The following is a 57,671-nucleotide window of genomic DNA, read 5'->3' on the forward strand; positions in this document are numbered from 1 at the left end:
GCAGGTCCTGGACGGCGCAGGCCACCCGGCTGACCTTGTCGGCGAGGCTGGCCCAGTTCAGCCGCGTCTCGCCGTCGACGACGGCGACGCGCTGCGGCCAGCGGACGGCGTGCTTGCGGATGTCCGCGATCTTGATCATGGAGAACTCTCCTGAAGGTCGGGCGGTACGAGGACGACGGACGGGGCCCGTAGGGGACGACCCGGACCCGGCGGGAGGCCGCAGGGGCCGTTGGGAGGCCCTACCTAGGGGCCGGGCGCGGGGCCGTACGGGTCGAGCCACGGGGGGGGCAGGGTCGAGCGCGGGCTCTTCGGGTGGTCGGCGTGGGCGTGGGTGCGAAGCCGTGGTCGTACGGGCCGTGGTCGTACGGGCCGGGCCTGGGCTCGGGGCCGTACGGGAAAGGCCGTAGGGGTCCGGGAGCGATCCGAAGGGAGCGGATTCGGGGAGAACGGATCCGAAGGGAGCGGGTTCGGGGTCGGGTCGGGGTGGATCCCGGGTCAGCCGGAGGCCACGGCGCCCGCACCCGCGGTGGCGGTCGTGGCGGTGGCCGCCGCCGTGACCGTGGCGGCGGTGGTGGCCGCCGCGGAGACGGCGGCGGCGGCCCCGGCGAGCCGCTCGGACGTCAGGGCGGTGAGGCCCGCCGCCAGCCGGTCGGCCGTGACCGGCGGGGGCCCGGTCGCGATCCGCGCGGCCGGGTCGCCCGCCGGGACGGCCGGGTTCCGCAGCGTGTAGATCTCGCAGCCGCTGGACCGCAGGGAGTCGATCTGGCTGAGGGTCCGCTCGCAGAGCTTCTCGCCGGGCACGGTGATCGGGATGCCGGGCGGGTAGGCGATGATGAAGTGCTCGGAGGTGCCCGCGGCCAGGGCGGCGGAGGCGCTGCGGTAGGTGCGTTGGATGGTGCGCAGGGCGTCGAGCAGTCGCAGCAGGGTCGCCTCGTCCACCCCGATGTGGATGTGGAAGAGGACGGCGTCGCCGCTCTCCCGGGCGACGTACAGGGCGTACTCGTCGAAGAGCATCCGGCGGAAGTCGGCCGCCGTGATCCCGAGGGCGCTGATGTCCACGAGGACCCGGGTGGGGTCGTCGCTGACGAGCTGCCCGGGGTCGGTCAGGTGCCCGTCGGGCCCGAGCGGCCGGTAGGCGGAGAGGCGCGGGTCCGTGGCGAGTTCGACGCGCAGGGTGCGGGCGAGGTTCAGGGAGCGGCCGAGGAGCATCTCGCCCTCGGTCTCCGCCTGGAGCCTGGCCAGGTCCAGACTGGCGAGCACGGGCCAGCTGGGGGAGGTGGTGTGGTGCTGGAAGAGGGCCTGCGCGGTGCGTTCGCGGGCCTCGCCGTCGCCGATGAGGTGCAGGTAGGAGCCCTGGCGGAGCGCGGACATCGACTTGTGCGCGGAGTGGGTGACGGCGACGTTCAGGTCGAGCCGGGGGTCGCCGGAGCGCAGCGTCTCCACGGCGTGCAGGGCGGTGAGCGGGCGCAGCCGGGGGTGGAAGCGGTGGGCCGCGCCCCAGGCCTCGTCGACGAGGACGGAGACGCCGGGGTGGACGGCGGCGAGTTCGGCCAGGACCGTCGGCAGGTCGTAGCGGACGCCGTCGTAGGAGACGGCGGAGAGCACGACGGTGTCGTAGGGGCGCCCCTCGACGGCGGCGGCACGGAACATCTCCAGGAGCCGGGGGAGGTCGGCGTAGGTGCGGGGGCAGACGTCGCAGCAGTACTGCATCGGCGCGTACGAGACGGTGACGCCGAGCGAGTTGAGGGCGAAGTGCACCGACTGGTGGCAGGAGCGGTCCGCGAGGACCCGGGAGCCGGGCTGGGTCAGCGCGGTGAGGGCGACCCGGTTGGCGGTGCTGGTGCCGGCGGAGAGGAAGAAGGTGGCGTCGGCGCCGAAGCTGCGGGCGGCGAGGCGCTGGGCCTCCCGGAGCGGGCCCCGGGGCCGGAAGAAGGAGTCGAGCATCGTGCCGCTGTACGACACGTCGGCCGCGAGCTGCGCGGCGCCGAAGAGCGCCTCGTAGGTCTCCCTCATGTGGGAGTCGCGGATAGACCGGCCGTGCGAGAGGGGCAGCGCGTGGAACGTGGCGATGTCACGTCGGGCGACTGCGAGCACGGCGTCGGCGAGGGGGGTGGTCCTGCCGTCCGGGTAGGCCCCGGAACGAGCCGGCGGTGAAGCCGGCTCCGGAGTGGAGCTGGTGGATGCGGTCATGGACCCATGAAATAAAAACCTTCGTGAAGGTATCAACTGTCATCAGCGACCGTGATGGACCCCCACGGGGGCCGTCCGGCCGACCTGCGCGGATGACGGAGGGCTACGGGGCGCGGGGACGGGGGCGGTTTGACGGACACCGAGGCCCGGCCGCCCCCGGCTCGCGGCCGGGCCTCAGCGTCCGAGCAGACAGAACGGGTGGCCCGCCGGGTCGGCGTAAACGCGCCAGCCCCGGTCGGCGGGGCCCTCGTCCAGGAGGGTCGCGCCGAGGGCGAGGACCTGTTCACGGGCGGCTTCCGCGTCGGGGACGTCGAGGTCCAGATGGAACTGCTGGGGCCGCTCCGGGTCCGGCCACCCGGGCGGGCGGTGGTCCGCGACGCGCTGGAAGCAGAGGACGAGTCCGCCGGGCGTGTGCAGGGTGGACCAGTCCGCTCCGACGCCCCAGCGCGGGTCGGGCCGGTCCACCTCACCCCCGAGGACGGCCTGGTAGAACGCGGCCAGCCGGGCGGGCTCGGGACAGTCGACGACGAGGCACTGCAGGGTGGCGATCATGCGGGGATCGTAGGTGCCGGGCGGAGCCTGACGCCGGGAGGCCGACACCTGAGGTGCCTGACGCCGGGAGCGGGGTGCCAGGCCGGGGCCGGGCCGGGGCCAGGCGCCGGGCGGCCGGGCCGTCCGGGCGGGACCGGGCATCCGACCGTCCGGACGGGACAGGATGCCGGACAGCCCGGACAGCCCGGGCGGGACCGGGCGCCGCGCGGCCCGGCGGGACCAGGCTCCGGGACCGGGCGCCGGGTCCGGTCCCGGAGCGCGCAGAACCGCCCGGGACTCCGCCCGGCCGCCCCGACCGCCCCCGACCGCCGTCATCCACCCCCGGTCACCGTCATCCGCCCTCGTCCGCCACCGACCGCGCCCGTTCCCCGGTGTTCAGCCGGGCAGGTGGAACAGGACGCCGAAGACCGCTCCGGACAGCGCCAGACCGCCCGCCGACGCGAGGACCAGGGTCCGCAGGACGAATCCGAAGGTCAGGGGGCGGCTGGCGCGGGACGGGTGCTCGGGGTCGTAGACGAGGTCGACCGCACGACCCCGCAGCGAGGCGTTGCTGAGGCCCCAGACCGTCACCACCGAGGGCACCTCGGTCAGCTCCTGCCCGCCGACGGTACGGAACGCCATCCGGGAGAAGACCCACAGGTGCGGGCCCTTGGACCAGATCCGCACGTAACCAGTCACCCTGCCCGTCACCCCGATGCCACGCCCGCGCAGCAGCCACAGCGACCGGGCCCGGCGGCCCACCCGCCACAGGACGTTGCCGCCGACGAGCCCCGCGACGGCACTGAACGACAGGGACACCGCGATCAGCGCGGCGTTCGTCTCCGGACTGGCCAGCCCCAGCAGGACGAAGACCATCGCGTACGGGACGAGCCCGGCCACCACGAGCGCCGCGCGCTGGAACGTCCCGCCGTCCGGACGGGGCCGGGGCGCGCGGCGCTCCATCCGGACCAGCGCGGCCCCGTCCGGCGCCCGCCGGGCCGTCGAGATCCCGGCGCGCAGCAGATCGTGGAAGGCCCCCGCCGCCGTGGCGTTGGGCGCCCGGAGCTCCACGGCCGGTCCGAGACCGTGCGCCGCGCCGGTGTCCTCGCGGAGCACCCCGCTGATCTCCACCCGTACGGTCGACCGCCCCGTGAGGGACGTCTCGGCCAGCGCCTGGACCGGAAGGGTCCAGACGGCGTCCCCCCGCTCGATCGTCAGCGACACCCCGTCGAAACGAGCCGTCGTGCCGCCCCCGGTGATGACGCTGTTCGGCGTCCTCTCCCTCACAAGTCCCCCTGACCCGGCGCCCGCTGGGCACCCTCGACCAAATGATCGATTGTCGCGGCCGGGGCGGGCCGGAAGCAATGATTCCCCCTTGCTCCTGATGTCCCGGCCTCCCCGCTTGCCCGACCTCCCCGACTCCCGGGCTTCCCCGCGCTCCGGCCTCCCCGCTTCCCCGACTTCCCCGCATCCCCGACTTCCCCGCGCTCCCGCTTCCCCGCTCCCGGATTCCCCGCTCCCCGGTGCTCCGGCCGGGGCCCGGGGTCAGCCCGCCTCCTCCCGGACCGCTCCGGCGCGCCCCCGGAGGGTGAGACAGGCCGCCCAGGCCGTTCCCGCCAGGGTGAGCAGCGGGAGCAGGACCCTGATGTCCGTCAGGGTGACGAGGGCCGCGCCGAGGCCCATCGACAGGGCGTTCGGGGCGAAGAGCAGGGTGTTCGTGGTGGCCGCCGTCCGGCCGACCGCGTCCGGCGGGGCCTCCCGCTGCACCGCCGTGATCACCGCGACCAGCACCCACGGCAGGCCCACGCCGATCATCCCGCTCGCCGCGAGGGCCGTCGCCTCGTGCGGCAGCGCCCGTACGCCCACCGCCACCGCGAACAGGAACAGCCCGAGGGCCGCGAGCGACCGTTCCGGCAGGCGGCGCAGGAGCGGTCCGGTGAGCAGCCCCGCGAGGACGGAGCCCGCGCCCTGGACGGCGTAGAGCACACCGGCGTACGCGGGCGGGCGCCCGAGCCCCTGGTCCACGACCGCGTACACCGAAGCCCCGTTCACCCCGGCGAGCAGCATCGTGAAGGCGCCGGTCGCCACCAGGGGCCGCAGCACCGGCGAGGCGCGCAGGAGCCGGGCCCCCTCGGTGGTCTCCCGCCACCAGTTCCGGGACGGGGGCCGGGCTGGGGGCTGGGCTGGGGGCCGGGACGGGCGGGCCTCCCGTACCGGCATCCGCGCGAACACGGCAGCCGCCAGGACGAAGCTCGCCGCGTCGAGGAGGACGACGGGCCCGGCGCCGTACCGGGCGAAGAGTCCGGCGGCCACCAGCGGGGCGACCAGTTTCACCGACTCGTTCGCTGACATCCGCAGGCCGTTGAAGGCCCCGCGCCGCTCCTCGTCCAGAGCGGTGGCGACGAGGGCCTGCTCCGCCGCGTCGTGGACGGCGCCCTGCGCCCCGTAGAGCACGAGCACCGCGAGGAGCAGCCACACCCGCCCGGCCGAGTCCACCCACAGGAGCAGCGGCAGCACGGCCGCCGCGCCGAGGTCGAGCGCGACCAGGAGCGGGCGCCGCCGCGCCCGGTCGGCGAGCGTGCCGAGCAGCGGCCCGAGGAGGACGGGGGCCCAGAGGGCGACGGCGGCGAGGGCCGCGAGACCGTCGGACCCCGTCAGGGACTTCACCCAGATCCCGGAGACCAGCCACATCGCCGTCGTACCGAACCCGGACACGACGACACCCGTCAGATACCAGCGCATGGCCGCCAGGCTGGCCTCTGAGGAGGCCCCGGCGGATCGGTCATCCTCCCCGGGCCGCCCCAGCGGACGGTCCCCCGTCGCGGTCGGCGCGGACCCTCAGTCCCGCCGCCCGTCATGGTCGGCGGACTCGTCCCCGTAAGGGTCCTCAGGGCGGGAGAAGGGCGGCAGCACGAGGTCCGGCGGGAGCGGTTCCTGCTCCTGCTGGCGGCCGTAGCGGTGCATACGGACCCGCAGGTGCATCTTGCGCTCCTCCAGTTTCAGTCTGCGCCGTTCACGGCGTCCCGCCTCGTCGTCCTCAAGGTCCTGGATGAGCCGCCGGTTGTCCCAGTAGGAACGCTCCTGGTCGGCCACCCCCTCTCCGGGGGAGGACACGCCCTCGCTGTCGTCGTACTCGTCCATGTCGCCTGTCATACCTCGCAGATTACGGGCCGGCCGGGTGCCGGTGAACTGGGTTCCGGCATCGTTCCCCTCTTCCCCGGCGCGCGCGGGCGCCACCTCAGACGGCGGTGCCGGGACCGCCCCGGCCGACCTGTTCCAGGCGTCCGAAGAGGTCCGTGAGGAGGGCGTCGCGGTGCTCCCGCAGATAGAAGTGGTCGCCGTCGAAGGCGCGCAGGGAGAATCCGCCGCTCGTCACGGACGCCCAGTGCGCGACGACCTCCCGGCCCGCGTGCGGGTCCCCGGTCCCGAAGTACGCGACGACGGGCAGGCTCAGCGCGCCCTTCTCGACCGCGCCCCGGTACCGGCCCACCAGGTGGTAGTCACCGCGCAGGGAGGGGAGCACCAGGTCCAGCACGTCCGGGTCGCGCAGCGCGTCACGGCCGGTCCCTCCCAACGACTCGACGTGTTCGAGTAGTTCGGAGACCTCGTTGTACGTGAAGGGGCGGGGGAACTCCTGGCCGGGCGCCGTACGGGCCGAGACGAACAGCGCGGTCGGCGCCGGGGCTCCGGCCCGCCGCAGCCGCAGCGCCGTCTCGTAGGCGACGGACGCCCCCATGCTGTGGCCGAACAGTGCCAGCGGGGCGTCCAGGAACGGGCCGCACGCGTCCGCCACGAGCCCGCCCATCTCCTCCAGGGAGGAGGGCAGTTCGTCGAAGAGGCGGTCCTCCCGGCCGGGGTAGCGGACGGCCAGGACCTCCACGTCGTCCGGGACGCGGCCCGCCCAGTCGCGGAAGAAGCTCGCGGCGCCGCCCGCGTGGGGGAAGCAGAGCAGCCTGACGCGCGGGGCGGCACACCGCTTGACCGTCCGGAACCACACCGTGCCGTCCGGGCGCTCCCGGCCGCCGTCGTCCCGGGCGCCTCCCCGCAGGGGGCCGTCCTTCAGAATGCTGTCTTCCAGAACGCTCATGGCTGTCCTTCGTGGTGTGCCCCGGTCAGGGCGGGGGTGGCCCCGGTACGGGCGGGTGGGCGCGACGGCGGGCGGACGTGGGTTCCGGCACGGGCGAGGGTTCCGGTGCGGGCTAGGTGACCCCGGTACGGGCGGGCCGGGGGGCCGGGGGCGGTACGGCAGGTGCGGGCCGGGTGCGGCCGGTGCGGGCGGGGCGGGCCCGGCGGCGGGCTCCGCGGCCGTCCGGCATCGCGGTCAGACGACGAGGCGGCCCGCGGCGGAGTCCCGGGTGCCGCGCGACCTGCGGAGGTCCCGGGTGATGACCGCCTTCTGCAGCCACCGGTCGGTTCCGTCGTAGCGCGCGGTGAAGGACCGGCGGCCGTGGACGGCAAGGTAGTTGTCGACGACCAGCAGGGTGCCCGCGTCGACGACCACGTCCTGCTGGGCCCGCTCCAGTTCCGCGACGAGTTCCTTGAGCGCCAGCTCCGCCACGGCGTCGCCCTCCACGCAGCGCATGAAGTACGGGTCGATGCGGAGGTAGGGCGAGTCGGCGGCGCCGAACAGCACGGCGACCGGCTCGGGGTTGTCCCGCATGGCGCGCACCCGCAGCAGCCCGGGGTCGTCGGGGCGGTGCACCGCGAGCTGACGCAGGTGCTCGTCGTCGGGAAGGATGTAGAAGCGCGGCTCGGACAGCACCCGGCGGACCTCGGGCGACAGCTTCACCTCACGGACGGAGGCCAGGGTCGTGGGGACCCGGTCGTGGTTGCGGACGCCGAAGAGGGAGAGGTAGTCGCAGCGGTAGGGGTGGAAGGCGTCCTCGGTGTGCCACTCCAGCAGGACGTCGCTGCCGTGGCCGCTCTGCTGGGCCTCCTCGCCCTCGATGGGCAGCACGTTCTGGATCATGCGGCCGTTCTGCAGGGTGGGCCAGCTGAACACCTCGCCCAGGCACTTGCCGATGACCGCGAGGAACAGCTCCTCCCGGCGGGTACGGCCGGCGGACGCGGCCTCGGACCAGTTGCGCGGGGTCGGGCCCACCGCCTCGTCGTCGACGCCGAAGCCGCGCAGCAGGAAGGCGGCGGCGGAGTCGGTGCGCCGGAAGTCCTCAAGGAACCGGCGCAGTCCGACCGGGACCCGCGCCGCCAGCTCCCAGGCGTCGTCGTGGAAGCCCTGCTCGCCGGGGTCGCGGCGGGCGACCTCCGGGTGGGCGAGCAGCTGCTCGATGGCGGCCTTCTCCTCGGCCGAGATGTCGTAGCTCAGGATTCCGCGGTACTCGTTCACCGGCGTCTCTTCTCTGTCTGAGGGCTGCGATTTCTTCTGCGGGCTGCTTTTCCGCTGGGGCTGCTGGTTTTCCGCCGGGGCGCTGTTTCCGCCGGGGCGCTGTTTCCGCCGGGGGCCGCGGCATCCGCCGCTCGGCATCCGCCGCGCGGGGCGGTGCTCACACCGAGTCGGCGGCTTCCCCGGTCCACCACGGAATGTGCTGGTCGAGGGGGTCGATCGGCATCACGGCCTTGAACATGTCGTTCTCCACGTTCGCCAGGCGCGCCGAGTAGGGCTTGCCGACCGCGGTGAAGGCGCGGTGGATTCCGGCGCGCCGCCGGTCGATGACCTTGGCGTTCCGTTCGAACGTGCTGGCCGGCTGGAGCAGGAAGTAGGTGCGCAGGTCGCCGTAGGTGTGTCTCGGCGAGGTGTCCGGGTAGCAGGGCGCGAACGAGACGACGAAGAAGAGTTCCCTCTCGATCATCGCGTACCACCGCTGGTCCGGCTGGGGGTCGTCGGGCAGGTAGACGCTCGGGAAGAGCTCGGTGAGCGTCAGGTAGAAGCGCCGGGTCAGGTCCACCAGCGCGTCCAGGGTGGCGCCGAGGGAAGGGTCCTCGAAGGTGACGACCATTCCGTCCCGGGTGCGTTCGTCCGCCGTGCGGAAGAACTCCGCGACGACGTCCCGGTGTTCCGCCAGTTCCTTCTCGATCTCGGTGGTGGCGACGGTGATTCCGGGGCCCATCCGCGACGGTTTCGCGAAGGGGCAGTACGTCTTCCGGGTGATCTCGTCGAAGCTCATGCCGGGCTTCCCGTCCTCTCGGCCTCGCGGGCGGCTGCCGTGGCCCGGCAGCCGATGACGTAGAACCACCAGCTGGCGACCACGACGGCGATCAGGACGTAGAACATGACGGCGGGCGGGAAGTGCTGGAGGAGGAATCCGCAGAGGATCGGGCCCAGCGCGATGCCGACGTGGATCAGGTTCTGCGCGCCGAAGTAGCTGCCGCGCAGGTGGTCGGGGGCGATGGCGTCGATGAAGGTGAACTCGGCCGGTACCACGATGACCTCACCGATACTGAAGATCACCACGGCGATGACGATGACGGCCACGTGGGTGGAGAACGACATCACGGCGAGTCCCGCGACGAACGCGCCGATCCCGGCGGTCAGCCAGCGGAGCAGGGTGTCCTGTCTCAGCCTGCTGCCGAGGAGGTACTGGAAGGTGATGACCACGGCGGCGTTGGCCGCGGAGATGTAGGCGACCAGCTGGTAGGCGGTGTCGCGGTCCTCGACCAGGACCAGGTACTGGGACATGAAGGTCAGCAGCGGCCCGTACACCACGATGCTGAGGATGCCGCCGACGGTGAAGTAGGCCAGCCGCCGGTCCCCCCGCATGGTCCTCAGCACCTCGCGGAAGCTGGGCGCCCCCTCCTCGGCCTCCTCGGTCTCCCCCGCCGTCTCCGGCGCCCCCTTCCCGGGGCTCGCGGCCGGTACGAAACGGCTGCGGAAGAACACCAGGGGCAGCAGGGACGCGCCGATGACGGCGGCGCTGAGGACGATCGGGCCGTTCGCGCCGGCCGTGACGGCGGCGACACCGAGGAAGGGGCCCACCGCCGCCCCGATGTTCTGCAGCGAATAACGCAGGGAGAACACCTTGGTGCGGTTCTCGGGCGGCACCAGCTCGGAGAGCAGGGCGCTGCCCGCGACGCCCATGGTCGAGGAGGCGACGTTGGTGAGCAGCAGGATGGCCGTGACCGTGAACGGGTCGTGCAGGACGGTGAGGCCGAGGTAGAGCAGGATGATCACGGCGTCCAGGGCGATGATCAGGTTGATCTTCGTCACGCGGTCGGCGACGTAGCCGCCGTAGACGCTCGCCACCGTGCCGACCAGGACGCTGCCGCCGATCACGTAGCCGATGCCCGCCCCGCCCATGCCCACCGTGTCGTACAGGTAGATGGGCATGTACGCGAGGATGGCGAAGAAGCTCAGGCCGCGGGCCGCCGTGGAGACCAGCAGGACCTTCATCGCGAACGGCAGTTCGCGGACCATCGTCAGGAAGTTCTTCATCGGTCCTCCTCCGCCGCGATGGTTTCGAGCGTGCTGATGATGGATGCCTCGATCTCGTCGATCCGGGTTCCGTCGAACACCTCGGGGTGGTGTCCGACGATGATGTCGAGCCGCGTGCCGGGGATCACGGTGATGCCGAGGGGGTAGTGGGACACGCCCTTCGCCCCGTGCGTCCGTTCCCGTGCCCGCAGTCCGTCCCCGGCGTCGCACTCCAGGGCGTCGGCGGGATAGTTCTGGAAGACGTAGCAGGTGTCGAAGAGTTCGTCGGCTCCGAACATCCGCTGGATGTCGGTGAGTTCGACGGAGCGGTACGGCAGTGTCTCCAGCTGCGACTCCTGCACCCGGGCCATGGTCGTGCCGACCGGCTCGCCCGGTGCGACGCGGACCCGCAGCGGCACGGTGTTGATCAGCAGTCCGATCATGGACTCGGCGCCGTCGAGATCGGCGGGGCGCTCCGAGACGGTGTTGCCGAACACCACGTCGTCGCGGCCGGTGAGCCGGGCGAGCACCAGGCCCCACGCCGTCTGCACGGCCGTGTTGAGGGTGACGCCGGACCGGGCCGCCCGGCGGCGCAGCGCCTCGGTCAGCTCCGCGGACAGCGTGACGGTGCTGGTGCGCGGGGGGACGCCCTGGGCCGGTTTCACGGGGTGGACCCTGGTCGGTCCTCCGGCGTCCGCCAGGCAGTCGCGCCACGCCGACAGCGCGGTGGCCTCGTCCGATCCGGCGAGCCATGCCAGGTAGTCGCGGAAGGGCGTCGTCTCCGGCAGCCGTTCGCCCCGGTACAGGGCGAACAGCTCCCGCCACAGCAGCGAGGCCGACCAGCCGTCGAGCAGGATGTGGTGGTCGCTGACGACCAGCCGGTACCGCTCGTCGCCCAGCTTCAGCAGGGTGAGGCGCACCAGGGGGGGTGCGGCCAGGTCGAAGCGGTGTCCCAGGTCGGCGGCGAGGATCTCCGCCTCCCGGCGCTCCCGCTCCGGCTCCGTCAGGGAGGACAGGTCGTGCGCGGCCCACGGCACGTCCACGCGGTCCCGCACCACCTGCACCGGCCTGGGCAGACCGTGGTGCGTGAACCCGGCGCGCAGGTTGTCGTGGCGCATCAGGAGCGCGTGCGCCGCCTGCCGCAGCCGGTCGGCGTCCCAGGGCCCGTCCAGGTCGAACAGGGTCTGGCTCTGGTAGGGGTCGGGGCCGTCGTCGGCGCCCGCCGCGTGCAGCAGGAAGCCGCGCTGGAGCGGGGCGAGGGGCAGGATGTCGCGGAGGCCGGGGTAGGCGGTCTCCAGTCGGTTGACGGCGGACTGGCTGATCTCGACGAGGGGTACGTCGGACGGGGTGAGGCCGCCGAGCTCCGGGTGGTCCACCAGGTCGGCCAGGGCCTCCAGGAGGGTCAGCCACCGGTCGGCGAGCGCGCTCACGGCGGTTTCCGTGAGGCGGGCGGTGTCCCAGTGCCAGGCGCTCTCCAGGGCGGTGCCGTCCCCGGCCGGCCGGGCCTCTATCCACAGGGCGCGGCCCGTGCCGTCCGTACTCTCGCGGGGTCCGTCCAGCGGGGTGGTGGCGGCCAGCAGCCGGAACGACACCTGGGAGGCGCTGTGTTCCGGGTGGCCGCCGCGACCGGCGTCCGGCACGGCGCGGACCTGTTCCTTGACCCGCTTCAGGACGCGCGCCAGCTCCCGGGGTCCGGCCAGTGCCCTGCTCGTGTCGGGGACGCCCGCGTTGAGGCGCACCGGGTGCGGGGCGCCGGACTCCGCCGTGGCCAGGTCCAGCCGGAGCCAGGCCCCGGCCTCCGGCAGCAGGGTGCGGCGCCATTCGACGAGCACCGGGGCCAGCGCGGCCAGCGCGATGTGTCCGGTGTCGCAGTGGTACAGCTCCGGCAGGACGGTCAGCAGCCTCTCGGCGGTCGCCCCGGTGAGGCGCCGGACGATCCGGCCGCCGGAGGGGTCACCGGCGGGCGGCGCCGTCACCGGATAGGCCGGGTCGGGGGTCCGCAGGATCTTCTGCCAGGCGTCGGCGGCCCCGGCCGTACGCTCCGGGCCCGGCTCCGCGCCGGTTCCGGCGGCCCGGTCGGCCCGTGCCACCAAGGCCTCGACGGTCTGGTCCTGGAAGACGTCGCGCGGGGTGATCCGGAAGCCCTCGGCGCGGGCCCGGCTGACGAGCTGGATGGACCGGATGCTGTCGCCGCCGAGGTCGAAGAAGCGGTCGTCGGTGCCGACCGTCGCCAGCCCGAGCACATCGGCGAACAGCGCGGCCATCGCCGCCTCGCGCGGGGTGGCCGGGAGCCTGCCCGTCCGGCTGACGAACTCCGGTGCGGGCAGCCGCCGTACGTCCAGCTTGCCGTTCGGGGTCAGCGGCAGCGCGTCCAGGACGACGACGGCCGCGGGCACCATGTGGTCCGGCAGCCGCCGGGACGCGTGGCGGCGCAGTTCGGCGGCGAGCCGGGGGCCGCGCTCGGCGGCCTGGGGGTCGTTGGCGAGGTCGCGCGGTGCCCGGGAGTCGTCCCGTGCGCCCGGGAACACTCCGCTCAGCCCCTTGCCCGGGCCGGTGCCACCGGCGAGGAACACCACGTCGAACAGGTCGCCCGAGGCGGTGTCGGCGCAGGTCGGGTGGGCGGTGTAGCCGAGGTCCGCGCCGAGTGCGCACAGGTCCTCGGGGTCGACGGCGGACGGTGCGAGGACCGCCGCCCCCGGCAGCTCCCGTACGAGGGTGCCAGCACCGGCCGCGACGCGTTCGGCGACGGCCACCTGGGCGGCCACCCGGCCGTTGGGGACGCCGGTGACCCGCAGGGCGGGCGGCCGGGTCCCGGCGAGGTGGGCGGCGAGGTCCTCCGCACCGTTCCACTTGCGTGCGGGCACGTCGGCGACGGAGCGGAGGTCCGCTCCCGACTTGTGCACGACCACGTCGTAGCGGAAGTCGGTCAGTTCGTTGCGGTACGGGCTGCGCTTGAGCTGTACGTCCACTCCGGCGACGTCCGGCACCCAGTCGCCGATCCGTGCGAAGAACGCCGGGTCGAGCAGCAGCTCGGGTTCCAGTTCCCGCTGGTGGGCGACGAGCCGCTGGACGGCGGAGAGCGGTTCACCGGCGTGCGCCCCGTCGTGCAGGACGACGGCGGTGACGAAGGCGCGCAGCAGTCGCAGGTCGCGGATGTCGCCGAGCAGGACGCGCCCGCCGGGGGCGAGCAGTCCCATCGCCTGCCGGAGCACGTCGACGAGGTAGTCGACGCTGGGGAAGTACTGCGCCACCGAGTTGATCACCACGGTGTCGTAGCGGGCGGGGGCCAGCGTGCCGATCTCGTGGGCGGCCAGGGTGTGCAGCTCGACCCGCTCGGCCAGCCCGGTCCCGGCGACGGCCTCGCCCAGGGCCCGGATCAGCGCGTGCGAGAAGTCGACGCCCGTGTACGAGGTGCAGTGCGGGGCGACCGGGCGGAGGATGAGCCCCGAGCCGACGCCCACTTCGAGGACGCGGTCCGGGCGCAGTTCCAGGATGCGGTCGACCGTGGCCCGCTGCCAGCGGGTCATGTGCTCCAGCGGCAGCGGCTGGTTGTCGTAGCTGGAGTTCCAGCCGGTGAAGTCCTGTTCGGCGCCGAGGTCCCGCTGTTCGCTGTAGCCCTGTTCGTGGATCTCGTGCCAGGTGCCGACGTGCCCGATGTCGTGGGCCGTGCCGGACGCCCGGGAGTCCTCGGGGACGACGTATCCGACGAGCTGCTGGTGGCCCGGGGTGTCCTCGCGGACGACGACGGCGGACTGTGCCACGTCGGCGTGGTCCTTGAGGACGGCGTCGATCTCGCCGAGTTCGATGCGCATCCCGCGGACCTTGACCTGGTCGTCGGCGCGGCCGACGAAGTCCACCACGCCGTCGGCGCGCCACCGGGCGAGGTCGCCGGTGCGGTACATCCGGGTGCCGTCGGGGCCGAACGGGCAGGCCACGAAGCGTTCGGCGGTCAGACCGGGCCTGCCGAAGTAGCCGCGGGCCAGGCCGTCGCCGCTGATGTACAGCTCGCCCGTGACGCCGGGCGGCACCGGGCTCAGCCGGGCGTCGAGGACGTAGACCCGGGTGTTGGTCAGCGGGCGGCCGACCGGGACCGAGGAGTCCTCGTAGCCGTCCGGGCCGCTGCCGCACTCCCAGTACAGGGTGTCGACGGTGGCCTCGGTCGGCCCGTACGCGTTGATCATCCGGCGGCCGGGCGCCCAGGCGGCGGCGAGCGCGGGCGGGCAGGCCTCACCGGCGACCATCAGGTTGCCGCAGTCCGCGAGGGCCTCCGGGTCCATGCCGCCGAGGATGGTGGGCGAGAAGGTGATGTGCGTCGGCCGGTGGCGGGCGGTCAGCTCCCGCTGGCGGTCGGCGGAGAGCAGTTCCTCCGGGGAGGTGAGCACCACGGTCGCTCCGGCGAGCAGGGTGCAGCACAGTTCGCAGAAGGTGGGGTCGAAGTTGATCGAGGAGAACTGGAGGAACCGGGAGCCCTCCTCCAGCCGGAACCGCTTCAGGTAGTTGTGCGCCAGGTTGGGGATGCCCCGGTGGGTGACGGCCACGCCCTTGGGGCGGCCGGTGGAGCCCGAGGTGTAGATGACGTACGCCAGGTCGTCGGGGCGCAGGGGGGCGCGGCGGTCCGCGTCGGTCGGGGTGGTGTCCCGGTGGCGGTCCAGCTCGCGCGCCGCGTCCGGGCCGTCGAGTTCCAGGCGCGGCACCCGCCGGGCGTCCTCGGGGAGGTGCGCCACGACGTCGGACGTGGTCAGGAGCATCGCCGGGGCACTGTCGGCGATCATGAAGTCCAGCCGGTCCGGCGGGTAGCCGGGGTCCAGCGGCAGATACACGGCGCCGGCCTTGAGGATGCCCAGCAGGGCGCTCAGCAGCTCGGGACGGCGGCGCATGGCGAGTCCGACGACGTCGTCGCGGCCGATGCCCCGGGAGATCAGCCAGTGGGCGATCCGGTTGGACCGGCGGTCGAGTTCGGCGTAGGTCAGCTCGGTGTCCTCGTGGACGAGCGCGACGGCGTCGGGGGTGCGGGCCGTCCGGTCGGCGAGGAGCTCCGGGTAGGTCGCTCCGGAGAGCGCGAGGCCGTTGTCGTTCCACCCGGTCAGGACCCGGTGGCGTTCGTCCGCGCCGAGGACGTCGAGGGAGCCCAGCGGGCGGGACGGGTCCTCGGACACCGCGCGCAGCACCCGCAGGAGCCGGTCGGCCAGGGTCCGTGCCGTGGCGCGGTCGAACAGGTCGGTGGCGAACTCGATCTCGCCGCTCAGCCCGTCCGGGCGGCCGTCGGCGGTGAACCGTTCGGTCAGCTCGAAGGTCAGGTCGAACTTCGAGGTGCGGGTCGGCACCACCTCGTGGGCGGCGGTCAGGCCGTCCAGCCGCCACCGGGGTGCCACGTTGTTCTGGAGCACCAGCAGGACCTGGAAGAGCGGGTGGTGGCCGGTGCCCCGGGCCGGGTTGAGGACGTCCACGAGGTATTCGAACGGCAGGTCCTGGTGCTCGTAGGCGGCCAGGTTCGCGGTCCTGACCCGGGCGAGGAGGTCGGTGAACGCCGGGTCGCCCGAGGTGTCGGTGCGCAGCACCAGGGTGTTGACGAAGAAGCCGACGTTCTCGTCGAGGGCGCGGTCGGCGCGTCCGGCGAGCACGCTGCCCAGCGGGATGTCCGTACCGGCGCCGAGCTTGGTGAGGAGGGCCGCCGTGGCCGCCTGGAGGACCATGAAGAGGCTGACGCCCTCCCGTCCGGCCAGCGCGGCGAGCCGGTCGGCGAGTCCGGCGGGCACTTCAAAGGGCACGACGTCGCCCGCGTGGGTGGCGTGCGCGGGGCGGGGCCGGTCGGTGGGCAGCTCCAGCAGTTCGGGGGCGCCCGCGAGCTGCTCGCGCCAGTAGGCGAGCTGCCGGGCCATGAGGCTGTCCGGCTCGTCGGCGGAGCCCAGGAGTTCGCGCTGCCACAGCGTGTAGTCGGTGTACTGGACCTCCAGCGGCGGTGTCGTCGGGGCGGTGCCCGCGCGGTGGGCGCCGTACGCGTCGCAGAGGTCGCGCACCAGCGGGGCCAGGGACCAGCCGTCGCTGGCGATGTGGTGGATGCAGAGCAGGAGGACGTGGCTGCGGGCTCCGGTGCGGAACAGGTCGACCCGTACCGGGATGTCGGTGGTGAGGTCGAAGAGGTGCCGGGCCGCGGTGTCGACGGCCGCCGGCAGTTCCTCCTCGGTGACCTCGCGCACCGTGACGCGCGCGGCGGCGGCCACGGCGTCGTCCGCCGCGTCGACCACGAGCTGTTCGGCGCCGTGCGGGCCGTCCGGGAAGCGGGTCCGCAGGCTCTCGTGGCGCCGGAGCAGTCCGGTGACGGCCGCGTGCAGCGCGGCCGGGTCGAGGTCGCCCTCCAGCCGTACGGCGATCGGCAGGTTGTAGGTGGAGGACGGGCCTTCGAGGCGGTGCAGGAAGTACAGCCGCTGCTGGGCGTACGACAGGGGCAGCGAGGTGCCCCGGTCCATGGGGCGCACGGCGGGCCTGGCCCGGTCGGCGTCCGCGAGGCGGCGGGCGAGGGCGGCGGGGGTGCGCTCGTCGAAGACGGACCGGATCGGCAGTTCCACACCGAGTTCGGCCCGGACGCGGGCGACGAGCCGGGTGGCCAGGAGCGAGTTCCCGCCCCGGTCGAAGAAGCTGTCGTCGGCGCCGACGTCGGCGGTCCCCAGGACTTCGCGGAACAGCCCGGTCAGGGCGTGTTCCCCCGGGGTGGCGGGGGCGCGGCCCGCGCCGGAGCCGGTGAAGTCCAGCGGCGGCAGCGCCTTGCGGTCCACCTTGCCCGCCGGGGTCAGCGGGAACCGGTCGAGCACGGCGATGCCGTCGGGCACCATGTACGGCGGCAGCCAGGCCCCCAGGGCGTGGCGCAGGGCGTCCGGCGCGGGCGAGGCACCGGCGGCCGGTACGACGTACCCGGTCAGCCGGGGCGCGCCGGGGACGTCCTCGCGCAGCACGACGCGGGCCTGGGCGATGTCCGGCAGGCGGCGCAGGGCCGCCTCGATCTCGCCGAGTTCGACGCGGTAGCCGCGGATCTTCACCTGTTCGTCGACGCGGCCGACGAAGGAGAGGGCGCCGTCGGGGCGCCGCCGCACCAGGTCTCCGGTGCGGTACATCCGGCTCCCGGGGGCGCCGAAGGGGCAGGCCACGAAGCGTTCGGCGGTCAGCGCGCCCCGCCCGTGGTAGCCGCGGGCCAGGCCGTCCCCGGAGAGGTACAGCTCGCCGGTCTCCCCGGGCGCCACCGGTGCGAGCCGGTCGTCGAGGACGTGGACGCCGGTGTTCCACAGCGGGCGGCCGATGGTGACGGGCTCTCCCCCGGTCACCGGGGCCAGCAGGGACCAGATGGTGGTCTCCGTCGGGCCGTACAGGTTCCACACCTCGGCCGCGCCGGAGGCGAGGAAGTCGCCGAGGTCCTGCGGCAGCGCCTCGCCGCCGCACAGCAGGCGGGTCTCCGGGGCCAGTCCGGCGGGGCTCCAGCCGGACTCCCGGAGCAGTTGCCACAGCGCCGGGGTGCCCTGCACGAGGGTGGGCCGGGCCGAGGCCAGGAGGCGGCGCAGTGCCACCCCGTCCACGGCGGTGTCCCGGGGGACCAGGTGCGCCGCGGCGCCGTTGACGAGCGGCAGGTAGAGCTCGAGACCGGCGATGTCGAAGGAGATCGAGGTGGTGGAGAGCACCACGTCACCGGGGTGCACCCGGAACCGGTCCGTCAGGCAGTCCAGGAAGTTGGTCAGCGACCGGTGGGTGACGACCACGCCCTTGGGGCGGCCCGTCGAGCCGGAGGTGTAGATGGTGTACGCGCCCCGGTCCGGGTCGTACGGGGGGTACGGGTCGCGCCCGGGGGCGGATGCGTGTCCGGGGGCCGGTGCGTGTCCGGGGGCCGGTGCGGCGGACGGAGCCGGGCCCCCGTGTTCGAGGGAGTCCCGCTCGTCCAGGTGGAGGTGCGGGGCCCCGTCGAACGCGGTGGTTCCGGCGAGGGCCGCCGCCGTCCCCCGGGTGGTGAGCAGCGCGCGGGGTCCCGCGTCCGCCCACATGTGGGCGAGCCGGTCCGGCGGGTACCCGGGGTCCAGGGGCAGGTACATCGCCCCGGCCTTCAGGGTGCCGAGGAGCGCGGCGACCAGGTCGGGCGAGGAGGGCAGCAGGACCGCCACGACGTCCTCGGGGCCGACGCCCCGGTCGGTGAGCCGCCGTGCCACCCGGTCGGCCCGGTCCCTCAGTTCGCCGTAGGTGACGACGGTGTCCCCGGCGACCAGCGCGGGCGCCAGCGGGGAGCGGGCCGCCCGCGCCTCGAACCGGTCGACCAGACCGGTCGTCGCCGGGCCGTGGCCGTGGCCGGAGCCGTCGCCCGCGCGGTCGTGCTCGTCGCCGTCGACGAGGCCGACGGCTTCGTGGGGTGTGGTCGTGGTCATGCCGTCCGGCCTCCCGTCGCGGCGGGCCGCCGGGCCGGGGTCAGGTCCGTCCAGTTCTCCTCGACGTGCTCCGCGCACGCCGTTCGCGGTGCGGGCCCGAAGACGGTGTGCCATCCGCCGGGGACGTCCGCGAAGTCCGGCCACAGGGAGTACTGGCCGGCGGTGTTGCGCAGGACGAGGTACGTGCCGGTGGCGTCCTCGAACGGGTTGGTGGCCTGGTTCTCCATGGCGTTCACTCCTCGCCCAGGTAGTCGACGGTGCGGGCCGCGACGTACGCGGCCTCTTCGATGCAGAGCCGCTGGCCGTAGAAGTCCGACCGCAGCACCTCCGCGGTCAGCTCGCCGGTGATCACCGAACGCCACTGTCCGAGGGTGTCGTTGTCCTTCGCGAACAGCATGAGCAGATCGACGTCGGCGGGCTCGGGCCGGTACGAGGTCAGGGCGTGCGCGGTGGTGAGGAACGAGGCGTACAGACGGCGGCAGAAGGCCTCCGCCCGCTCGTCGTACCCCAGGTCCGTGCCGAACATCGCCGCCGCCGAGTACCGCAGCACCCGCTCCAGGTCGACGTCCTCGGGGGTCATCGCCGGGTACTGGCCCGTCGTCCCCGACATGCGCAGCAGACCGTCGTAGAAGTCGACGAGCAGTTCGGCCTCCGACATCGGCGCGGTGGAGTCCAGTTCGAGGTAGCCGTCGACCACGACGGTCCTGCCGACGCCCAGCCCCCGGTCGGCGGCGATGCGGCCCAGTTCCACACAGATGGCGCCGCCCGCGCAGGACCCGAGGAGATGGAACTCGTCGTCCCCGAACTCGTCCTGGAGCAGATCGGCGTAGTACTCGGCCAGCCCCTGGATGCTGTCCGGCACGCCCTCGGCGCCCTCGGTCAGCAGCGGGGACTGGAGTCCGTAGCAGGGCCGGTCGGCGCCGAGCTCCCGGACGAGACGGCCGTAGCCGTCGACCATGCCGTGCCCGGCGTGGACGAACACCAGGGGCGTCCCGCCGCCCCCGTCGCTCATCCGGATCAGCGCCCGCTCGGAGTTGGCGGCCTGCGGCTGCGCCTTCTCCGCCGCGAGCCCGGCGATGGTCTGGAAGCGCAGCAGGTCACCCATGTTGATCCGCCAGCCCAGCCGCTGGTTGATCTGCTCGACGACGACCAGCGCCGACAGGGAGTCGCCACCGGCCTCGAAGAAGTTCTCGTCCACGCCCACTTCGTGCTTGAGGGTGGTGCTCCAGATGTCCTGGAGCATGTGGTGCACCAGGCTCGGCCGCGAGGGGCCCGCCGACACGGTGACGGCCGTCTCCGCTGCGTTCATGGCTGTGTCCTTTTCGGAAGTCTCGGTGGGCGGGCGGATCAGGCCAGTACGGGTCCCGGCCCGACCCGGTGGGACAGGCCGCGCCGCCCGTCCAGATGGACGTAGACCCGGTGCAGCCAGCGGTCGCCGCCGTCGTAGCGGGGGGTGAACTCGGTACGGCCGTGCACCACGACCCGGTTGTCCAGGAAGGCCATGTCGCCCGGTCGCAGGACCAGTTCGGACGCGACCTCGGCCAGGGCCCCGCCGAGGCGGCGCAGCGCCGCCGCCGCCTCGGCGTCGAGGGCCCTGGTCGCGTTGAAGTCGACCTGGATGTCCGGGTCGTCCGGGCTGCCGCCCAGGACGGCGTGGGTGACGGCCGCGTCGCCCGTGCGGAACGACGGGGGCGCCTCGGTGACGAACCGGGCCTCGCGCAGGACCGTCACGTCGGCGTCGCCGAGCAGCACCCGCGCCTTCCTGACGGAGGAGAACAGGGTGCCCGCCCTGCCCTCGTGGTCGCTGCGCAGGCAGAGGAGCCCGATGAGGTCCGGCCGGTGCGGGTGGAAGGCGTTCTCGTTGTGCAGTTCGAGATCGACGGAGCCGCCGTTGCTCTGGGACCGGGCGAGGGACCGCACCGGCACCACGTTGTGCACCAGCGCGCCGTGCTTCTCGTCGCGGAACGCGAAGACGTCGCCGAGCTGCTGGCCGAGCAGCATCGCCGTCGACGCGGGCCCGGTCGCGGCACGCTCCACCGAGTCCGGCACCGTGGGGGTGTCGGGCAGCGCCCCGGTGTCCACGGGCAGACCGGCGATCAGCAGGGTCCCGTCCGGGCCGGGCTCGCTGCGGAAGTTCCGCAGCGACTCCAGCAGCCTGACCGGCAGCCGGCAGCTGTGCAGCCGGGCCAGGGCCAGCCACCGCGGATCGTCGACGCGTCCGTCGGGCGAGGACCGTCCCAGTTCCTCGACCAGCGCGCGCACCCGGCCGCGTTCCCGGTCGGTCAGCGTCAGGCTCGACTGGTCGATGTGCCGGGGGGTCCGTTGGTCTGACAGAAGAGAGCGCATGTCCGGTCCTTTGGTGGTTTCACAGCCGTGCGGCTGAACGTCACGCGGTGCCCGTGCCGCCGTGACCGCACGGGCCACGGGGCACACCGGCCGCCTACACGCCGACGACGGCGGACATCTCCCGCTCCACGAGGTCGCGCAGCGCCCCGGGACAGCGCAGGAACTCCCAGTGGTCGCCGTCCAGCACGTGGAAGGTGGCGGCGAACCGCTCCTCCCAGCCGGGCCACACGGTGTCCCCGGGGACGACCGCGTCCTCGGTCCAGCCGATCACCGACACGGGCACGTCCCGGCTGGGCAGTGCCTCGGCCCGGTAGCCGCGCTGCACCCGCAGATCGGCGAGCATGGTCTCCGCCGCGATCTCCACGAACTCGGGGTGCAGCTGGTAGCCCAGGGCCGCGCAGCGTTCCTCGATCTCCGCGACCAGGTCGACCTCGGCCAGGTCGGCGAAGTTGAGCCTGCCGTAGAGACCCCGCTGCGGGGCGCCCCAGCCGGAGGCGAACAGCCGCCGGGGCAGCGGCAGTCCCCGCCGCTCCAGGTGCGCCGCGGTCTGGAGCAGGAACGGCACCGCGCCGCAGTGCCCGATCAGCGCGTACGGCCGGTCGAGCCGGTCCGCGATCCCCTCGACGAGGCCCTCGGCGAACTCCTGGTGGCCGGCGACGCCGTCCTCGCCGAACCGGTTCTCCCGGCCGGGCGGCTGCACCGCGCAGAACCGGCCCGCGCCGAACCGGCGCGGCCACTGCCCGAAGGAGGACGCCCCGGTGCCCGCGTACGGCAGGCCGAAGAGGAGGTAGTCGCCGTCGGACGGGACCGGCTGCAGGGTCCAGCGGCTCATGACCGCTCCCCGAGGTGGAGGACCACGTTCATCCGGGCCATGCCGTTGATCCAGTTGGAGGTGAGGTGGACGGGCTCCTCGGGGATCTCGAAGCGCTCCACCCGCTCGGCCAGGATCTCGAACAGCACCGTCAGCGCGGCCCGGGAGATCATCGCGCCGATGCAGTAGTGCGGTCCGACGCCGAAGCCCAGGTGGGGGTTGTTGCCCCGGTCGATGCGGAACTCGTACGGGTCGTCCCACACGGCGTGGTCACGGTTGGCCGAACCGACCCAGCCGCACAGCCAGTCGCCCTTCCTGATCGCCGTACCGCCCAGCTCGGTGTCCACACTGGCCCGCCGCACCAGGTGGTGGGTCGGGGACGTCCAGCGGGTGCCCTCGTCGATCAGCGCGGGGATCAGGGTGGGGTCGGCGCGGACCGCCTCCCACAGGTGGGGGCGCTCCACGAGGGCGGTCACGATGTGCCCGGCCACGTGCGGGGTGGTGGCGTGCGCCCCCATCATCAGGCTGTAGCAGTTGAGCGCCACGTGCCAGTCGGTCAGCGGCTCGCCGTCGAGCAGCAGCCCGGTCAGCGCGGTCATCACGTCGTCGCCCGGGTCACCGGCCCGCGCGGTGATCGCGGCACCGAACAGGTCCAGCAGGTGCACGTGCGCCTCGCGGGCCGCCGTGTGCGCGTCGAGGCCGCCGGTCAGACCGGGCTCGTCGGGGGCAATGCTCACCGCCGACCAGTGCGCGATCTCGTCGCGCAGTTCCTCGGGGATGCCCATCATCGGGGCCAGCATCGCCATCGGCAGGCGGTGCATCATCCCGACGAAGTCGCCCTTGCGGTCCGCCAGGAGCGGGGCCACGACCCGGGCGACCTCGCCGTTCAGCTGCTCGGTGGAGCGGCGGATCATCGACCGGCCCAGCTTGCGCATCACCGGATTGCGCAACTGCGCGTGCCGGGGCGGATCGGTGACGGTCATCGTCTTCCCGGTCGCGGCGTCGCCGACGCCCACCGAGCTGAGGATGGTGCCCTCCTCGGAGCTGAACCTCCGGTGGTCCTTCAGGAGTTGCTCGACGTCGGCGTGCCGGGTGAAGTTCCAGAAGCCGGTGCCGTTGGGGGCCTTCTGCCACCAGACGGGCGCGTCCTCGCGCAGGGTCTGCCACAGCGTGTGCTGGCAGGCGTCGCGGTAGGGCACCGGGTCGTAGAGGTCCACCCCGGCCAGCGGGACCCGGGCGTCACGGGCGGGGGAGGTGATCCTCATCGGACGCCTCCGACCAGCTGCTGCTCCGTGACGAGCCCGGTGAGGCCGTGGGCGGTGGGCCTGCGCATGAACTCCCGGGAGCTGATGGTGATCCCGAGGGAACGCAGCTGCTCCAGCATCCGGACGCTGCGCAGCGAGTCGCCGCCGAGGGCGTAGAAGTCGTCCTCGACGCCCACCTCGTCCAGTCCGAGGACATCGGCCATCACCTGGGTGACCAGTCGTTCGGTGTCGGTGCCGGGGGTGACCGGCGAGGGCAGGTCGAGCTCCGCGCGGGTGGCCCACGGGCGGGGCAGGGCCTTGCGGTCCACCTTGCCGTTGGGGTCGAGCGGCAGGGTGTCCATCAGCACGTACCGCGAGGGGGCGAGGTAGGCGGGCAGCGCTTCGTCGACCCAGCGCCGCAGCTTGGCGGTGCTCAGCTCGGCGCGCCCGGCCGGGGCGACGTAGGCCACGAGCCGCTTGCTGTTCTCGTCGTCGCCGAGGGCCAGCACGGCCACCGCGCCGATCGCCTCGTGCGCGGAGAGCGCGGCCTCGATCTCGCCCAGCTCGACGCGGAAGCCGCGCACCTTCACCTGGCGGTCGGTGCGGCCGATGAACTCGACCTCGCCGTCCGGGAGGACCCGGCCGAGGTCGCCGGTCCGGTAGAGACGGCCGCCGGCCGCCGGGGAGTACGGGTCGGGCAGGAACCGCTCCGCCGTCAGGGCGGCCCGGTCGTGGTAGCAGCGGGCCAGGCCGTTGCCGCCGAGGAAGATCTCGCCGACCTCGCCGGGCGGCACCTCGCGGAGGTCGCCGTCGAGGACGTACAGCTTCTTGCCGTCCAGGACCCGGCCGATCGGCACCCGCTCGTAGGAGCGTGCGGTGTCCACCTTGTGCAGGGTGGCGAACACGGTCGTCTCGGTCGGGCCGTACGCGGCGTAGAGGTCCCGCGACACCTGTGCAGCGGCGGCCCGGACGTGCTGCGGGGAGAGGACGTCGCCACCGGTGAGGACCGTTCCGACGGCGCTGAACATCTCCACGTCGTGGTCGACCAGCAGGTGGAACAGACCGGTGGTCAGGAACATCCAGTCGGGGCGGACCGCGCGCAGGGTCCGGCCGAGTTCCGCGACGGAGATCTCGTCCTTGCCGAGCGCGGCGACGGTGGCGCCCCGGGCGAGGGCGGACCAGATCTCGAAGGTGGCGGCGTCGAAGGCGGTCGGCGCCAGGTGGGCGACGATCTCGCCGCGTCCGACGGCCAGCCGGGGGTCCGAGCCGATGAGGTCGGTCACCGCCGCGTGGGTGATGCACACGCCCTTGGGGGTGCCGGTCGATCCGGAGGTGTAGACGATGTAGGCGAGGTCCTCGGGCCGGACGTCGGGGGCCGGGGCCCCACCGTCGTGGCCGGGGGCGGCCGTGGTCTCCGGGGCGGTCGCGGGCTGCACGGCGCGCATGTCGACCGCCGGGAATCCGCCGGGGCCCTCGGTGCCCGCGGTGATGATGAGGGCGGCGCCGGAGTCGCTCAGGATGAGCTGCCGTCGCTGCTCCGGGTACTCCGGGTCGATCGGCACGTAGGCGCCGCCCGCCTTGAGCACCGCGAGGGCGGCGATCACGAAGTCGGTGGACCGGGGCACGGCGACGACCACCCGCGAACCGGCGGTGACACCGTGCTCCCCGAGCACCCGGGCCAGCGCCGTGGCGTCGGCTTCGAGCGAGCGGTACGTGAGGACGGTGTCCCCGGCGGTGACGGCGACCGCGTCCGGGTCCTCGGCGGCGGCGTCCGCCACCCACTGGTGGATGAGCTGGTGTTGAGCCACTGCTATCTCCCTTTCGATCTCAGCGAGCCGCGCGCAGGCTCAGCGGGCACAGGTCGGTCCAGGCTTCTTCGATGTGGGCGAGGCACTGCTCCCGGGAGCCAGTGAAGCCCGCTTCCCGCCAGCCCTCGGGGAGCGGCTCGCCGACGCGCCAGAGGGAGTACTGCTCCTCGTGGTTGCGGACCACCGTGTGGTCCGCGCCGGTCTCGGGTGCCGCGTTCGCGGGGGGCGCCTCAGCAGCCATTTCGCGCATAGTCATCCACCTCGGGGATTCTGAGACTGCAACATTCTGCGATCCGTGGGATTCGGGTTTTTCATGGAGAGCAATTCCGTGCGCGTCTCGCGGTCGGTCACGGACGGGGCGCGGGAGTGCGTGCGGCCGGTTCGCGGTGCGGGACTCATGGCCCGTGGGCGGACGGGCCTGCCGGGTGTCAGGAGGGGGGGCGGCGGGGCCGCGTGAGGGCCGGGGCGCGCGGGTGGCGGCTGCCGGAGCCGGCGGTGCGGTGGAGCGGATGCCGTACGGGCCGGGGGCCGGCCGAGGTGACGGCCTGGAACTCCGGGGTCCGGTGTCCTGCGGGGGACGTCCGGTGGGCCTGGGCCCGGTGGTCCGTGGGGGACGTCCGGTGGGCCGGAGTCCGCTGTCCCGCGGTGGGCGGGGCGTCCGGTGGACCCGGGGCCCGTGGTACGCGGCGGGCGTCCGGTGGGCCGGGCGGGCCGCGGGCCGCGAGCGGCTTACGGTGCCGGGTGTCCGGGGCTCGTCGGGGAGCCGGTGCGCCGAATTCGTGCCGGGTCGGCGGGAATTCCCGCCGGGCGGCCCGGGGGCGCGGGGCGGATCACTGCCAGCCGAAGTCTTCCGTCGTCCGCTGGACGCTGTCGGCGGCCTGGACCGAATGCGCATTGTCGGTGGCGAGGTCCGCCGCGAATACCAGCGGAATGGTGAAAGCAGCCATGACGATTGCCCGCTTGATAAACTTCACGATGAGCCTCCCCGTTCCGGCTTCAGCAGCCGTTTTTCTCTCTTCCGATGCCCCGATCTTTACGGAGCCCGGGGGCCGGGACCAGACTTCGGGCGTGGCACAAACTGTTCCTGGCACTTTCATGCCCGGGTGGGCAGCGGAAGGACTCCGCACTCCAGGAGCCGCCAATTGCACACCTGCCCTTCGCCCTCGGCGGCGGCCGCCCAGAGCGCGCGCGCGTAGGCCTCGGCGCCCGCGCCGTCCTCCGCGGACAGGAAGAGGACGCCCCGGGCGCCCCGGTGGCCGATGTGCAGCCGTACATGCTGCAGCCGCCCGTGCGGTGCGTCATTCTGCAGAAGAACACCTCTCAGCTCGCCCTCCGCCGTGGGCGGCGGGGGACCGGAGAATGACCATGCAGCAGCTACCAGGAACACCTGTGCCCCTCTCGGGATGAGTGTCGGGCCAAGAGACGTACGGGAAGGAAAGACGTGCTCCACACATGGGGGGTGGGAGATGCCACCGATGCCGTCTACCGGGAGATGCTCCGCAGTCCGGGCATTGAAATGGCCAATCTCTGTACGAAACTCGGTCTGAGTGAAGGTCAAGTTCGTGAAGCATTGGACAAGTTGGCCGACCTGGCCCTGATCAAGGCGTCATGGGACGGCGGCGGCAGCGCCCGCCCGGTGAGCCCCCATCTGGGCTTCCAGGCGCTGTGGGCGAAGCGGCAGGCCGAGATCGCCGGTCAGCAGCAGGCCCTGGACGAGGCCCGGTCCCGGATGGCCTCGCTGATCGACGACTACATGAACGAGTACGCCGGGGCGCGCGTGTCCGGGATGGAGAAGCTGACAGATCTGGGCTCTGTCCGTAACTATCTGGAAAAGCTCGCGGTGGACACCCGGCACGAGTCGCTGGCCTTCGCTCCCGGCGGACCCCAGACGGAGGCCAACCGGCTGGCCAGCCGGCCCCTTCTGCAGGACCTGCTGTCACGGTCGGTGTCCATCAAGACGATCTACCTGGAAAGCATCCGGAACGACACCGGGTCCGTGCAGCACTCCGCCTGGCTCACCGCTCAGGGCGGCGCCGTTCGCACCGTCCCCCACCTTCCCTTCCGTATGCAGATCGCCGACCGCAGGGCGGCGCTCATCCCCCTGTCGCTGGAGGATTCCGCCCAGGGGGCCCTCATCATCGAAGAACCCGCGGTGGTGTCGGTGCTGTGCGCCCTGTTCGACATGGTGTGGGCCACGGCCGCCCCCCTCGGAGAAGCCGTTCCGACGGGCGAGGACCTGTCCGCCCAGGAACGCGAGCTCCTGAGGCTTCTGGCCCAGGGCCTCACCGATGAGGGTGTGGCCCGCAAGCTCGGTGTCTCCATCCGCACGGAGCGCCGCATGGTCACCAAGGTCTCGGAAGTCCTCGGCGCCCAGAGCCGTTTCCAGCTGGGCCAGAGGGCCGCCGAAATAGGCTTGTTGTAGAGCGGCCCGGACCTTCACGGACGGCAGGGGGGAGCGTGGGGTTCCACGTTCCCCCCTGCCGTCCGTGAAGGCACCAGTGTTCCACGCACGGTGAAACACGGGGGTTTCGTTTCCCTGGCAGAAAATACGCAGGGCATCTTTGTGCCAACTCCCAGGTCGCACGGGCCCTGGAACGGCGGAGCCCCGCCGGGACGGTCCGGCGGGGCGGTGGCTCGCGGGAACGGTCCGGCGAGCGGTGGTCCACCCGGCGACGCGGTCGGAGAAACCGGGGGAAGCGGGAGGAGGAACCGGGGGCGGCGGGCGGCGGAACCGGACAGGCGGACGGAGGAGCCGGGGCAGGCGAGGCCCGGGAGGGCGGGCGCGCCCGCCCTCAGGTGTCCCGGCCCGCGCCCCCAGGGGCCTTCCGGCGCCCGTGCCCGATCTGGCTGCGGACCGCGCCCATGCTGGCGGCGATCACCAGGGCGATGGCCAGGGCGTCCGTCACGGCGAGGGCCTGCTGGAGGACGAGGAAGCCCGCCGTCGCGGCGATGGCCGGCTCCAGGCTCATCAGGATCGCGAAGGTCGGCGCGGGCAGCCGCCGCAGCGCGAGCAGTTCCAGGGTGTACGGCAGGACCGAGGACATCAGGGCGACCCCGAGGCCCAGGGCGATCGTCGAGGGGACGAGCAGCTTGTCGCCCGCGTCGACGATGCCCAGCGGCAGCGTCAGGACCGCGCCGAACGCCATGGCGAGCGCCAGCCCGTCCGCCTGCGGGAAGCGGCGGCCGGTCCGCGCGCTGAACACGATGTACGCCGCCCACATCGCGCCCGCCGCGAGCGCGAACCCGGCCCCCAGCGGGTCGAGCCGGTCGAGACCACCACCGCTGAGCAGGACGACACCGCCGAGCGCGAGCCCCGCCCACAGCAGGTTCATCAGCCGCCGGGAGGCGACCACCGACAGGATCAGCGGCCCCAGGACCTCCAGGGTCACCGCCGCGCCCAGCGGGATCCGGGCGACGGAGAGATAGAACAGGACGTTCATCCCGGCCATCGCCGCGCCGAAGGCGAGGACCGTGCCCCAGTCGGCCCGCCCGTACCCCCGGATCCGGGGGCGGCAGATCAGCAGCAGCACGGCGGCGGCGAGCACCAGCCGCAGCGTCACCACGCCGAGCGCACCGGCGCGGGGCATCAGGAGGACGGCGACGGCGGAACCGAACTGTACGGAGAGACCGCCCGCGACGACCAGCGCGACGGGCCCGAACCGATGGCCCGCGATCCCCCGGGGGGCGAGGCCCGGCGCCCCGGAAGCACCCGCGGCCCCGGCACCCGCGGCCCCGGCACCCGCGCCACCGCCCGCCACGACGGCGCCCGTCGGGTCCCCGGCGGCCACGGCGACGCCCGCCGCTCCCGCGCCGACCGGTGCGGCACCCGTCGGCCCGCCGCCGACCACGGCGGCACCCGCCGGGGCCGCCCCCTTGACCGGACTGTCCACCGACCGACTCCTCACACGTCCACCAGACTGTACTTCCAGTCCAGAATAATGCACCGCCGGTGAACCGCCACCGACTTCCCCCCTCACGCTACGAGCCCCCGCGCGCCACCGGAAATGCCGACTGCGCTGCGGTTATGCTCCGAACGCATGAGCATCGAGCTACGCCATCTCCGCTGCTTCCTCGCCATCGCCGAGGAGACCAGCCTCACCAGGGCGGCCGCCCGGCTCCATCTCACCCAGCCCGCCGTCTCCCGTACGCTCGCCGCCCTCGAACAGCACCTCGGCGCCCGGCTGGTGGACCGCTCCACCCACCACCTCGCCCTCACCGCCGACGGCCACGCCTTCCGGGACCGGGCCGCCGCCGCGCTCGCCGCCTTCGAGGACGCCGTCGATCCCGCCAGGCTCCGGCACCGGCCCCTGCGCCTCGGACACGCCTGGTCGGCCTTCGGCCCGTACACCACTCCCCTGCTGCGGCGCTGGCAGCGCGAACACCCCGGGACCCCCCTCGAACTCCTCCGGGTCGACGACCGCACGGCCGGACTCACCCGGGGCGAGGTCGACGCGGCCCTCCTCCGGGGCCCGGTCGACGCGCCGGGCCTGGTCACCGTCGAGCTGACCACGGAGGAGCGGTTCGCCGCCGTCCCCGCCGACGGCCCGCTCGCCGACCTGCCCCGGCTCGCCCTCGGTGACCTGACCGGCCGGACCGTCGTCCTCAACACCGTCTCCGGCACGACCACCCTGGCCCTGTGGCCCCCCGCCGCCCGCCCGGCGGCCACCGTCACGGTCGCCAACACCGACGACTGGCTGACGGCCATCGCGGCGGGCCGGGGCGTCGGCGTCTCCTCCGCGTCCACCGCCGCCCTGCACCCGCACCCCGGGGTCGCCTACCGTCCGCTGACCGACGCCCCGGCGCTCCCGGTGGTCCTGGCCTGGCGGGACGCCTTCCCGCACCCGGCGACGGCGGCGCTCGTGACGATGGCCCGGGAGATCGTCAGCGGGGAATGACCTCCGTCCAGGCGGCCCGGGGAGCACCCGTGGCCCCGGGCGACCTGGACGGAGGTCGGCACCCTCGGCACCGCTCGCACCAGCCGAACTGTGCGCACCACCCGAGCCGTGCGCACCGCGCGCACCACCCGCACCGCCCCAACCACGCGCACCGCCCCTCCCCTCACCCACTCACCTCATCCGAACCGCCCGCCCGTCCCGGCGGCTCCCCCAGGTCCAGCGCCTCCGAGAGGAGTTCCGCCAGGTGCCGGGCCCGGCCGCCGGTCAGGTCGGCGATCTGCGTCCGGCAGGAGAAGCCGTCCGCCAGGACCTCGGTGTGCGGGGCGGCCCGCCGGAGCGCCGGGAGCAGCCGGTCCTCGGCGCACGCCACCGACACCTCGTGGTGCCCCGGCTCGAAGCCGAAGTTCCCGGCGAGACCGCAGCACCCGCCCTCCAGTTCACCGGTCAGACCCACGCGCTCCCTGAGGCGCCGGTCGGCCGCGTCGCCGAGGACCGCGTGCTGGTGGCAGTGGGTCTGGCCGGTCACCGGGCGGTCCAGGCGCGGCGGTCGCCAGTCCGGCGCCAGCTCCTCCAGGGCCTCGGCGAAGGTGCGGACCGAGGCCGCGAGCCGGGCCGCCCTCGGGTCGTCCGGGAGCAGTTCGGGCAGGTCGGTGCGGAGGGCCGCCGCACAGGACGGTTCGAGGACGACGACCGGTCCGGGGCCACCGCCGTCCGGGGTGTCCAGGGTGTCGAGGGTGTCCAGGGTCCGGCGCATCACCTTGCGGGCGGCGCCCAGCTGACCGGTGGAGACGTACGTCAGACCGCAGCACACCCGGCCCGGCGGCAGTGTCACGCCGAGCCCGGCCGCCTCCAGGACCCGGAGTGCCGCGAGGCCGACCTCGGGTGCCAGATGGTCGGTGAAGGTGTCGGGCCAGAGCGTCAGGACGGGAGGGCGGGCCGAGGCGCGCTCGGCGAACCAGGAGGTGAAGGTGCGGGCGGCCACGCGCGGGATGCCCCGCTCCGGGGTGACGCCCGCCCAGCGGGCCGCGAACGGCAGCCGCGCCGCCGGGTTCAGCGCCCGCCCGAACAGGTCGAGCCAGTGCGGGATCCGTCCCATCGTCCAGTGGGAGCGGGGCCTGCGCAGGAAGCCGAGCGGGCCCGCGTAGTGCCGGTCGAGGAACTCTGCCTTGTACGCGGCCATGTCGACGCCCACCGGGCAGTCGGCACGGCAGCCCTTGCAGGACAGGCAGAGGTCGAGGGCCTCCCGCACCTCCTCCGAACGCCATCCGCCGGTGACGACCTCGCCGAGCGCCATCTCGTGCAGCAGCCGTGCCCGGCCCCGGGTGGAGTGCTTCTCCTCGCGGGTCACCCGGTACGAGGGGCACATCACGTCCGGCCCCCGGGCCGGGCCCGTCACCCGGCACTTGGCGACCCCGACGCAGCGGGCGGCGGCCCGCCCGGCGCCCGTCGCGGGCAGTCCGGCGAACCGCAGGCCCTCGTCGAGGGGGCGCGGCCGGACCAGCATCCCCGGGTTGAGGCCGCCGTCCGGGTCCCACACGTCCTTGACGGCGCCGAACAGGGCGACGAGTTCGTCCCCGTACATCCTCGGCAGGAGTTCGGCCCGGGCCTGCCCGTCGCCGTGCTCCCCGGAGAGCGAGCCGCCGTGGGCGACCACCAGGTCGGCCGTCGCCTCGGAGAACCGCCGGAACTCCCGTACGCCCGGGTCGGTCCACAGGTCGAAGTCGATCCGGACGTGGACGCAGCCGTCGCCGAAGTGCCCGTAGGGGACGCCCCTGAGGCCGTGCTCGGCGAGGAGGGCGCGGAAGTCGCGCAGATACGCGCCGAGCCGGGCGGGCGGCACCGCGCAGTCCTCCCAGCCCGGCCAGGCCATGGTCCCGTCCGGGAGCCGGGTCGCGGTGCCCGCCGCGTCCTCCCTGATCCGCCAGAGCGCCCGCTGTCCGGCCGGGTCGGTCACGAGCACCGCGTCGAGCGCGTCCGCCGCCCGCACCAGACGGCGGGCCGCGCCCTCGCCGTCGGTCTCGCAGAACAGCCAGGCCCCGCCCCGGGGCAGCCCCTGGCCGCCGTCCCGTACGAGGTCGGCGGCCATGCCCTCCACGGTCAGCGGCCCGTGCGGGAGGAGCCCGGCCGCCGCCTCGGCCGCCGCGCTCTCGTCGGCGTACCCGAGGACGACGAGCACGGGCGCGGCGGGCAGCGGGACCAGCCGGAGGCTCGCCTCGGTGACGATCCCGAGGGTGCCCTCGCTGCCGCAGAAGGAACGGGCCACGTCGGTGCCCCGTTCGGGCAGCAGCGCGTCGAGGGCGTACCCGGAGATCCGGCGCGGGAGCCCCTGCGGGTAGCCGGTGCGCAGTGGCGCGAGGTTCCGCCCGACGAGGTCGAGCAGCCCGGCGGGCGCGCCCCGCGCCACGGAGCCACCGGCCCCCGGCACCACCGGCCCGCCCGGCACCACCGGCCCGCCCGGCACCACCAGTCCGCTCAGACCACCTGGCCCACCTGTCCCGTCCTGCCCCACTGGCATCACTGGCCCCACCGGTCCCACCGGCCTGCCCGGCACCACCGGCCCGCCCGGCACCACCGGCCCGCCCGGCACCACCGATGTGTCCCGTCCCAGCGTCAACCGTTCGCCCCGGTAGGTCATCACTTCCAGCGAGCGCACGTTGTCCGCCGTCGTGCCCCAGGCGACCGAGTGCGCCCCGCAGGCGTTGTTGCCAATCATGCCGCCGAGGGTGCAGCGGCCGTGGGTGGACGGGTCGGGGCCGAAGGTCAGCCCGTACGGGCGGGCCGCCTCCCGCAGCCGGTCGAGGACGAGCCCCGGCCGTACGACCGCCGTGCGCGCCTCCGGGTCCAGGGAGACCAGCCCGTCCAGGTGCCGGGTGAGGTCGAGCACGACGCCGGTTCCGGTGGCCTGGCCGCCGATCGAGGTGCCGCCGCCGCGTGCGACGACCGGTGTCCCGTGCGCCCGGCACACCTCCAGGACGGCCGCCAGGTCGTCGGCGTCGCGGGGCGCGACCGTGCCGACCGGGACCCGCCGGTAGTTGGAGGCGTCCATGGTGGTCAGGGCACGGGCGGCGGCGGAGAAGTCGACGTCTCCGGCGACGGCCGCCCGCAGCGCGGCGGCGAGTGCGGTCGCTTCCCCGGTCCGTTGCTCGTGTGTTCCCACAAGGCCAGGATGTCTCAGTCCTCGTCTCATCGGGCGGACATGCGGCGACCGGTCCCTTCCCGACCCGATACTCTCCGCCTCGTGGCTGATATCCAGATTCCCGCTGACATCAAGCCCGCCGACGGCCGTTTCGGCGCGGGCCCCTCCAAGGTGCGTACGGAGGCGCTGGACGCCCTGGCCGCGACCGGCACCTCTCTCCTCGGCACGTCCCACCGGCAGGCTCCGGTCAAGAACCTGGTCGGCGAGGTGCGTACCGGCATCCGTGACCTCTTCTCGCTGCCCGAGGGCTACGAGGTGATCCTGGGCAACGGCGGCTCCACCGCCTTCTGGGACGTGGCGACGCACGGGCTCATCGAGCAGAAGTCGCAGCACCTCACCTTCGGCGAGTTCTCCTCCAAGTTCGCGAAGGCCGCGAAGCTGGCCCCGTGGCTGGACGCGCCGACCGTGATCTCCGCCGACCCGGGCACCCACCCGGAGCCGGTGGCCGAGGCGGGCGCCGACGTCTACGCGTACACCCACAACGAGACCTCCACCGGTGTCGCCGCCCCGATCAAGCGGGTCGCGGGAGCCGACGAGGGCGCGCTCGTCCTGGTCGACGCGACCTCGGGCGCGGGCGGTCTGCCGGTCGACATCACCGAGACGGACGTCTACTACTTCGCCCCGCAGAAGTCGTTCGCCGCCGAGGGCGGTCTGTGGCTGGCGGCCTTCTCCCCCGCCGCCCTGGAGCGGGCGCGGAAGATCCACGAGTCGGGCCGGCACATCCCCGAGTTCTTCTCGCTGCCGACGGCCATCGACAACTCGCTGAAGAACCAGACGTACAACACCCCGGCGCTGTCGACCCTCTTCCTGCTCAACGAGCAGCTGAAGTGGATCAACGGCCAGGGCGGTCTGGACTGGGCCGTGGCCCGGACGAAGGAGTCGTCGGACGCGCTGTACGGCTGGGCCGAGGAGTCCAAGCACGCCTCGCCGTTCGTGACGGACCCGGCGAAGCGCTCGCAGGTCATCGGCACGATCGACTTCGCGGACGAGGTCGACGCGGCGGCGGTCGCCAAGGTGCTGCGCGCCAACGGCATCGTGGACACCGAGCCGTACCGCAAGCTGGGCCGCAACCAGCTCCGGGTCGCGATGTTCCCGGCGATCGACCCGGCGGACGTGCGCGCCCTGACGGCGTGCGTCGACTACGTGATCGAGAACCTGTAGCCGCGTCCCGCTCCGTCGTACGGAAGGGCCCGGCACCGCGCGCGCGGTGCCGGGCCCTTCGCGTCCCCTCTCACCTGCTGAGCGCCTGGTACTTCCGTACGGCCAGCGGCAGGAAGACGGCCGTGATGGCGAGCGGCCAGGCGAACGCCATCAGGACAGCGTGCTGTTCCACCCAGGTGCCGCCGTCCGCGCCCGGGTTGCCGAAGAGTTCGCGGGTGGCGGTCACCGTGGAGGAGATCGGGTTCCAGGCGGCCACGGGGCCGAGCCAGGAGGGCATCAGCGAGGGTGCCACGTACACGCTGGAGATCATCGTGATCGGGAAGACGACCGCGTAGAGGGCGCCCGCCGTCTCCGCGTTCGGGACGGTGAGCCCGCACCACACGCCCACCCAGATGAGGCTGAAGCGCAGGAGCAGAAGCAGGCCGAAGCCGAGGAGGGTGGCGGCCGGGCCGCCCTCCGAGGTCCAGCCGATGGCGAGGGCGGTGGCGGCGAGGATGGCGAGTTCGGCGGAGGCGATCAGCAGGTCGGACAGCCCCCGGCCGGTGGTGACGGCGGACGGGGCCATCGGCATCGAACGGAACCGGTCCACGACCCCCTTGCCGCTGTCGGAGACCACGGCCGTCGCGGTGCTCATCAGCCCGAACGCCATCGTCATCGTGAACATGCCGGGCATCAGGAACTCGCGGTAGTCCCCGCCGCCGGGGACCCGCATGGCGCTGCCGAAGACGAAGCCGTACAGCAGCACGGAGACGATGGGGAAGCCGAGCTGCCAGAGGATGGCGACCGGCTTGCGGCGGTAGTTGAGCAGGGTCCGCCGGACCAGGGTGAGGCAGTCGGCGAACGCCCAGTAGGCCCGGTCGAAGGTGACGGCGCTCATACGGCGGCCTCCCGGCCGTCGGCGGCGGACCCACGGACGCTTCCGGACGCCCGGACGCTTCCGGACGCCCGGACGCTTCCGGACGCCCGGACGTCTCCGGCCTCACGGGCACTTCCGGTCTCACGGGCACTTCCGGTCTCACGGACACTGCCGGCCTCACGGCGGAGGGCAACCCGCCGGTCGCTCCCGGCCTCCCGACCGGCGGCGGACTCCCGGCCACCACCCGGCTCCCGGCCACCACCCGGCTCCCCGTCACCACCCGACTCCCGGGCACCACCTGGTTCCACGTCACCTCCTGGGTCCCGGCCGTCCCCCGGCCCCCGGTCACCGCCCGGTTCCTGGCCCGTCAGCCGGAGGAAGACGTCGTCGAGGGCGGGGCGGCGCAGGGCCAGGTCCTCCACGGCGATCCGCTCCTCCTGGAGGGAGCGGGCGATCTGGGTGAGGGCGGCGACGCGGTCGGTGACGGGGACGTGGACCCGGCGGCCCGCCTCGTCGGTGCGGGGCTCCGCGCCCGCGACCCGGGCGAGCACGGCGCGGGCCGCCGGGAGGTCGGCGGGCTCGGCGACGACGACCTCCACCCGGTCGCCGCCGACCCGGTCCTTGAGGCGGTCGGGGGTGTCGTCGGCGATGGCCCGGCCCCGGTCCATCACGGTGATCCGGGAGGCGAGCCGGTCGGCCTCGTCGAGGTACTGGGTGGTGAGCAGGACGGTCGTGCCGCCCGCGACGAGCGCCCGGACCGCCTCCCAGACCTCGCCCCGGGCCCGGGGGTCGAGTCCGGTGGTGGGCTCGTCGAGGAAGAGCACGGCGGGGGCCAGGATCATCGAGGCGGCGAGGTCGAGGCGGCGGCGCATCCCGCCGCTGTACTCCTCCGCGCCCCGGTCGGCGGCCTCGGTCAGCCCGAAGCGGTCGAGGAGTTCGGCGGCGCGGGCGCGGGAGCGGCGGGCCCCGAGGTGGAAGAGCCTGCCGAAGAGTTCGAGGTTCTGGCGGCCGGTCAGGCCCTCGTCGACGGCGGCGTACTGCCCGGCGAGACCGATGCGGGCGCGGACGGTGCCCGGGTCCCGGGCGACATCGGCCCCGGCGACCTCGGCGCGCCCGCCGTCGGCCTTGAGGAGGGTGGCGAGGATGCGGACGGCGGTGGTCTTGCCCGCGCCGTTGGGGCCGAGGAGCCCGTGGACGGTGCCGGGGCGGACGACGAGGTCGAAGCCGTCGAGCGCGGCGAGGGTGGCGCCGCCCTTGCTCCGGTAGTGCTTGCGGAGCCCTTCCACCAGGACGGCGTGTCCGGCGGGGGCGCCCGGGCCGTCACAGGGCGGGGGACGGCGGCCGGGCGGGGCGGGGCGGCGGGCGGGCGTCACTGCGGATTCGGGCATGGCTGTGCCTCCGGATGTCGGGGGTGCGTCTCGCCGCACTCCAACTGGGTACACCGTACCCAAGAGAGTACGGTGTACCCAGTTTTAATTCCGCGTCCGGTTCGCCGGGTTTTAGAGTGACGGCATGACGAAGAGCAGCCTCGACCTCCTCTGGGGCACGGGCGACCGACCCAGCCGGGGCCCCAAGCCGGGCCTCACCCTCGACCGGATCGTCACGACGGCGGTCGGCCTCGCGGACGCCGAGGGCCTCGACGCCGTCTCGATGCGCCGGGTGTCGGCCGAACTCGGCGTCGGCACGATGTCGCTCTACCGGTACGTCCCCGGCAAGACCGAACTCCTCGACCTGATGCTCGACCGCGTCCAGGGCGAGTCGCTCCCCGACGGCCCGCCCGCCCCCACCGACTGGCGCGACACCGTCACCGTGCTGGCCCGCACCACGGTGAACCTCTACCGGGCCCACCCCTGGCTGCTCAAGGTCAACGAGGCCCGTTCGGTCCTCGGCCCCAGCGCGCTGCGCGGCCTCGAACTCTGCCTGATGGGCCTCAAGGGGCCGCACGGCATGGGACTGAGCGACCCCGACACGATCTCGGTGATCATCGCCGTGCAGAGCTTCGCGGCGGGCTCCGCGCGCACGGAACTCCAGGCCACCGAGGCGGCGCGGGAGACCGGCGTCGACGACGAGGAGTTCTGGCGCGTCCAGCGGCCCTACCTGAACCGGGCGATGCTCTCCGGCGACTACCCGCTGATGGCGTCGCTCGCCGACGACACCTTCACCCGCGAGACCGACCACTTCGCCTTCGGCCTCGCCCGGCTGATGAACGGCTTCGAGACCCTGGTGGCCGAGGCGGCCCACCGGGACCCCGCCGGAACCACCCCGGACACCGCCCCGGACACCGCCCCCTGACCCACCCCGGACATCGCCCCGGACACCGCCCCCGGCGTCACCCCGACATGGACCCGGAAATCGGCCCTGGCGTCACCCCGGCGCGGACCCCGACAAGAGCCCTGGCACCACCCGCGACGCGGACCCCCGCACCACCCCCGGCGCGGACCCCGGCACCGCCCGGGACACCCGTCCGGATCCGGCCCCCGGGATCACTTCTTCCTGACGAGCCGCCTCCCGCCGACCACCAGGACGGTGGCGCCCGCGAGGACCAGGAAGCCGACCGTGACGCTCCCCTGATCGCCCTCGGCGGCCGGGCCCCCGGAGGGCGCGGCCGAGGCGCCCGGGCCGCCGGAAGGGCCGCCGGAGGGACTCTTCGCGGGGGCCGGAGCCCCGGACCGCTCCACCCTGAGGACCCGGCTGCCGCTCCCCTCGGAGCCGAACATGAACGCCGAGCCGTCCCTGGTGTACGTCACCGACTCCGCCTGCCCCTGGAACGGCGCCGCGACCGGCGTCCCCTCGTCACCGAGGCTCCCGCCGCCCGTGCCGCCCGCCTTCCAGGCGTACTCCTTCGCGCTGAAGTAGCCGCGCAGGACGAGGCTGCCGCCGTCCGGGGAGAAGGCGCCGTCGGTCACCCAGGGCACCTCGCCGACCCGGCGGAAGACGTTCGTGCCCGAGGAGGAGAGCCGCTCGGGGCCCGCGTACAGGCCGCCGCCGCTCTGCTTCTTGCTGGCGATGTAGACCCGGCCGGTCTTCGGATGGACCATGAGCGCCTCGGCGTTGCGGGGCCCGTCGGCGTACTTCACGACGTACTGCTTCGCCGCCACCGTCTGGTCCTTGAGGACCTCCGGCTCGGGGAAGCGGTAGATCCACACGTGGTCCCAGGAGCCGTCGAGGTTGTCGCCGATGTCCCCGACGTAGAGGTCACCGTCCGGACCGACCGCGATGGCCTCCATGTCCCTGGGGGTTCCGACCCCCTTCATGGTCAGGGTCGCCACGGTCTTTCCCGTACGGGAGTCGACGCCGTAGATCAGGGGCGCGTCCTGGTCGTTGTGCGTCCAGTAGATCCCGGGGTGCGCGCGGCTCGCGGCGAGACCGCTGGACTCGGTGATCCGGGGGTCCTCGACGGTGAAGTCCCGGTCGGGCTCCCGGCCTTCGGCGCGGGCATGACCGGCCGGAAGCAGCACCAGGGCCGCCGCCGCACCGAGGGCGCACAGAGCAGATCGCATGCCCCCAGCCTGCCACGGCCCCCGGGGAAGGCGACGGGCCGCCCGGAGCGGGCCCGCGCCCCGGGCCCGGCGCCGCGCACCGCCCGGGGCCGGACGGGACCTGACCGGGGCCGGGGCCGGGACCGGACCGTGCGCCCCCGCGCCCGTGGCCCGGATCACGTCGCCCGCACCGGACGGCGTCCGCGAAGATATGACCATGCGTTTTCTGTTCGTCGGCGACAGCATGACCATCGGCAGCGCCGGCGACTGGACCTGGCGTCACCGCATGTGGCGGCACCTGGAGTCCACCCTGCCCGGCGGGTACGAGATCGTCGGGCCGCGCACCGGACTGTACGACCCGGCGGCCGACGCCCCGGTGTCGCAGGCGTACGCCGACCCCGCCTTCCCCGCCGCCGCCCGGCGGCACCTGGCGGGCTGGGGCGAGGGCTGGCTGCACATGGCGCCCGTGATCGGCGGGACCGTGACGGAGACCGGCGCCGACGTGCTGCTGGTCTCCCTGGGCCTGATCGACCTCGGCTTCTACACCGACAGCGGGCAGACCGAGGAGAACGTCCGGGCGTTCACGGCGGCGGCCCGCGCCGCCAACCCGCGCGTCCGGGCCGTCGTCCTGCCCGTCATCCCCAATGTGCGCGCCGGGTACGACCCCGCGTTCGCCGCCGAGTGCGCCCGGTTCAACGAGCTGCTCGCGAAGGCCGTCGCCGACCTGGACACGGCGGCCTCGCCGCTGCTCCTCGCGACGGTCCCGGAGTCGTACGACCTCGGGACCGACACCTACGACGGCACGCACCCGGGCCCCACCGGGGAGCACAAGCTGGCCGCCGCGTTCGCCGACGCGATGCACCAGGCATGGGGCCTGGGCGGCCCGTACCGACTGCCCTGACCGCGAGCGTGCGTAGCAGGCGCCGCCAGGCCTGCCCTCCGGGCAGACGGCGCCACTTTTGAAACACGCCCTAGCGGCGCCTGGCGCGGACGGCCGCGACCGCCCAGACCACGAAGAAGGTCACGACCGGGGCGACGAGGATCCACTCGGGCGCCATCGCCGCACCGTCCGCGACCAGCAGGACGACGAAGAGGGCGAGGGCCACGAAGACCGAACCGAAGGCCCAGTACATCGCCTTGAACAGCGAACCCTCCCGGGCCCGCCGTCGGCCGATCAGCCGCTCGGCCGCCGCGTCCGGCGTCCAGTCCGCGCCGCGCAGCTCCTCCCAGGCGGCGCGGAGCACGGCGATCTCCTGCTCGACGACCACATGGGCGTCGTCCAGGTACATCAGCTGGACCCGGCGCCCGTCGCGCCCGTAGGCGTACGAGAGGACCCGGGGCTGTCCGCCGCCCGCGCTCGGGTTGGGCGCGGCACGGATGTCATGGACCTCCGACCAGGCGAGACCCCGGGTGCGCAGCATGCCCCGGACCCGCAGGCCGGTGCGGTCGGCGGTGGTGGAGCAGTTGCGGGCGGCGACGACGATCCAGACGACGAAGGCGAGGAGCAGCCCGCCGACGAGGGCCTTCACCCCGCCGGGGATCGAGCGGTCGTTCAGGAGCGGCAGGATCCCGGCGGGCACGGCGACCCCCACCGCGATGTAGACGCCGGTCATCCGGCCGGGTCTGACCCGGTACTCACGTGGCAGCGTGCGCTCGGCCTCCATGGTTCCCCCCTGGATCCCGCGTGACGGACATCCAGGCTAGGACCCGATTCCCTTGTGGAGAAGGGTCTTTCACCGACCGGACGGCCCGGATCGGGGCATCCTCCGGCGGGGCGCGGGCGGGCACGGCGCGGTCACGGCGCGAGCGGTGGGGGCACACACCCCCACCGCCCGGAACGCGCCCGGCCGCGCGCTGTCACGCGCCCCTGCCGCCCGGCGGGTCCGTCACCAGGCGAAGGCCTCCGGGGAGGGGCCGGGGCCGGGGAAGATCTCGTCGAGCGCGGTCAGGAGTTCCTCGCTCAGATCGAGTTCCAGGGCGCGCAGGGCGCCGGAGAGCTGCTCGGGGGTGCGGGGGCCGACGATGGGACCGGTCACGCCGGGCCGGGTGAGGAGCCAGGCGAGGCCGACCTCCGCCGGTTCGAGCCCGTGCTTGTCGAGCAGGTCCTCGTAGGCCTGGAGCTTGGCCCGGGAGGCCGGGTCGGCGAGGGTGGCCGCCGCGCGTCCCTCCGTACGGCGCTTGCCCTCGGCCTCCTTCCTGAGGACGCCGCCGAGCAGACCGCCGTGCAGCGGCGACCAGGGGATGACCCCGAGTCCGTACTCCTGGGCGGCGGGGACGACCTCCATCTCGGCGCGCCGCTCGAAGAGGTTGTAGAGGCACTGCTCGCTGACGAGTCCGACGGAGCCCCGGCGGGCGGCGGTCTCGTTGGCCTGGGCGATCTTGTAGCCGGGGAAGTTGGAGGATCCGGCGTAGAGGATCTTGCCCTGCTGGATCAGGACGTCGACGGCCTGCCAGATCTCCTCGAAGGGGGTGGCCCGGTCGATGTGGTGGAACTGGTAGACGTCGATGTAGTCGGTGCCGAGCCGCCGGAGGCTGCCCTCGACCGCGCGGCGGATGTTCAGCGCCGAGAGCTTGTCGTGGTTGGGCCAGGCCTCGCCGTCGGGGCCCATGTTGCCGTAGACCTTGGTGGCGAGGACGGTCTTGTCCCGCCGTCCCTCGCCCAGGGCGAACCAGGAGCCGACGATCTCCTCGGTCCGCCCCTTGTTCTCACCCCACCCGTACACATTGGCGGTGTCGAAGTAGTTGAGACCGGCGTCGAGCGCCGTGTCCATGATCGCGTGACTGGTGGTCTCGTCCGTCTGCGGACCGAAGTTCATCGTCCCGAGGACGAGTCGGCTGACCTTGAGTCCGGTGCGTCCGAGCTGCGTGTACTCCATGGACGTCAAGCCAACTGCCTGGAGTGCGCTCGAAGCAAGCGGCTTCCCACGCCGTGGGAGGCGCCCCGGGGGCTACAGACCGGCCACGGATGCCAGCGCGATGATGGCGAACATCAGTACGAGCACACCGGCCATGATTCGGTTTCGTGTCTTCGGATCCACCCTTCGAGGTTACCCGGCCGCCGGACGCGCCCCTCACCCCGCCCGTACAGTGCCGCCCTCCAGCGGCCAGCCGCCGACCCGCTCGTACCGGGGCCGCTCGCCCGGCACCCCTCCCTCCGGCAGGTGCGAACGGACCAGGGACAGCTCGGCGGCCTCCCAGCGGGCCCCTTCGAAGCCGTCGAGCCCGTCGAGGAAGGGCCGCAGGTCGACCGTGTCCGTACGGGCGCGGGCCAGTGTGAGGTGCGGCCGGTAGCCGCGGTGCTCGTCCATGGGGATCCCGGACCTGCGCGCGGCGGCGTCGGCCCGTTCCGCGAGGAGCCGCAGCTCGTCGAGGTCCCCGGCCACCCCGGTCCACAGGGCCCGCCGCCCGAAGTGTCCGCCGCCGCGCAGCCGCAGGGGGAAGGGCGGGGTGCGGTGCGCGGCGCGGGCCAGCCGGACGTACAGCTCGGGCAGCAGTTCCTCGTCGACCTCGCCCAGGAAGGCGAGGGTGAGGTGGCGGCCGGGCGGCGAGGTCCAGCGGAGCGCGTCGGCCCCGGGCAGCCGGTGCAGCCGGTCGACGACGTGTCCGAGCTCGGCCAGCCGCTCGGGGGGCGGGAGGACGGCGGCGAAGAGCCTCATGGCACGAGTCTGGCACCCGCCAGGGCCCGTCTGACCATTCCCGCCTGCCTCACGACGCCGAGAGCACGCACCCGACGCCGCGCGGCCGCCCTGCGGGGCGACGACGGGAAGGGTCGGACCGGCCCTGGGGCGTGTTTCGAAAGTAGCGCCATCTACCCGGCAGGCAGGCGGGACTTTCGAAACAGGCCCTAGCCTCGGCCGGATGGAGATCACCATCAGGAAGGGCGGGGAGGCCGACCTCCCCGCGATACTCGGCGTGCTCGACAGCGCCGTGACGTGGCTCAACGCCAGAGGCATCACGGCCCAGTGGGGCACGGAACCGTTCTCCGCCCGCCCGAAGGCCGTACGGCAGGTCGAGGACACCATGGCGGCGGGCGATCCGTGGATCGCCGAGATCGACGGCGTACCGGCGGGGACGATGACCCTCACCCCGTTCCCCGGACAGCACGTCCCGCCCGCCGGGGAGCCGGAGGTGTACGTACGGCTGCTGGCGACCGGCGCGGGGTTCCACGGCCGGGGGGTGGGCACGGCGCTGCTGGCGCACGCGGTGGCGGAGACCCGCCGCCAGAGAGTCCCGCTCCTCCGCGTGGACTGCTTCGCGGGCAGCGGAGGCCGCCTGATCGAGTACTACGAATCCCAGGGCTTCACCCGCACCACCCCCTTCGAGGTGGGCGACTGGCCGGGCCAGGTCCTGGAGAGAAGACTCTGATCGACCCACGAGGGCCGGACGAGAACGCCGAGGACACCGCCCTCACCAACCGAAGAGCAGCCCGAAGGCGAAGCCGAGAACCGCCCGGGACGGCGGAGCAGCCGGAACCCGAGCCGAGGAACGCCCGGGAACGACGGCCACCGACCGCACCCGAAGAACAGCCGAGAACGACGGGAAGGGGCAGGGACCGGAGCCGACGGACGGCCGAAATCGACAAGGGCACCGACCGCACCCGAAGGAACGGCCGGACCCGGAGCCGACAGACGGACGAACGGACGGTCGAAAACGATGAGGACACCGGCTACCCCCAAGGGACGGCCGAGAACGGCGGGAGGGGCCGGGGCCGGAGCGCGGGAGGGGTGTCCGGACGTAAAAGCGTCTTGAACTCGCGCGAAGCGCGGTGAGACGCAGTCCGGACACCCCTCCCGCGCGGAGGCCCCGGCCCCGGCCCCACCCGTGGGGGGCCGGACGACGACCGACCGGAACCCGTCCACGCGGGGGCAGGCGACAATCGGCCGAAGCCCACCCGGAGCGGCCACGTGACAGCCGACCGAGACCCCAGCCGGAGGAACGGCGACAGTAAGGCAAAGCCCCACGGAGGGACCGGCAGCCAAGGGGCCCACCCGGCCGGCGGCCACCGCAGACCCCCGCCGCCGCCCGCCCAAGGGCCACGCCCGCCCAAGGGCTACGCCACCACCGCCAGCCGCTCCCGCGAGACCACCCGTACCCGGGGGTGCCCGTGCCGCCAGGCCCAGGCGACCTTGAGTCCCCCGACCCGGGCGAGGACGAGCCCGACGACGACGGCCGCGAGGAGCGAGATCGCGCCACCGGCGGCGAACCCGGCACGGGCGCCGTACGTGTCGGTGACCCAGCCGAGGAGCGGCGCGCCGATCGGCGTGCCCCCGGCGAAGACCATCATGTAGAGGCTCATGACGCGCCCCCGCATGGCGGGGTCGGTCGCCATCTGGACGGCGGAGTTCGCGGCGATGTTGACCGTGAGGCCGATCATGCCGATCGGTACGAGGAGCAGCGCGAACAGCCAGAACGTGGGTGACAGGGCCGCCGCGATCTCCAGGATGCCGAAGACGGCCGCCGCGATCACCAGCATCCGGAGCCGGGTGGAGCCGCGCCGGGCGGCGGCGAGGGCGCCGACGAGTGATCCGGCGGCCATGAGGGTGTTGAGGAAGCCGTAGGTACCGGCTCCGACGTGGAAGACGTCGCTGGAGAAGGCGGTGAGCCAGATGGGGAAGTTGAATCCGAAGGTGCCGATGAAACCGACGAGGACGATCGGCCAGATGAGGTCGGGCCGTCCGGCGACGTACCGCAGGCCTTCCCGGAGCTGGCCCTTGCCGCGCGGGGCGCGTTCGACCTTGTGGAGTTCACCGGTCCGCATGAGCAGCAGGCTGATGAGCGGGGCGATGAAGGAGAGGCCGTTGAGGAGGAAGGCCCAGCCGCTGCCGACTCCGGCGATGAGGACGCCCGCGACGGCGGGGCCGATGAGGCGGGCGGACTGGAAGTTGGCCGAGTTCAGGGAGACGGCGTTGCGGAGCTGGGCGGGTCCGACCATCTCGGAGACGAAGGACTGCCGGGCCGGGTTGTCGACGACTGTGACCATGCCGAGGAGGAAGGCGATGAGGTAGACGTGCCAGACCTGGACGTTGCCGGAGAGGGTGAGGACGGCGAGCGCGATGCCGCAGAGTCCGAGGGCGGCCTGGCTGACGAGCAGCAGGTTCCGCTTGGGGTAGCGGTCGGCGATCACTCCGCCGTAGAGCCCGAAGAGGAGCATGGGCAGGAACTGCAGCGCTGTCGTGATGCCGACGGCCGCGGCGGAGCCGGTGATGCTGAGGACCAGCCAGTCCTGGGTGATGCGGGCCATCCAGGTGCCGGTGTTGGAGACGATGGCACCGGTGAAGAACAGCCGGTAGTTGCGTATGCCGAGCGAGGAGAAGGTTTCCCCCCGCCGACGGGTCTTGAGGGTGGGTTGGTGGACGGGTGCGGAGTCTGCTCCGGGTCCCGTGCTCAAAGTGCAACGCCTCCTTGGCGCCTCGGTTACAGGTGGGCGAGCTTCTCCAGGACCGGGGCGGCGGCGCGCAGCGTGGCCCATTCGTCCTCGTCCAGCCCTTCGGCGAGGGAGGCCAGCCAGGCGTTCCGCTTGCGGCGGGACTCTTCGAGCATGGTCTCGGCCTGCTCGGTCGGGCTGACCACCTTCTGCCGGCGGTCGTCGGGGTGCGGCTCCAGCCGGACCAGTTCCTTGGCTTCGAGCAGCGCGACGATGCGGGTCATCGACGGCGGCTGGACGTGCTCCTTGCGGGCCAGCTCGCCGGGGGTGGCGGAGCCGCAGAGCGCGAGGGTGCCGAGCACCGACATCTCGGTGGGGCTCAGCGACTCGTCGACGCGCTGGTGCTTGAGGCGTCGGCCCAGTCGCATGACGGAGGAGCGCAGCGCGTTCACGGCCGCGACGTCGTCGGCGGTGCCGTGGGACAGGTCAGGCATGTTCGTTAGCCTAACTCATTACTCTTCCTAAATACCAACGGGAACACGCCGACGTTGCCCGGATCACATCCCCCTCTTCCGCCCCATGGGTGAACCGGGCGCCGGGAAGGAACACTCCGGCCTCGATGTATCACCCGAACGAGTGAGCCGAATCCGGAAAGCGACCCGGCGGAGGCCCGGGTGGCCCGACCCTGAGCGGCATGGGATCGACAGTGCTCAGCCTGCGCGTCGACAGTGAGCTGCTCGACCGGCTCAGGGGTCACGCCGCCAGAAGAGGAATGAGCGTCCAGGACTATGTCGTCCGGACGCTCATTCGGGAGGACTTCGACGAGCGGTTCACGACCGCCGTCGAGGAGACGGAGAAGTTCTACGGGGAGGGCGGGGCGCCCGGGCCCGCGGGGGCCCGGGACCCGGATCACGTGAGGCCGAGCGCCGGCATCGCGTAGTAGAAGACGAAGACCGCCGACACGACGTACATGGCGACGGGGACCTCACGGCCCCGGCCCGCCGCGAGGCGCAGCACGCTGAACGCGATGAAGCCGATGCCGATGCCGTTCGTGATCGAGTAGGTGAACGGCATCATGACCATGGCCAGGAACGCGGGCACCGCGAGGGTGTAGTCGCTCCAGTCGATGTCCTTGACCGACCCGGCCAGGATCAGGAAGCCGACCGCGAGCAGGGCGGGCGTGGCCGCCTGCGAGGGCACCATGGTGGCCAGCGGCGTGAGGAACAGCGCCACCGAGAACAGCGCGCCGGTCACGACCGAGGCGAGGCCGGTCCGCGCGCCCTCGCCGACGCCCGCCGTGGACTCCACGAAGCAGGTGGTCGCCGAGGACGAGGTGGCGCCGCCGGAGGCGACGGCCAGGCCGTCCACGAGCAGGACCTTGTTGATGCCGGGGAAGTTGCCGTCCTTGTCCGTCAGCTTGGCCTCGTCGCCGACGCCGAGGATCGTGCCCATGGCGTCGAAGAAGCAGGACAGCAGCACGGTGAAGACGAAGAGGACGCCGGTGAGGACGCCGACCTTCGAGAAGCCGCCGAAGAGGCTGACCTGCCCGACCAGACCAAAGTCCGGGGAGGCGACCGGGTTGCCCGGCCACTCCGGGGTGGTGAGGCCCCAGGAGGGCACGGTCGCGACGGCGTTGATGATCATCGCCACGATCGTCATGGCGACGATGGAGATGAGGATCGCGCCCGGCACCTTGCGGATGATCAGCGCGAGGGTGAGCAGCGCGCCCAGGACGAAGACCAGGACCGGCCAGCCGAGGAGGTGGCCGGAGCCGCCGAGCTGGAGCGGGACGGTGGTGTGGGCGGCGTCGGGGATGCGGGAGACGAAGCCGGAGTCGACGAGGCCGATCAGCATGATGAAGAGGCCGATGCCGATCGCGATGCCCTTGCGCAGGCTGACCGGGACCGCGTTCATCACGCGCTCGCGCAGTCCGGTGGCGACGAGCAGCATGACGACGACGCCCGCGAGGACGACCATGCCCATGGCGTCGGGCCAGGACATCTTGGGCGCGAGCTGGAGGGCGACGACCGTGTTGACGCCGAGACCGGCGGCGAGGGCGATCGGGACGTTGCCGATGACCCCCATGAGGAGCGTGGAGAACGCGGCCGTCAGGACGGTCGCGGTGACGAGCTGGCCGCTGTCGAGCTGGTTCCCGTACATGTCCTTGGCGCTGCCGAGGATGATCGGGTTCAGGACGATGATGTAGGCCATCGCGAAGAAGGTGGCGAAACCGCCGCGGAACTCGCGGGCGACGGTCGAACCGCGCTCGGTGATCTTGAAGTACCGGTCGAGGGCCGAGGTCGGGGCGGACGGCTCGGGGGGCGTGGCCTTGGCGGGGGCCGTGGTGCTCATGGGGGTCCTCATCAGGGAGAAGTCCATTTGGCGGTTCATACGAAAGAAACCCGCCACAGGCAAACCGTTTCAGTATGAACACATGAACGATCGGGAGTCCATCTCCGCGCGTAGACCACGTGTGGGTGCGAATTCCCGCCACCTAGACTGATGCCCATGGCGAAGTGGACACCGAAGCACGAGGCACCCGAGCCCCTGGAAGGGCCCGTCGTCGCCACCATCACCGGCGGAACGATCCTCTGGTTCGCCCTCTTCCTCGTCCAGGTCCCCTTCTACGGCTGGTTCGACGACCGCGGCCTCACCTGGTGGGTGTGGACCTGCCTGGCCGGCGGCGGGCTCGGCCTGATCGGCATCTGGTACGTACGGAAGCGGGACGCGGCGATCAAGCGGCACGCGGCGGCGTTGGCGGCGGCGCCCGGACCGGCCGAGGACCACCCGGAGAGGTAGCGCCTCCGGCGGGGCCCGCACCCGTGGACCCCGGCACCGCGCCGGAGGCACCCCGCACCACCGAAGGCACCCGGCACCCCGCCGAAGGCACCCCGCACCACCAAAGCCACCCGGCACCCCGCCGAAGGACGCCCCCGCACCCCGAGGCCGACCGACCCCGCATGGCACCAGCGGACGATTCCCCTCCTCCCCCGGTCTGATCTTCGCCCCCCTCGGCAGGTGAACGCCCCGAACCGGCCGTACCGTCGAAAACATGACTCAGCGGGCGAAGATCGACACGGGCGGCGGCGAGACGGCGGGGAGCGGGCCGCCCGTCGTGCACCGGCCCGGCGGACTCACCTCCGCCGAGGTCGCCGAACGCCTCGCGCGCGGCGAGGTCAACGACGTCCCGGTGCGCAGCTCCCGCTCGACCACCGAGATCGTCCGCGCCAACGTCTTCACCCGCTTCAACGCGATCATCGGCGTCCTCTGGGCGATCATGCTGTTCGTCGCGCCGATCCAGGACAGCCTCTTCGGCTTCGTGATCGTCGCCAACACCGGCATCGGCATCATCCAGGAACTCCGCGCCAAGAAGACCCTCGACGGGCTCGCCGTCATCGGCGAGGCGAAACCGACCGTCCGGCGCGACGGGGCCCCCACCGAGATCTCCACCTCCGCCATCGTCCTGGGCGACCTCATCGAGCTGGGCCCCGGCGACAAGGTCGTCGTCGACGGCGAGGTCGCCGAGGCCGACAGCCTGGAGGTCGACGAGTCCCTGCTGACCGGCGAGGCCGACCCCGTCGTGAAGAAGCCCGGCGACCGGATGATGTCCGGCTCCTTCGTCGTCGCGGGCGGCGGCGCGTTCACCGCCACCAAGGTCGGCCGTGAGGCGTACGCGGCACAGCTCGCCGAGGAGGCGTCCCGCTTCACCCTCGTCCACTCCGAGCTGCGCACCGGCATCTCCACGATCCTCAAGTACGTGACGTGGATGATGGTCCCGACCGCGCTGGGGCTGATCCTCAGCCAGCTCTTCGCCAAGAGCGACAACGTCAAGGACGCCATCGCCCGTACGGTCGGCGGCATCGTCCCGATGATCCCCGAGGGTCTGGTCCTGCTGACCTCCGTCGCCTTCGCCATCGGGGTCGTCCGGCTGGGCCGCAAGCAGTGCCTCGTGCAGGAGCTGCCCGCCATCGAGGGCCTCGCCCGGGTGGACGTCGTGTGCCTCGACAAGACGGGCACGCTCACCGAGGGCGGCATGGACCTCACCGAGCTGCGGCCGCTGCACGACGCCGACGAGGCGTACGTACGGAAGGTGCTCGCGGCCCTCGGCGAGTCCGACCCGCACCCGAACGCCTCCCTCCAGGCCGTCATCGACGCCTCCCCGGAGACCCCCGTGGAGTGGCGCTGCACCGCGTCGCTGCCGTTCTCCTCCGCCCGCAAGTACAGCGGGGCGTCCTTCAGCGAGGGCGACGGGGAGAACTCGACGTGGCTGCTCGGCGCCCCCGACGTGCTGCTGCCCGCCGGGGACCCCACGCTCGCCGACATCGACCGGCTCAACGAGCAGGGCCTGCGGGTGCTGCTGCTCGCCCGTACGGACCACGACCTCGACGAGCCCGGCCTGGCCGCCGGTGCCCGGCCGACCGCGCTGGTCGTCCTGGAACAGCGGCTGCGGCCGGACGCCGCCGACACCCTCGCCTACTTCGCCGAGCAGAACGTCGTCACCAAGGTCATCTCCGGTGACAACGCGGTCTCCGTCGGCGCGGTCGCCGGGAAGCTCGGCATGGCGGGCGCCGAGGACACCGTGGACGCCCGCACCCTGCCCACCGACCGGGAGGAGATGGCGAAGGTCCTCGACGCGAACGCGGTCTTCGGCCGGGTCACCCCGCAGCAGAAGCGGGACATGGTGGCGGCGCTCCAGTCGCGCGGCCACACCGTCGCCATGACCGGCGACGGCGTCAACGACGTCCTGGCCCTGAAGGACGCCGACATCGGCGTGTCGATGGGCTCCGGCTCGGAGGCGACCCGGGCGGTCGCCCAGATCGTCCTCCTGAACAACTCGTTCGCCACGCTGCCGTCGGTGGTCGCGGAGGGCCGCCGGGTCATCGGCAACATCACCCGGGTCGCGACGCTCTTCCTCACCAAGACGGTGTACTCGGTCCTCCTGGCCGTCCTGGTGGTCTGCTCCCAGGTCGAGTACCCGTTCCTGCCCCGTCACCTGACGCTGCTGTCGACCCTCACCATCGGCGTCCCGGCCTTCTTCCTGGCCCTCGCGCCCAACAAGGAACGGGCCAGGCCGCACTTCGTCCGCAGGGTCATGCGGTACGCGATCCCCGGCGGTGTCATCGCGGCGACGGCCACCTTCACCACGTATCTGCTGGCCCGCCACCACTACACCGGCCCGGACGCCCTGGCCGCCGAGACCAGCGCCGCCACCCTGACCCTCTTCCTGGTCTCCATGTGGGTCCTGGCGATCATCGCCCGCCCCTACACGTGGTGGCGCCTCACTCTGGTCGCCACCATGGGCGGCGCCTTCCTCCTGGTCCTCGCCGTCCCCTGGCTCCAGAACTTCTTCGCCCTGAAACTGGTCGGCGTCACCATGCCGTGGACGGCCGTCGCCATCGCGGCGGCGGGCTGCGTCGTCCTGGAGTTCGTCTGGCGCTGGGTGGGCCGCAGGTTCCCGGCGTGACGCCCCCGGGGGCGTCGGATCCTGAAGGCGCCGCCGCCAGAAAGCCGGTCGCCCGGGCCGCCACCGGGGCCGTAGGGTGCCCGCGTGCGGACGGGGCGGAACAAGCGGGCCGAGGGGCCCCCGGAGGTCCGGGCGGCCCGCCCCGAGCTTCCCGGCGGGCCGCCCGGGGAGCCCTCATGAGCCGCACCGCCCATCACGCCTCCCCCGCCCGCGCCCGCGCCGCCGCGGACCGGCCGCCGGGACGGCCCTGGGGTGCCGTGGTCCTCCACGGCCTCCGGTACGACGCCTCCGGCGCCCGCGAGGCCGCCCGGGAGGGCCGCAGGCAGCGGCCCCGCGCGGTGCGGCGCGCGGTGGAGGTCTACGCGTTCCCCCGGTACCGGGGCGACCGGACCGTCACCCGGGAGGCCGGTGTGGAGGAGCGCCGGGCCCGGCAGCGGCTGCGGCGCCGGGTCGGCGTGCTGCGGCGCCTGGTCGACGGGCCCGGCGGCCGTCTCGACCTCGACGCCGCCGGGGCCGCCGACGTGCCGGAGGCCCGGCACCGGCGCGGCGCGCTGTGGTGCGCCTGACCGGCGCGCCCCCGGCCGGACCGGCTCAGTCGAACCAGCGGTCCCTGGCCAGTTCCGCCGTCCGGGTCGGGTCCTCCAGGAGGGCGGCGACCTCGAAGCGGCGGGGCCACTGGCCGGTGGCCCAGGCCAGGGCCGCCGCCACGCCCTCCAGGGTGGCCGCGTGGACCGTGCCGTCCGGGGTCCGGCGCCAGTCCAGCTCCGCGCCCGCCACGAGGAGCTCCTCGTGCTCGACGTACGTCGTCGGGGTCGTCGGCCCCAGGAGCGCGCGGACCGAGGACGGGACCCCGTGCTCCTGGCCCTCGGTGGTGACCTCCGCGTCCACCGTGCCGCTCAGCCGCCGCACCTGGAGCAGGTCCGCCAGGTCGGCGGCGCGCGACGGCGCCACCGGGAGCAGCGGCAGCCCGTCCGCGAGCGGCAGCAGGTCCGGGGCGTCCGCGACCACCGCGTCCGCCGCGTCGACCACGACCACCTCGCCGTCCACCACCGCCCGCAGCTCGTCCGGCAGCGTCACCTGCTCCGGGTCAAGCTCGGCGAGCGCCGAGTACAGGGCGTGCAGCTGCGCGCCGGTGACCTCGCGGGACGGGTCCGCGAGCCGGGCGAGGAGCTCCGCCGCGCCGCCCGGCTCGTCCAGGAGCGCGCCGACCGAGGTGCGGACGCCCAGGGCCCGCAGGACCTGCTCGTCCTCGAAGCCGGTCGCGTCGGCGGAGTCGTACAGTCCGGTCAGGAGCGGGTCGGAGCCCGCGGCCCGCAGTCCCGCCGGGCGGCGGCCGTCCAGGACGGGGTGGTCGCGCAGCCACCACGCCGTGTACGACCGTACGGTCTCCGTCGTGCCGTCGGGCAGCAGGACCCGCACGGGCTGGGTCAGGGCGTCCCGCAGGGGCGGCCGGGCGAGCATCGCGAGGGCCCGGGGCCAGGCGTCGTCGTCGACCAGGTCCAGGTCCCGTACGGCCACGATCTCCGTCGCCACCGGCGGCACCGGTGACTCCGGCAGCCGGTCCAGGACGTCCTCGCACCACACGTCGACCGCGTCGAGCAGCCCCGCGTCGTCGGGCTCCGGGTAGTCGCCCTCGCGGGGCTCGACCTCGTCCGGGTCGAGCAGCAGGTCCGTCGCCCGGACCAGCGCGAACGTGGCGAGCGCCCCGCACGCGGCGAGCGGCCGCTCGCCCCAGCGGGCGGCCAGGTCCGCGTCGACGAGCGCCAGCTCGTCCTCCCGCATCACGGCGGCGAACGCCGACCCCGGCACCACCAGCTCGCCCGCGGGCGACAGCTCGCCGTCCCCGTCGGGGAGGGCGAGCGCGCCCAGCCAGGGCTCGTCGCCCGGCTCCAGATCGGCGTCCCTGACCAGGCCGAGGACGGTCTCCGCGAGTTCCTCCGCGTCCAGCGCGTCCTCGTCCCAGATCTCGCCCGCGTCGAGGGAGCCCGCGACCGCCGCCCGCACCTGCGGGGTCGTCAGGACCGCGCGGGGCGTGGCGGGCAGGGCGCCCAGCTTCTCCAGGATCGGGTGGGCGGCCTCCGGGTGGGCGACCTTCAGACCCAGCCGGGTCAGCTCCACCGGGGTGCCGAGCTGCGGCAGCAGCACCTGGCGCGGGCCGAGCGTCGTACGGACCGGGCCGCCGTCCTCCGCCGCGGCCAGTGGCACCGGCAGGCCCGAGAGCCGGTCGGGGTCCACACCCGCGAGGGAGTCGTAGAGCCGCCACCACCACCCCGGGGACCGGTCCACGCCCGCGAGCCGGTCGACCGCCTCGGTCAGCGGCACCCGGCCGACGCCCAGAGTCCGCAGCTCGGGGCGCCGTTCGAGACCGGCCGGGAGCAAGGTCGGGAACACCTCGGCGAGCACGCCGACGGTCTCCGCGCCCGCGCCCTCCGCGACCTCCGCCTCGATCGGGCGGAGCGCCGGGAGTTCCTCGGTGGGGACGGCGGGCGCGAGGAACGCGACGCGCGGCAGCCGGTCGAGGATCGCCTCGCGCAGCGCCCCGTCGAGCGGGCCCTTGCCGAGCGGCCCGGGGACGAGGTCCAGGGCGGCGCTGGTCACCGGCCGCCAGTCCGCGAGGAGTTCGGCGTAGGCGTCGGCGGCGCGCTGCACGAGGAAGTCGGTGAGCGGGCCGGGCGCCGGGTGCCTGCGGGCGGTGTCGAGCGGCAGCGAGGCGATGAGCAGCGCGGGGATGCCGAGGGGTTCGTCGGTGGGGGTGGGGGCGTGGACGACGGGGGTGGTGCGCGGGTGGCGGGGGGCTCCCGCGTCGTCCACGGGTACGGCCCAGGTGACCGACCAGTGGGGGCGCAGCCGCTCCTCGACCGGGCGGTCCTTCAGGAGCCCGGGGTCGAGGGGGCCGCTGTGGCTGACGGTCCGCCAGCGGCGGCTGCCGGTGGCGGAGTCGTCCACGCGCACGTGTCCGTCGTCCTCGGCGCGGCTCAGGGTCCGTACCCCGTCGGCGGTCTCGACGACGATCTCGGCGAGCCCGGGGAGGGTGAGCAGGAGGGCGTCGTCGATCGCGCCGAGGAGCCGTTCGGCGAGGGCGACGGCGGCGGCGTCGCGGAGCGGGAGGACGACGACGGTGTCGTAGCCGTCGGGGGCGGTGCCCTCGGCGGGCAGCGGGAGCCGCAGCAGGGGGACGTGGCCGTCGCGGCGGCGCAGTTCGTCGTCGAGGCCGGGGCTGTTCCGGGCGGTCTCGGCGGCGAGTTCGCGGGCCTCGGCGAGGGACCAGCGGACGCCGCCGTGGCGGCCGAGGACGGCGGGTTCGTCGGTGACGGCGAGGACGGCGGCGAAGCCGACGCCGAAGCGGCCGACGGCGCCGGGGCCGCCTTCGCCGCCCTGTTCCCGCTTGGCGGAGGCGCGGAGCGTGGACAGCGACTCGGCCCCGACGGCGTCCAGCGGGGCGCCGGTGTTGGCGGCGGCGAGGACGGCGGGGCCCTCGTGGTCCGCCGGGTGCAGGGTGAGCCGCAGACGGCCGGTGACGCCCGCGCGGTGGGCGGCGTCGGCGGCGTTCTGGGCGAGTTCGACGACGAGCCGGTCGCGGTAGCCGCCGAGGGCGAGGTCCTCCTCGGCGTTGGCGTCCTCCCGGAAGCGGGCGGGCGAGGCGCCCCAGGCGTCGAGCACTCCCCGGCGCAGCCGTGCGGTGCCGAAGGGATCGGTTCCGTCGGCCGTCGTCCGGACGCTGACGTTCACGTCTGACTCCACTCTGCGGGGCGGTGGCCGCCCGGACGGGCGGCACGTCCGGGACCCGAAGTCCCGGACGCCCGAAGGTACCGCGCCCCGCGACCCCCGGACCGCCGGGCGGGTACGGCCCCGGGGGCCGGGGGCGGGGTCGGCCCGTGGCGACGGGGCGGCGGGGACGCCGTCGGGCGTCCGGGCTCCCCGGCGGAAGCCCGGCCGGGCGGCGGGCGGTCCGGTGCGGGCCGGTGACGGGGCGGCGGACCGGTCCGGTCCGGGACCGGCGGCCCGACGACCTGGTGCACGACCGCACGACCGGCGTCCCGGCGTACGACCGGCGCGCGACGGGCGGACGGCGGGCGGCGGACGGCCCGGGTGACGAGGGCCCCGGCGGACGGACGGACGGCGCGGGCACGCACTGGGGGTGGCCGGGAGTCCGGCGGCCGGTGGAGGTGGCCTCGGGGCGGGCAGGGCGGGTCCGGGAAGGGCAGGGCGGGTCGGGGCGGTCGGGTGTACGGCTCCGAGTCGGCATACGGCCCCGGGGTCCGGCGGATGCCGCTCGTGGCTCGGCGCGGGGCGCCGCACCGGACGGGCGCCCCTTCCGGCGGTACGGCCGGGGCCCGGCGGGCCCCGCGCGCGACAATCGGCCGGGGCTCACCGCCCCGGTGCCGCGCCGGGCGTCCAGCCCCGGGGCGGGTGCGGCCCCGGGGCGGGTGGGCTACGAGTGGCCCAGGTCCTCCGACGCGGCGTCCGGTTCCATGGTCGAGCCGGAGTCCTCGGCGGGGCGGAGCGGGAAGACGTCCACGCCGATCGAGTCGAGCACCGGGGCCGCCGGGCGCGGCGGGTTCGGCATGACGGCGGCCTCGGAGTGCCCGCCGCAGCCGTACGCGAGGGACACGACCCGGCCGTCCGCCGGGGAGAACTCGTTGGCGCAGATCCCGAACGCCTGCTTCAGCGAACCCGCCAGCGGCACCAGGAAGGCGCAGGATTCACAGGACGCGGGCGCCGCGAGGGCCATCGGCGTCCGGGGGCCGAACGCCTCGTCCCAGCGGTCTGCCGCCATGTGGAGCCCGTACCGGGACAGGACACGGGCCCGGCGCGTGCCCAGTTCGTCGGCGACCGAGGCGATCGCGCCGCGCGAGGGCGCGCGGGTGACGATCTCGGCGTCCTCGGCGTCGAGGTGCTCGGCGAGCTCCTCGGAGACGACGGAGTTCGGCGGCGGCTCGTCCTCGCCGGTGTAGCCGGGCTCCAGGCGCGGGTCGTCCTCCTCGGTGGGCAGGAGGTCGCCGGGGCCCATGTCGCCGGGGCGCAGCCGCTCGCTCCACGGCACCCACTCGGGGGCGAGGAGGGCGTCGGAGCCGGGCAGCAGGACGGTCTCGTCGAGCGTGACGTTCTTCGCGCGGGAGGCGCGGGTGACGGTCACCGCCCAGCGCCAGCCCCGGTAGCCCGGTTCCTTGGACTCGAAGTAATGGGTGACGACGCGGTCGCCCTCGGCGACCACGTCGACATGGGCGCCGACGACGCCCGGGGCGGCCGCCTCCTCGGCGGCCTCCCGCGCGAGGTCTACGGCCTCGGCGCACAGGCGGTCGGGGGTACGCGTGGCTCGCGGGGTACGCGGGGTACCGCTTCGCGTCGTCGCAGCACTCACAGGTCTCGCTTCTCTCCTACGCCGTCTCACGGGTGCGCCGGCCGAGCGACGGGAGCGAACCTGGGGCGGCGGGCGGAGCGGACCTGTGGGCCGCATCGACGTCCGCGCACCCGACTTGTCTCGCGTGTCTCGGGCACACCTATCGCCATCCATTCTGCGGGATGCCGAAGAGGCGCGCGGCCGAAAGCTTCCGCCGGTGACGCGCTACGCACGCTACCCCGTTCCCGGGCCAGAGCCCACCTGCCCGTCCCAAGTGGCCCCGATCACAGATCACCGAAAGGGTGGGGAGGACGGCCGAAAAGAGGTGGGAGGCGGGGTGGCGGTGACCGGTGAGGGCGGTGGGGGACGGGCGGAAGTGGCCGTGGGGGACGGGCGGGAGGCGTGTCCCCCGCCGCGCCACGGTTCGTCCGGCGTGCCGGTGGGGCACTATGACGGAGTGGCAGCCGCACGGTCCCCCGCACGATCCGAAGATCATGCCGGGCCGCTCCGCCGAGCGGGCCGGAAGGTCGGTCGTGTCCTGCACCTGCCCTTCAGCGGGACGGCGAGGGGCATCCGGAAGGCGACACACGCGCACGGCGCGGGCGAGTCGGGGCTCGGGAAGCTGATCGAGCTGCACGCCGTGAACGGCGCCGGGGACGTCATGATCACCGTCGCCCTCGCGTCGACGGTGTTCTTCTCCGTGCCGACCGACGAGGCCCGTGGGCGCGTCGCGCTGTATCTGGCCATCACGATGGCGCCGTTCACTCTCCTCGCCCCGGTGATCGGTCCGCTCCTGGACCGCGTCCCGCACGGGCGGCGGGCGGCGATGGCGGGCGCGATGCTCACCAGGGCGGTCCTCGCGGTGCTGCTCTCGGGCCTGGTGGCGACGGGCGGGATCGAGCTGTACCCGGCGGCGCTCGGGGTCCTGGTGGCGTCGAAGGCGTACGGGGTGGTGCGCAGCGCGGTGGTGCCCCGGCTGCTGCCGCCGGGCTTCTCGCTGGTGAAGGCGAACTCGCGGGTGACCCTGGCGGGGCTGCTCGCGACGGGGGTCGCCGCGCCGGTGGGGGCGGGGCTCCACCTCCTCGGCTCGCCGTACCCGCTGTACGGGGCGTGCGCGCTGTTCCTGCTCGGGACGTTCTGGGCGCTGCGGATGCCGCCGAAGGTGGACTCGGCGAAGGGTGAGCGGCGGGCACATCTGCTGGCGCACGGCGAGAAGGACGTAAATGACGGAAAAGGAGCAAAGGGAGCAAAGGGCGCCAAGGGGGAGAAGCGGCCGAACCTGCGGACCGTGGGGCCGTCCGTGCTGCACGGTCTGCAGGCGAACGCGGCCCAGCGGATGCTGTCGGGTTTCCTGATCTTCTTCCTGGCGTTCCTGCTGCGGGAGCATCCGCTGTCGGGGCAGAGCGCCGCCGTGTCGCTGGGGATCGTGGGCGTGGCGGCGGGCGTGGGCAACGCGTGCGGGACGGCCGTGGGCTCGCTGCTCAGGGACCGGGGGCAGGGGCCCGAGGTGATCATCGCCACGATGATCAGTGTGGTGTGCGGTACGGCGGTCCTGACGGCGGTGTTCTTCGGCGGGGTGATGGTCGCGGTGCTGGGCGCGGTCGCGGGGCTCACCCAGGCGCTGTCGAAGCTGTCGCTGGACGCGCTGATCCAGCGGGACGTGCCGGAGTCCGTACGGACGTCGGCCTTCGCCCGGTCGGAGACGGCGCTGCAGATGGCGTGGGTGGTGGGCGGCGGCATCGGGATCGCGCTGCCGCTCAACGGCACCCTCGGCATGTCCGTGGCCGCCGCGATCCTCGCGCTGGGCGCGGCGCTCGCGGTCCGCGGCCTGCTCGCCGAGGCGCGCCGCCGCCCGAACCCGGAGAACCGCCCGAAGGCCAGGGTGGCCTGACGGGGCACCGGCCGGAGCGGGGCGGGACCTCCGGCCGCCGGGCGGCCACCGCCGGGCGGGGCGGGTGCGGCGGGCACGGCGGGTGACCGCGACCCGGCGCGACCTCCGAACCCACTGGACCCACTGGACCCACCAGACCTGCGGGACCGTCCGAACCCACTGGACCTGCGGGACCCTCCGACTCACCAGCCCCACCGGACCCGTCAGGCGCGGCCCTTCCGGCCGCCGGGCCCGGAGCGCCCGGGGCTTTCCCGGCGGCGCCCGGAAGGGGCCGGGAACCACCCCGCGTACGGTCGGGGCGGCCGTCGCGCGAGGGTGCCTCGGAGGTA

At 73.8% G+C, this 57,671-nt stretch carries 43 protein-coding genes and 1 pseudogene (1 of these 44 cut by a window edge); 11 read left to right on the forward strand and 33 right to left on the reverse strand.

The window, feature by feature from the left end; translation table 11 throughout:
- The 20 genes from ACIRQY_RS07075 to ACIRQY_RS07170 all read right to left on the reverse strand — a co-directional run.
- Positions 1–139, reverse strand: the start of a protein-coding gene (locus tag ACIRQY_RS07075) for a class I adenylate-forming enzyme family protein (RefSeq protein ID WP_403922752.1). It extends 1,460 nt beyond the left edge of the window; only the first 139 of its 1,599 coding nucleotides appear in the window; the start codon lies at positions 137–139; the stop codon falls past the left edge of the window.
- 356 nt (positions 140–495) lie between these two features.
- On the reverse strand, positions 496–2,190 hold the full coding sequence (locus ACIRQY_RS07080; RefSeq protein WP_351780869.1) for an arginine decarboxylase: 1,695 nt from the start codon (positions 2,188–2,190) through the stop codon (positions 496–498).
- Positions 2,191–2,364: 174 nt separating this feature from the next.
- On the reverse strand, positions 2,365–2,742 hold the full coding sequence (locus tag ACIRQY_RS07085) for a VOC family protein (protein WP_351780867.1): 378 nt from the start codon (positions 2,740–2,742) through the stop codon (positions 2,365–2,367).
- Between the two features lie 375 nt (positions 2,743–3,117).
- Positions 3,118–4,008 (reverse strand): hypothetical protein, encoded by an 891-nt coding sequence (locus ACIRQY_RS07090; RefSeq protein WP_403922753.1) that lies wholly within the window; start codon positions 4,006–4,008, stop codon positions 3,118–3,120.
- Positions 4,009–4,266: 258 nt separating this feature from the next.
- Entirely contained in the window at positions 4,267–5,463 is a 1,197-nt protein-coding gene (locus tag ACIRQY_RS07095) for an MFS transporter (RefSeq protein ID WP_403922754.1), read from the reverse strand.
- 96 nt (positions 5,464–5,559) lie between these two features.
- A complete protein-coding gene (locus ACIRQY_RS07100; protein WP_351780863.1) occupies positions 5,560–5,874 on the reverse strand; it encodes a hypothetical protein in 315 nt (104 codons plus the stop codon).
- A gap of 85 nt (positions 5,875–5,959) precedes the next feature.
- Positions 5,960–6,808 (reverse strand): thioesterase II family protein, encoded by an 849-nt coding sequence (locus tag ACIRQY_RS07105; protein ID WP_403922755.1) that lies wholly within the window; start codon positions 6,806–6,808, stop codon positions 5,960–5,962.
- 234 nt (positions 6,809–7,042) lie between these two features.
- The gene (gene gntD / locus ACIRQY_RS07110; RefSeq protein WP_351780860.1) at positions 7,043–8,065 is read right to left on the reverse strand and encodes a guanitoxin biosynthesis L-enduracididine beta-hydroxylase GntD; all 1,023 of its coding nucleotides are present in this window, start codon (positions 8,063–8,065) and stop codon (positions 7,043–7,045) included.
- 157 nt (positions 8,066–8,222) lie between these two features.
- Complete coding sequence (locus ACIRQY_RS07115; RefSeq protein ID WP_403922756.1) at positions 8,223–8,843, reverse strand: hypothetical protein; 621 nt, start codon at positions 8,841–8,843, stop codon at positions 8,223–8,225.
- On the reverse strand, positions 8,840–10,108 hold the full coding sequence (locus ACIRQY_RS07120) for an MFS transporter (protein WP_403922757.1): 1,269 nt from the start codon (positions 10,106–10,108) through the stop codon (positions 8,840–8,842). The genes ACIRQY_RS07115 and ACIRQY_RS07120 overlap by 4 nt, the downstream gene beginning before the upstream one ends.
- The gene (locus tag ACIRQY_RS07125; protein WP_403922758.1) at positions 10,105–18,486 is read right to left on the reverse strand and encodes an amino acid adenylation domain-containing protein; all 8,382 of its coding nucleotides are present in this window, start codon (positions 18,484–18,486) and stop codon (positions 10,105–10,107) included. Before ACIRQY_RS07125 ends, ACIRQY_RS07120 begins: the two co-directional genes overlap by 4 nt.
- Positions 18,483–18,713, reverse strand: a complete 231-nt coding sequence (locus ACIRQY_RS07130; RefSeq protein ID WP_403922759.1) for an MbtH family protein — start codon at positions 18,711–18,713, stop codon at positions 18,483–18,485. Before ACIRQY_RS07130 ends, ACIRQY_RS07125 begins: the two co-directional genes overlap by 4 nt.
- A gap of 5 nt (positions 18,714–18,718) precedes the next feature.
- Complete coding sequence (locus tag ACIRQY_RS07135) at positions 18,719–19,795, reverse strand: alpha/beta fold hydrolase (RefSeq protein ID WP_403922760.1); 1,077 nt, start codon at positions 19,793–19,795, stop codon at positions 18,719–18,721.
- A 38-nt stretch (positions 19,796–19,833) separates the two neighbouring features.
- Entirely contained in the window at positions 19,834–20,832 is a 999-nt protein-coding gene (locus ACIRQY_RS07140) for a TauD/TfdA family dioxygenase (RefSeq protein WP_351780849.1), read from the reverse strand.
- Between the two features lie 94 nt (positions 20,833–20,926).
- Positions 20,927–21,664, reverse strand: a complete 738-nt coding sequence (locus ACIRQY_RS07145; RefSeq protein WP_403922761.1) for a thioesterase II family protein — start codon at positions 21,662–21,664, stop codon at positions 20,927–20,929.
- A complete protein-coding gene (locus ACIRQY_RS07150) occupies positions 21,661–22,908 on the reverse strand; it encodes a cytochrome P450 (RefSeq protein ID WP_351780845.1) in 1,248 nt (415 codons plus the stop codon). Before ACIRQY_RS07150 ends, ACIRQY_RS07145 begins: the two co-directional genes overlap by 4 nt.
- On the reverse strand, positions 22,905–24,695 hold the full coding sequence (locus ACIRQY_RS07155) for a non-ribosomal peptide synthetase (RefSeq protein ID WP_403922762.1): 1,791 nt from the start codon (positions 24,693–24,695) through the stop codon (positions 22,905–22,907). Before ACIRQY_RS07155 ends, ACIRQY_RS07150 begins: the two co-directional genes overlap by 4 nt.
- A gap of 19 nt (positions 24,696–24,714) precedes the next feature.
- On the reverse strand, positions 24,715–24,936 hold the full coding sequence (locus ACIRQY_RS07160; protein WP_351780842.1) for an MbtH family NRPS accessory protein: 222 nt from the start codon (positions 24,934–24,936) through the stop codon (positions 24,715–24,717).
- Between the two features lie 589 nt (positions 24,937–25,525).
- Complete coding sequence (locus tag ACIRQY_RS07165) at positions 25,526–25,669, reverse strand: hypothetical protein (RefSeq protein WP_403922763.1); 144 nt, start codon at positions 25,667–25,669, stop codon at positions 25,526–25,528.
- 119 nt (positions 25,670–25,788) lie between these two features.
- Positions 25,789–26,082 carry a hypothetical protein gene (locus tag ACIRQY_RS07170; RefSeq protein ID WP_351780839.1) on the reverse strand — a complete coding sequence of 98 codons (294 nt, stop codon included), beginning with the start codon at positions 26,080–26,082 and terminating at the stop codon, positions 25,789–25,791.
- A 72-nt stretch (positions 26,083–26,154) separates the two neighbouring features.
- On the opposite strand from ACIRQY_RS07170, the gene ACIRQY_RS07175 reads away from it, so the two are divergent.
- A complete protein-coding gene (locus tag ACIRQY_RS07175; protein ID WP_351780837.1) occupies positions 26,155–27,117 on the forward strand; it encodes a helix-turn-helix transcriptional regulator in 963 nt (320 codons plus the stop codon).
- 370 nt (positions 27,118–27,487) lie between these two features.
- Here ACIRQY_RS07175 and ACIRQY_RS07180 read toward each other — a convergent pair whose 3' ends face one another.
- Positions 27,488–28,369, reverse strand: coding sequence for an EamA family transporter (locus ACIRQY_RS07180; protein WP_403922848.1), 882 nt, complete (start codon positions 28,367–28,369; stop codon positions 27,488–27,490).
- Positions 28,370–28,732: 363 nt separating this feature from the next.
- Between ACIRQY_RS07180 and ACIRQY_RS07185 the strand changes: the two genes are divergently transcribed.
- Complete coding sequence (locus tag ACIRQY_RS07185; protein ID WP_403922764.1) at positions 28,733–29,590, forward strand: LysR family transcriptional regulator; 858 nt, start codon at positions 28,733–28,735, stop codon at positions 29,588–29,590.
- 163 nt (positions 29,591–29,753) lie between these two features.
- Here the strand turns inward: ACIRQY_RS07185 and ACIRQY_RS07190 are convergent, their stop codons facing one another.
- Positions 29,754–32,777 (reverse strand): FAD-binding and (Fe-S)-binding domain-containing protein, encoded by a 3,024-nt coding sequence (locus ACIRQY_RS07190; RefSeq protein ID WP_403922765.1) that lies wholly within the window; start codon positions 32,775–32,777, stop codon positions 29,754–29,756.
- Between the two features lie 51 nt (positions 32,778–32,828).
- Here ACIRQY_RS07190 and serC point away from each other — a divergent pair, with 51 nt between their 5' ends.
- The gene (serC, locus tag ACIRQY_RS07195) at positions 32,829–33,947 is read left to right on the forward strand and encodes a phosphoserine transaminase (RefSeq protein WP_351780831.1); all 1,119 of its coding nucleotides are present in this window, start codon (positions 32,829–32,831) and stop codon (positions 33,945–33,947) included.
- Positions 33,948–34,017: 70 nt separating this feature from the next.
- On the opposite strand, the gene ACIRQY_RS07200 is transcribed toward serC, so the two are convergent.
- Positions 34,018–34,824 carry an ABC transporter permease gene (locus ACIRQY_RS07200; protein ID WP_403922766.1) on the reverse strand — a complete coding sequence of 269 codons (807 nt, stop codon included), beginning with the start codon at positions 34,822–34,824 and terminating at the stop codon, positions 34,018–34,020.
- Positions 34,825–35,162: 338 nt separating this feature from the next.
- A pseudogene (locus ACIRQY_RS07205) lies at positions 35,163–36,191 on the reverse strand (ATP-binding cassette domain-containing protein); the annotation flags it as partial.
- A 124-nt stretch (positions 36,192–36,315) separates the two neighbouring features.
- Here ACIRQY_RS07205 and ACIRQY_RS07210 point away from each other — a divergent pair.
- Positions 36,316–37,095, forward strand: coding sequence for a TetR/AcrR family transcriptional regulator (locus ACIRQY_RS07210; RefSeq protein WP_403922767.1), 780 nt, complete (start codon positions 36,316–36,318; stop codon positions 37,093–37,095).
- A gap of 191 nt (positions 37,096–37,286) precedes the next feature.
- Here the strand turns inward: ACIRQY_RS07210 and ACIRQY_RS07215 are convergent, their stop codons facing one another.
- On the reverse strand, positions 37,287–38,303 hold the full coding sequence (locus tag ACIRQY_RS07215; RefSeq protein WP_403922768.1) for a WD40 repeat domain-containing protein: 1,017 nt from the start codon (positions 38,301–38,303) through the stop codon (positions 37,287–37,289).
- Positions 38,304–38,499: 196 nt separating this feature from the next.
- On the opposite strand from ACIRQY_RS07215, the gene ACIRQY_RS07220 reads away from it, so the two are divergent.
- The gene (locus tag ACIRQY_RS07220) at positions 38,500–39,183 is read left to right on the forward strand and encodes a GDSL-type esterase/lipase family protein (RefSeq protein WP_403922769.1); all 684 of its coding nucleotides are present in this window, start codon (positions 38,500–38,502) and stop codon (positions 39,181–39,183) included.
- Positions 39,184–39,253: 70 nt separating this feature from the next.
- On the opposite strand, the gene ACIRQY_RS07225 is transcribed toward ACIRQY_RS07220, so the two are convergent.
- The 3 genes from ACIRQY_RS07225 to thpR form a co-directional block, all read right to left on the reverse strand.
- Positions 39,254–39,946, reverse strand: coding sequence for a PH domain-containing protein (locus tag ACIRQY_RS07225; RefSeq protein ID WP_351780820.1), 693 nt, complete (start codon positions 39,944–39,946; stop codon positions 39,254–39,256).
- Positions 39,947–40,168: 222 nt separating this feature from the next.
- The gene (locus tag ACIRQY_RS07230) at positions 40,169–41,158 is read right to left on the reverse strand and encodes an aldo/keto reductase (RefSeq protein WP_403922770.1); all 990 of its coding nucleotides are present in this window, start codon (positions 41,156–41,158) and stop codon (positions 40,169–40,171) included.
- A 195-nt stretch (positions 41,159–41,353) separates the two neighbouring features.
- Positions 41,354–41,938 carry an RNA 2',3'-cyclic phosphodiesterase gene (thpR, locus tag ACIRQY_RS07235; RefSeq protein WP_403922771.1) on the reverse strand — a complete coding sequence of 195 codons (585 nt, stop codon included), beginning with the start codon at positions 41,936–41,938 and terminating at the stop codon, positions 41,354–41,356.
- A gap of 202 nt (positions 41,939–42,140) precedes the next feature.
- Here thpR and ACIRQY_RS07240 point away from each other — a divergent pair, with 202 nt between their 5' ends.
- Positions 42,141–42,647, forward strand: a complete 507-nt coding sequence (locus ACIRQY_RS07240; RefSeq protein ID WP_403922772.1) for a GNAT family N-acetyltransferase — start codon at positions 42,141–42,143, stop codon at positions 42,645–42,647.
- Positions 42,648–43,332: 685 nt separating this feature from the next.
- Here the strand turns inward: ACIRQY_RS07240 and ACIRQY_RS07245 are convergent.
- Both ACIRQY_RS07245 and ACIRQY_RS07250 read right to left on the reverse strand, forming a co-directional pair.
- Positions 43,333–44,670 (reverse strand): MFS transporter, encoded by a 1,338-nt coding sequence (locus ACIRQY_RS07245; RefSeq protein ID WP_403922773.1) that lies wholly within the window; start codon positions 44,668–44,670, stop codon positions 43,333–43,335.
- A 26-nt stretch (positions 44,671–44,696) separates the two neighbouring features.
- The gene (locus tag ACIRQY_RS07250; RefSeq protein WP_351780810.1) at positions 44,697–45,140 is read right to left on the reverse strand and encodes a MarR family transcriptional regulator; all 444 of its coding nucleotides are present in this window, start codon (positions 45,138–45,140) and stop codon (positions 44,697–44,699) included.
- 200 nt (positions 45,141–45,340) lie between these two features.
- On the opposite strand from ACIRQY_RS07250, the gene ACIRQY_RS07255 reads away from it, so the two are divergent.
- Complete coding sequence (locus ACIRQY_RS07255; protein WP_403922774.1) at positions 45,341–45,586, forward strand: hypothetical protein; 246 nt, start codon at positions 45,341–45,343, stop codon at positions 45,584–45,586.
- On the opposite strand, the gene ACIRQY_RS07260 is transcribed toward ACIRQY_RS07255, so the two are convergent.
- Entirely contained in the window at positions 45,556–46,998 is a 1,443-nt protein-coding gene (locus ACIRQY_RS07260; protein WP_403922775.1) for an NCS2 family permease, read from the reverse strand. The two genes, ACIRQY_RS07255 and ACIRQY_RS07260, sit on opposite strands and share 31 nt — an antisense overlap.
- A 156-nt stretch (positions 46,999–47,154) precedes the next feature.
- Here ACIRQY_RS07260 and ACIRQY_RS07265 point away from each other — a divergent pair, with 156 nt between their 5' ends.
- From ACIRQY_RS07265 to ACIRQY_RS07275, 3 genes are all read left to right on the forward strand, one after another.
- A complete protein-coding gene (locus ACIRQY_RS07265) occupies positions 47,155–47,445 on the forward strand; it encodes a DUF2530 domain-containing protein (protein WP_351780804.1) in 291 nt (96 codons plus the stop codon).
- A 253-nt stretch (positions 47,446–47,698) separates the two neighbouring features.
- Positions 47,699–50,110, forward strand: a complete 2,412-nt coding sequence (locus ACIRQY_RS07270) for a cation-translocating P-type ATPase (protein ID WP_403922776.1) — start codon at positions 47,699–47,701, stop codon at positions 50,108–50,110.
- 176 nt (positions 50,111–50,286) lie between these two features.
- Entirely contained in the window at positions 50,287–50,676 is a 390-nt protein-coding gene (locus ACIRQY_RS07275) for a hypothetical protein (RefSeq protein ID WP_403922777.1), read from the forward strand.
- Positions 50,677–50,701: 25 nt separating this feature from the next.
- Here ACIRQY_RS07275 and ACIRQY_RS07280 read toward each other — a convergent pair whose 3' ends face one another.
- Both ACIRQY_RS07280 and ACIRQY_RS07285 read right to left on the reverse strand, forming a co-directional pair.
- Positions 50,702–53,851 carry a sacsin N-terminal ATP-binding-like domain-containing protein gene (locus ACIRQY_RS07280; RefSeq protein WP_403922778.1) on the reverse strand — a complete coding sequence of 1,050 codons (3,150 nt, stop codon included), beginning with the start codon at positions 53,849–53,851 and terminating at the stop codon, positions 50,702–50,704.
- Positions 53,852–54,542: 691 nt separating this feature from the next.
- Positions 54,543–55,472, reverse strand: coding sequence for a DUF3027 domain-containing protein (locus ACIRQY_RS07285; RefSeq protein WP_351780796.1), 930 nt, complete (start codon positions 55,470–55,472; stop codon positions 54,543–54,545).
- Positions 55,473–55,908: 436 nt separating this feature from the next.
- Here ACIRQY_RS07285 and ACIRQY_RS07290 point away from each other — a divergent pair, with 436 nt between their 5' ends.
- Positions 55,909–57,342 (forward strand): MFS transporter, encoded by a 1,434-nt coding sequence (locus ACIRQY_RS07290; RefSeq protein WP_403922779.1) that lies wholly within the window; start codon positions 55,909–55,911, stop codon positions 57,340–57,342.
- The last annotated feature ends 329 nt before the right edge of the window (positions 57,343–57,671 follow it).

Origin of the sequence: Streptomyces sp. NPDC101490 (genome assembly GCF_044767145.1) — a bacterium.
In the GTDB taxonomy this organism is placed as follows: domain Bacteria; phylum Actinomycetota; class Actinomycetes; order Streptomycetales; family Streptomycetaceae; genus Streptomyces.

What these genes read in the sequence shown, in the direction of transcription:
- ACIRQY_RS07250 (WP_351780810.1), bottom strand. Translation starts at nt 45,140, where the DNA reads ATGCCTGACCTGTCCCACGGCACCGCCGACGACGTCGCGGCCGTGAAC.
- ACIRQY_RS07215 (WP_403922768.1), bottom strand. Translation starts at nt 38,303, where the DNA reads ATGCGATCTGCTCTGTGCGCCCTCGGTGCGGCGGCGGCCCTGGTGCTG.
- ACIRQY_RS07185 (WP_403922764.1), top strand. Translation starts at nt 28,733, where the DNA reads ATGAGCATCGAGCTACGCCATCTCCGCTGCTTCCTCGCCATCGCCGAG.
- ACIRQY_RS07255 (WP_403922774.1), top strand. Translation starts at nt 45,341, where the DNA reads ATGGGATCGACAGTGCTCAGCCTGCGCGTCGACAGTGAGCTGCTCGAC.
- ACIRQY_RS07100 (WP_351780863.1), bottom strand. Translation starts at nt 5,874, where the DNA reads ATGACAGGCGACATGGACGAGTACGACGACAGCGAGGGCGTGTCCTCC.
- ACIRQY_RS07135 (WP_403922760.1), bottom strand. Translation starts at nt 19,795, where the DNA reads ATGAACGCAGCGGAGACGGCCGTCACCGTGTCGGCGGGCCCCTCGCGG.
- ACIRQY_RS07275 (WP_403922777.1), top strand. Translation starts at nt 50,287, where the DNA reads ATGAGCCGCACCGCCCATCACGCCTCCCCCGCCCGCGCCCGCGCCGCC.
- ACIRQY_RS07130 (WP_403922759.1), bottom strand. Translation starts at nt 18,713, where the DNA reads ATGGAGAACCAGGCCACCAACCCGTTCGAGGACGCCACCGGCACGTAC.
- ACIRQY_RS07120 (WP_403922757.1), bottom strand. Translation starts at nt 10,108, where the DNA reads ATGAAGAACTTCCTGACGATGGTCCGCGAACTGCCGTTCGCGATGAAG.
- ACIRQY_RS07115 (WP_403922756.1), bottom strand. Translation starts at nt 8,843, where the DNA reads ATGAGCTTCGACGAGATCACCCGGAAGACGTACTGCCCCTTCGCGAAA.
- ACIRQY_RS07210 (WP_403922767.1), top strand. Translation starts at nt 36,316, where the DNA reads ATGACGAAGAGCAGCCTCGACCTCCTCTGGGGCACGGGCGACCGACCC.
- ACIRQY_RS07095 (WP_403922754.1), bottom strand. Translation starts at nt 5,463, where the DNA reads ATGCGCTGGTATCTGACGGGTGTCGTCGTGTCCGGGTTCGGTACGACG.
- ACIRQY_RS07240 (WP_403922772.1), top strand. Translation starts at nt 42,141, where the DNA reads ATGGAGATCACCATCAGGAAGGGCGGGGAGGCCGACCTCCCCGCGATA.
- ACIRQY_RS07105 (WP_403922755.1), bottom strand. Translation starts at nt 6,808, where the DNA reads ATGAGCGTTCTGGAAGACAGCATTCTGAAGGACGGCCCCCTGCGGGGA.
- ACIRQY_RS07080 (WP_351780869.1), bottom strand. Translation starts at nt 2,190, where the DNA reads ATGACCGCATCCACCAGCTCCACTCCGGAGCCGGCTTCACCGCCGGCT.
- ACIRQY_RS07145 (WP_403922761.1), bottom strand. Translation starts at nt 21,664, where the DNA reads ATGAGCCGCTGGACCCTGCAGCCGGTCCCGTCCGACGGCGACTACCTC.
- ACIRQY_RS07085 (WP_351780867.1), bottom strand. Translation starts at nt 2,742, where the DNA reads ATGATCGCCACCCTGCAGTGCCTCGTCGTCGACTGTCCCGAGCCCGCC.
- ACIRQY_RS07200 (WP_403922766.1), bottom strand. Translation starts at nt 34,824, where the DNA reads ATGAGCGCCGTCACCTTCGACCGGGCCTACTGGGCGTTCGCCGACTGC.
- ACIRQY_RS07225 (WP_351780820.1), bottom strand. Translation starts at nt 39,946, where the DNA reads ATGGAGGCCGAGCGCACGCTGCCACGTGAGTACCGGGTCAGACCCGGC.
- ACIRQY_RS07220 (WP_403922769.1), top strand. Translation starts at nt 38,500, where the DNA reads ATGCGTTTTCTGTTCGTCGGCGACAGCATGACCATCGGCAGCGCCGGC.
- ACIRQY_RS07260 (WP_403922775.1), bottom strand. Translation starts at nt 46,998, where the DNA reads ATGAGCACCACGGCCCCCGCCAAGGCCACGCCCCCCGAGCCGTCCGCC.
- ACIRQY_RS07190 (WP_403922765.1), bottom strand. Translation starts at nt 32,777, where the DNA reads ATGAGACGAGGACTGAGACATCCTGGCCTTGTGGGAACACACGAGCAA.
- ACIRQY_RS07160 (WP_351780842.1), bottom strand. Translation starts at nt 24,936, where the DNA reads ATGGCTGCTGAGGCGCCCCCCGCGAACGCGGCACCCGAGACCGGCGCG.
- thpR (WP_403922771.1), bottom strand. Translation starts at nt 41,938, where the DNA reads ATGAGGCTCTTCGCCGCCGTCCTCCCGCCCCCCGAGCGGCTGGCCGAG.
- ACIRQY_RS07125 (WP_403922758.1), bottom strand. Translation starts at nt 18,486, where the DNA reads ATGACCACGACCACACCCCACGAAGCCGTCGGCCTCGTCGACGGCGAC.
- ACIRQY_RS07150 (WP_351780845.1), bottom strand. Translation starts at nt 22,908, where the DNA reads ATGAGGATCACCTCCCCCGCCCGTGACGCCCGGGTCCCGCTGGCCGGG.
- ACIRQY_RS07265 (WP_351780804.1), top strand. Translation starts at nt 47,155, where the DNA reads ATGGCGAAGTGGACACCGAAGCACGAGGCACCCGAGCCCCTGGAAGGG.
- ACIRQY_RS07230 (WP_403922770.1), bottom strand. Translation starts at nt 41,158, where the DNA reads ATGGAGTACACGCAGCTCGGACGCACCGGACTCAAGGTCAGCCGACTC.
- ACIRQY_RS07140 (WP_351780849.1), bottom strand. Translation starts at nt 20,832, where the DNA reads ATGCGCTCTCTTCTGTCAGACCAACGGACCCCCCGGCACATCGACCAG.
- ACIRQY_RS07270 (WP_403922776.1), top strand. Translation starts at nt 47,699, where the DNA reads ATGACTCAGCGGGCGAAGATCGACACGGGCGGCGGCGAGACGGCGGGG.